This is a genomic window from Streptomyces sp. G5(2025) (genome assembly GCF_049542075.1).
Classification (GTDB): domain Bacteria; phylum Actinomycetota; class Actinomycetes; order Streptomycetales; family Streptomycetaceae; genus Streptomyces.
The window spans coordinates 2,394,926-2,450,942 of record NZ_JBMUZT010000006.1 but is presented as its reverse complement, the minus strand read 5'-3'; the positions used below and the strand labels follow the sequence as shown (position 1 = coordinate 2,450,942).

Here is a 56,017-nt window from a genome sequence, read left to right as displayed (position 1 = left end):
GCGTCTCCACGCGGCTCATCATGTGCTTCCTGCGCGACCAGTCCGCCGAGTCCGCGATGGAGACGCTGGAGGCCGCCAAGCCCTACCTCCACCGGATCATCGGCGTCGGCCTGGACTCCGCCGAGGTCGGCCACCCGCCGGTCAAGTTCAAGGAGGTGTACGAGGCCGCCGCCGCCCTGGGACTGCGGCTCGTCGCGCACGCCGGCGAGGAGGGCCCGCCCGCGTACATCACCGAATCCCTGGACGTGCTGCGCGTCGAGCGCGTCGACCACGGGCTGCGCTGCATGGAGGACCCGGAGCTGGTCGAGCGCCTGGTCCGCGAGCGCGTGCCGCTCACGCTCTGCCCGCTCTCGAACGTCCGGCTGCGCGCCATCGACATCCTCGAAGAACACCCCCTGGCGCGGATGCTCGACGCCGGACTGATGTGCACGGTCAACTCCGACGACCCGGCCTACTTCGGCGGATACGTCGACGACACCTTCCACGCCGTGCACGAGGCGCTCGGCATCGGCCAGGAGCAGCTGCGCACGCTCGCGCGGAACTCCTTCGAGGCGGCCTTCCTCGACCGGGACGCGGCGGACGAGGAGCTGCGGGCGCGGTACCTCGCCGAGGTCGAGGCTTATTCGTTCGACTGAGCACGGTCGGCGGGGTTACGGTCCTTGACATGGACTCCATCGCGCAGATCTACGGCTGACACGGCCTCACACGGCCCCCGCCCGCCCTTCGGGGCTGAGGCGGCGGCCCGTCGTGCCTGTCACGAATCCGTAGCTCTCTGTACGCGAAGGAACTCTCATGTCATCCCGTGGACCCTCCCGTCGGCGTGCCCATATCGCGATGATCGGCGTCCCGATGGTCAGCCATGTGCTGCCCGGCCTGGAGATCATCCGTGAGCTGGCCGCGCGCGGCCACCGCGTGACGTACGCCAACGACCCCGCGACCGCCGGGCTGATCGAGCCCACCGGCGCCGAACTCGTCCCGTACGACTCGACGCTCCCGCACCGCGACAACATCTGGCCCGACGACCCGATCGAGGCGAGCGCGCTCTTCCTCGATGACGCGATGGCGGTGCTGCCGCGGCTGCGCGCGGCATACGACGACGACCCCGCCGACCTGTATCTGTACGACATCGGCGCGTACGTCGGCCGGGCGCTCGCCGAGGCGCAGGGGCGGCCCGTGGTGCAGCTGTCCCCGACCTTCGTGGCCTGGGGCGGCTACCAGGAGGACGTCGGCGCGCACCTCGCGCGGCTGCCGGGCGCCGATGCCCTGGAGGCCCGCTTCAAGGGGTGGCTCGCCGGGTGCGGGGCCACCACGCTGGACGTCGCCCAGTTCTCGGGGGTCCCGCCGCGGGCCCTCGCCACGATCCCGCGGGCCATGCAGCCGTACGCCGACACCGTCGACCCCAGGGTCGACTTCGTCGGGCCGTGCTTCGGCGACCGTGCGCGGCAGGGGAGCTGGACGCGTCCCGAGGGTGCCGAGAAGGTGCTCCTGGTCTCGCTCGGCTCGGCGTACACCAAGCAGCCGGAGTTCTACCGGCACTGCGTGTCCGCGTTCGGGGACCTTCCGGGGTGGCACGTCGTCCTCCAGATCGGCAAGCATGTCGACCCGGCCGAGCTGGGCGGGGAGCTGCCCGCGAACATCGAAGTCCGCTCCTGGGTGCCGCAGTTGGCGATCCTGGAACAGGCCGACGCGTTCGTCACCCATGCCGGCATGGGGAGTTCCAGTGAGGGGCTGTACACCGGGGTGCCGATGATCGCCGTACCGCAGGGCGCCGAGCAGCCGATGAACGCGGACCGGCTGGTGGAGCTGGGCGTGGCGCGGCGCCTGGACACGGCGGACGCGACGGCTGGAGCGCTGCGGTCGGCCCTGCTGGCTCTGGTGTCGGACCCCGAAGTCGCCGGGCGCTGCGGGCGGTTGAGGGCGGAGGTCCGGGCGGAGGGCGGCACGTCACGGGCGGCGGAGCTGATCGAGGCGGAGCTGTAGTGACCGGCCCCGCGCACCATTGACGGGCCTTGTTCGTATACCTAGTCTCCGTTCTCATGTATGGACAGAGTTTGGTCATCACGGATGTCCGCCTCACGCCGGTCCTGGTCGCCGATCCCCCGCTCCTCAACACCCAGGGTGTCCATCAGCCCTACACGCCGCGTCTCATCGTCGAGGTGGTCACGGCGGGCGGGGTGACGGGGATCGGGGAGACGTACGGTGACGGGAAGTACCTGGAGCTCGCGCGGCCGCTGGCCGAGCGGCTGCCCGGGGGCAAGGTCTGCGACGTGAACCGGCTGTTCACACTCGCGGACGAGGTGGCCGTGGACGCCGCCCGGGTCGACGAGGCCGTCGACGTCGGCGGTCTGCGCGGCGTGCAGAGCGCCGACAAGCTGCGGCTGTCCGTGGTCTCCGGGTTCGAGGTGGCCTGCCTGGACGCGCTCGGCAAGGCGCTCGGCCTGCCCGTGCACGCCCTGCTCGGCGGCAAGGTGCGGGACGCGGTGGAGTACAGCGCCTACCTGTTCTACAAGTGGGCCGAGCATCCGGCGGGCCGCGCGAGCGAGCCGGACGACGGCTGGGGCGCCGCCCTCGACCCGGCGGGGATCGTCGCCCAGGCCCGGCTGTTCACCGAGCGCCACGGCTTCGGGTCGTTCAAGCTCAAGGGCGGTGTCTTCCCGCCGGAGGAGGAGATCGCCGCGATCCGCGCCCTCGCCGAGGCGTTCCCGGGCAGGCCGCTGCGGCTGGACCCCAACGGGGCCTGGTCCGTGGAGACTTCGCTGAAGGTCGCCGCCGAACTCGGTGACGTACTGGAGTACCTGGAGGACCCCGCGCTCGGCACCCCCGCCATGGCGGAGGTCGCGGCGGGCACCTCGGTGCCGCTGGCCACGAACATGTGCGTGACGACCTTCGAGGAGATCCCGGAGGCCTTCGCGAAGGGCGCCGTGCAGGTCGTCCTCTGCGACCACCACTACTGGGGCGGGCTGCGGCGCACGCGGGAGCTGGCCGCGGTGTGCCGGACGTTCGGGGTCGCCGTCTCCATGCACTCCAACACGCACCTGGGCATCAGCTTCGCCGCGATGACCCACGTGGCGGCGACCGTGCCCGGCCTCGGCCACGCCTGCGACTCGCACTACCCCTGGCAGTCCGAGGACGTCCTGACCTCCCGCCTGCGGTTCACGGACGGCAAGATCCCGGTTACCGACACCCCCGGCCTCGGCGTGGAGCTGGACCACGCCAAGCTCGCCGCCCTGCACGCGCGCTGGCTCGACGACGGCTTCCGCGCCCTGCGGGAGCGGGACGACGCGGCGGCGATGCGGGCGGTCGACCCCCGGTGGACGACTCCGGCGGTGCCGCGCTGGTAGCGCCCGCACCCCGCGGCACACCGGTATCCCCGGCCTCCAGGGCGCGTCGTCCGTTACGTTGCCTGCATGGTCGTACCCGTACAGCCCACCGTCGACCCGCTGAAGGCGGCCCGCAGAGCCGGTGATCCGGCCTGTGACGTCTACCTCACCGGCACGGTCTTCCTCGACATCATCTTCACCGGGCTCGACTCCGCGCCCGTGCGCGGGACCGAGTCCTGGGCGCGCGGCATGGGGTCCAGCCCCGGTGGCGTCGCCAATATGGCGACCGCGCTCGCCCGTCTCGGCCTGCATACGTCCCTGGCCGCCGCCTTCGGCGACGACCACTACGGGGAGTACTGCTGGGACGCCCTCGAAGGGGGCGAGGGCATCGACCTCGCTTCGTCGCGGACCGTGCCCGGCTGGCACACGCCCGTGACGGTCTCCATGGCGTACGAGGGTGAGCGGACCATGGTCAGCCACGGCCACGAGCCGCCCCCCGACGCCGAAGCCCCGGACGGCGGCGCCCCCTCCTGCCCGCCCCGCGCCCGCGCCGCCGTCGCCTCCCTGACGCCCGGCGCCCGCGCCCCCTGGATCGGGCAGGCCGCCCGCAGCGGCACCCGGATCTTCGCCGACGTCGGCTGGGACGACACCGGGCGGTGGGATCTCGCCGGGCTCGCCGACCTGGCGCACTGCGAGGCGTTCCTGCCGAACGCCGAGGAGGCGATGCGCTACACCCGTACGTCGTGCCCGCGGGCCGCGGCCAGGGCCCTGACCGACCACGTGCCGCTGGCGGTGGTGACGCTGGGTGCGGAAGGGGCGTACGCGGTGGACGCGCGGACCGGCGAGACCGCCGAGGTGCCGGCCATCGAGGTCGAGGCGCTGGACCCCACCGGGGCCGGTGACGTCTTCGTGGCGGGCTTCGTCACCGGGACGCTGGCCGGGTGGCCGCTGGCCGACCGGCTGGCCTTCGCCGGGCTCACCGCGGCGCTCTCCGTGCAGGAGTTCGGCGGCTCCCTGTCCGCGCCCGGCTGGGCGGAGGTCGGGGCCTGGTGGCGGCGCGTACGGGAGTTCGACGAGCAGGACCCCGTGGCGCTGCGGCGGTACAGCTTCCTGGAGGACCTCCTGCCGGCCGCCAGCCGCCCGTGGCCGCTGCGCAGGGCGGTGCCGACCATCGGCTTCCGCTCCGCGTAGCCGCCCCCGGCCGAAAAGCCCTACGGCACTGACAGTGCCGCGTCGTACCCTTGGCAGTGCAAGGCCGCCGAGCGGCCCCCGCACCCCGCACGAGGAGGATGAGCAGGCCTTCAGAGCCGACCCATGACTCAGACACCGACGACCCACACGGCGCAGGACCAGGCGCGAGCCCACTTCACGGTCCCGGCGAAGCACCCGATGGTGACCGTCCTCGGCTCCGGCGACGCTCTCCTGCGCGTGATCGAGAAGGCCTTCCCGGCGGCCGACATCCATGTCCGGGGCAATGAGATCAGCGCCGTGGGCGCGGCCCACGAAGTCGCCCTCATCCAGCGCTTGTTCGACCAGATGATGCTGGTGCTCCGCACCGGTCAGCCGATGACGGAGGACGCAGTGGAACGCTCGATCGCCATGCTGAGGGCGGACGAGAACGGCGGTGGCGCGCAGGAGACCCCCGCCGAGGTCCTCACACAGAACATCCTCTCGTCGCGCGGGCGCACCATCCGTCCCAAGACCCTGAACCAGAAGCGGTACGTCGACGCGATCGACAAGCACACCATCGTCTTCGGGATCGGGCCCGCCGGTACGGGCAAGACCTACCTCGCCATGGCCAAGGCCGTGCAGGCCCTGCAGTCCAAGCAGGTCAACCGCATCATCCTGACCCGGCCCGCGGTCGAGGCGGGCGAGCGGCTCGGCTTCCTGCCCGGCACGCTCTACGAGAAGATCGACCCGTACCTCCGCCCGCTCTACGACGCCCTGCACGACATGCTCGACCCGGACTCGATCCCGCGCCTGATGGCGGCGGGCACGATCGAGGTGGCGCCCCTCGCCTACATGCGTGGTCGCACCTTGAACGACGCGTTCATCATCCTCGACGAGGCGCAGAACACCAGCGCCGAGCAGATGAAGATGTTCCTCACCCGCCTCGGCTTCGACTCCAAGATCGTCATTACCGGTGACATCACCCAGGTCGACCTGCCGGGCGGTACCAAAAGCGGGCTCCGCGAGGTCCAGCGGATCCTGGAGGGCGTCGAGGACATCCACTTCTCCCGGCTCACGTCCGACGATGTCGTACGGCACAAGCTGGTCGGCCGTATCGTCGACGCGTACGAGCAGCACGACAGCCGCGACGGGAAGTAGACCAGCACCACCATGTCGATCGACGTCAACAACGAATCCGGAACCGAGGTCGACGAGCAGGCGATCCTCGACATCGCCCGCTACGCCCTCGCGCGGATGCGCATCCACCCGCTGTCCGAGCTCTCGGTGATCGTGGTGGACGCCGACGCCATGGAGCAGCTGCACATCCAGTGGATGGACCTGCCCGGGCCCACGGACGTCATGTCCTTCCCCATGGACGAGCTGCGCCCGCCCATGAAGGACGACGAGGAGCCCCCGCAGGGCCTCCTCGGTGACATCGTGCTCTGCCCCGAGGTCGCCACCCAGCAGGGCAAGGACGCCCCGACGCAGCACTCCATGGACGAGGAGCTCCAGCTCCTGACCGTCCACGGAGTGCTGCACCTGCTCGGGTACGACCACGAGGAGCCGGACGAGAAGGCCGAGATGTTCGGGCTCCAGGCCGCGATCGTCGACGGCTGGCGCGGCGAGAAGGGCCTCACCGGCCCCTCCCCGGCGCCCACCGTCTCCTGAACGCCATGAGCTTCCAGCTGATCGCCGGGGCCGTCGCCCTGGTCGTCGTCGCATGGCTCGCGGCGTGCGCCGAGGCGGGCATCGCCCGCGTCTCCAGCTTCCGCGCCGACGAGGCGGTCCGCTCCGGGCGGCGCGGCAGCGCGAAGCTCGCGCAGGTCGCCGCCGACCCGACCCGCTACCTCAACGTGGCGTTGCTGGTGCGCGTGGTGTGCGAGATGGCCGCCTCGGCCCTGGTGACGTACGCCTGCCTCAAGGAGTTCGACCGCACCTGGGAGGCCCTCGCCATCGCCATCGGCGTGATGGTCCTCGTCAGCTACGTCGCCGTCGGCGTCTCCCCGCGCACCATCGGCCGCCAGCACCCGCTGAACACCGCGACCGCGGCGGCGTACGTCCTGCTGCCGCTGGCCCGCGTCATGGGCCCGATCCCGCCCCTGCTGATCCTCATCGGCAACGCCCTCACGCCCGGCAAGGGCTTCCGGCGCGGCCCGTTCGCCTCCGAGGCCGAGCTGCGCGCGATGGTCGACCTCGCCGAGAAGGAGTCCCTGATCGAGGACGAGGAGCGCCGCATGGTGCACTCCGTCTTCGAGCTCGGCGACACCCTGGTACGCGAGGTCATGGTGCCCCGCACCGACCTCGTCGCCATCGAACGGTTCAAGACGATCCGCCAGGCCCTCACCCTCGCGCTGCGCTCCGGCTTCTCGCGCATACCCGTGACGGGGGAGAGCGAGGACGACATCGTCGGCATGGTGTACCTGAAGGACCTGGCCCGCAAGACGCACATCAACCGCGACAGCGAGTCCGAGCTGGTCTCCACGGCCATGCGCCCCGCCACCTTCGTGCCCGACACGAAGAACGCCGGCGACCTGCTGCGCGAGATGCAGCAGGAGCGCAACCACGTGGCCGTGGTCATCGACGAGTACGGCGGCACGGCCGGCATCGTCACGATCGAGGACATCCTGGAGGAGATCGTCGGCGAGATCACCGACGAGTACGACCGTGAGCTGCCGCCCGTTGAGGAGCTGGCGGACGGCTGCTACCGCGTGACGGCGCGGCTCGACATCGGCGACCTCGGGGAGCTCTTCGGGTTCGACGGGTTCGACGACGAGGACGTCGAGACGGTCGGCGGGCTGCTCGCCAAGCAGCTGGGCCGCGTCCCGATCGCGGGCGCCTCGGCGGTCGTGCCGCTGCCGGACGCCCGGGAGCTGAGGCTCACCGCGGAGTCCGCCGCGGGCCGCCGGAACAAGATCGTGACGGTGCTGGTGGAGCCGGTCGCGGCGGCCGGGGCGACGGCGGAGGGGGAGCCCGAGTGACCCCCGAGGAGCTGCGGACATTCTGCCTCTCCTGCAACGACGCGGCGGAGGACTTCCCCTTCACGCCGGAGATCTCGGTCTTCAAGGTGGCCGGAAAGATGTTCGCGCTCACGGCCCTCGGCGCCCGCCCGCTCACCGTCAACCTCAAGTGCGATCCGGACCTGGCGGTCCAGCTGCGCGCCGCGCACCCGGAGATCGTCCCGGGCTGGCACATGAACAAGCGCCACTGGAACACGGTGACGGTCGACGGCACCGGCGGAACCCTCCCCGCCCGGCAGCTCAGGGAACTCATCGAGGACTCGTACGACTTGGTGGTCGCCGGCCTGCCCCGCGCCCAGCGGCTGCGGCTGAATCGCCCCTGAGCCCTGAGCCCTGAGCGGCCGCTGAGACACGGGCCCACTCGGCAGAGTGTCCCAACAACCCCTCGCCATCGGCGTGCAGGGGCGGAGCAACGCGAGCGACACCAAAGACGAGTCATGCGTCGAGGCCGCCGGGAACGGTGAGTCGGTCCTGGTGCGCGATTCCACGCGTCCTCGCGGGGCCGTGCTCGTCTTCCGCCCACAAGCCTGGGCTGCCTTCCTCGTCCTGGCCGCGAGACCGGCTCCGGCCGTCGCGCCCCACCCTTCACGGGACGGCGCGACGGCCCGCCGCTGAGCGGGCCGGGCCCTCGTCAGGTGCGTCGGCGGGCCCGTCAGGCGCGGGAGCGCCACCCCCATGGCATCGGCGGCGTCGGTCGCGGACGCCTCCGGTACGTCGGACGGCGCCAAGGCGCGCAGGCTCGGGGAGCTGCGGGAGTTCCTGATGAGCCGCCGGGCGAGGGTCACTCCCAAGGCGGCGGGGCTCCCGGGAGGCGGTGGGCGGCGGCGCGCGCCCGGGCTGCGTCGCGAGGAGGTCGCCGTGCTCGTCGGCGTCGGGGCACCACCTGTACGGGCTCGCCGGGCTCAACCCGCTGCCCGAGGTCGAGCGGGGCGGCCGGGAGACGTGGGCCTCGGCGCGGGGCCGACGAGAGGGGATCCGCTCCGTCGCCGGGTGACGTCCGAGGTGCCTCTCGTGCGGGCGGGGTGACTCCCGGGGCGGGTGGGGCGCTCTTTATGCTCATGCCATGACGCAGAGCACCGACCTCGGTCCCGAGGACCGCAAGATCGTCACCCTCGCCCGTTCGGCCCGGGCCCGCAACGGCGTGCCCGAGGGCGCGGCCGTGCGGGACGAGACGGGCCGCACCTACGTGGCGGGGACCGTGGACCTTGAGTCGCTTCGGTTGTCCGCGCTGCGGACCGCCGTGGCGATGGCGGTCGCCTCGGGGGCCGAGTCGCTGGAGGCCGCCGCCGTGGTCTCCGGTGCCGAGGCCCTCACCACGGAGGATCTCGCCGCCGTGCGCGACCTCGGCGGGGCCGGTACGCCGGTCTTCCTCGCGGGGGCCGACGGGGAGGTCAGGGCCCGGATCGAGGCGGGCTGAGACGGGCTGACCGCCCGGTGCGGGAAGGGGGTCGCGGGGTCCGGATGGCGGCCGCCGCCGGGTCCGTGGGGGCTCGCGGTGCGGCGGGGCTCCCGGGATCAGGGACAATGGGCGCCATGAGCGTTCGTACCCCGTCATCAGCCGAGCCGTCCGAGGCCGTCCACCGCGCCGGTTTCGCCTGCTTCGTCGGCCGCCCCAACGCGGGCAAGTCCACCCTCACGAACGCTCTGGTCGGCAAGAAGGTCGCGATCACCGCGGACCAGCCGCAGACCACGCGGCACACGGTGCGCGGCATCGTGCACCGGCCCGACGCCCAGATGATCCTGGTCGACACCCCCGGGCTGCACAAGCCGCGCACGCTGCTCGGCGAGCGGCTGAACGACGTCGTACGGACCACGTGGGCCGAGGTCGACGTCATCGGCTTCTGCCTGCCGGCGAACGAGAAGCTCGGCCCCGGCGACCGCTTCATCGCCAAGGAGCTCGCCTCCATCAAGAAGACACCGAAGATCGCGGTCGTGACGAAGACCGACCTCGTCGACAGCAAGACGCTCGCCGAGCAGCTCATCGCCATCGACCAGCTCGGCAGGGAGCTGGGCTTCGAGTGGGCCCAGATCGTGCCCGTCTCGGCCGTCGGCGACCAGCAGGTGGGTTTGCTCGCCGACCTCATCGTGCCGCTGTTGCCCGAGGGCCCCGCGCTCTACCCCGAGGGCGACCTCACCGACGAGCCCGAGCAGGTCATGGTGGCCGAGCTGATCCGCGAGGCCGCGCTCGAAGGCGTACGGGACGAGCTGCCGCACTCCATCGCCGTGGTGGTCGAGGAGATGCTGCCGCGCGAGGACCGGCCCGCGGACAAGCCGCTGCTCGACATCCACGCGTTCGTCTACATCGAGCGGCCCAGCCAGAAGGGCATCATCATCGGCCCCAAGGGCAAGCGGCTCAAGGACGTCGGTATCAAGTCCCGCAAGCAGATCGAGGCGCTGCTCGGTACGCCGGTCTTCCTCGACCTGCACGTGAAGGTGGCGAAGGACTGGCAGCGGGACCCCCGGCAGCTGCGCAAGCTCGGCTTCTGACCGCGCTCGGCTTCTGACCGCGCCGGGCTTCTGTCCGGCCGCATGACGAGGCGCAGCGGTGGACCCCCGTCCCGCCGCTGCGCCGCGAGCAGCATAACGCTGTTATTTTCATGACGGCGTTACGCTTCGTCCGTGCCCACCGGTAAACGCGACGCGGCCGACATCCGCCGTCTCCTCCTCGACGAGGCCGCGCGCGTCCTCGCGGAACAGGGCCCCGCGGCTCTCAGCGCACGGCGCCTGGTCAAACAGGTCGGGGCCTCGACGATGGCCGTGTACACGCACTTCGGCTCCATGCCCGAGCTCGTGCGCGAGCTCATGCGGGAGGGCTTCGAGCGGTTCCGGGCGCGGGCGGAGGGCCTGGAGCGGGGCGCGGACCCCGTGGCCGAACTCGCCGGGCTCTGCCGGACCTACCAGGAGTTCGCGCGCGCCGAGTCCGATGTCTACGCGGTCATGTTCGGCGGCTCCGCGCTCGCCGGATTCGAACTCTCCGACGCCGACCGGCGGATGGGCACGTCCCTGATGCGCTTCCCGCGCGACGCGATCCGCCGCTGCGTGGCGGCGGGCCGCTTCCGGGCGGACGCCGACCCGGACCTGCTGGTGCGCCAGCTCTTCGGCTCCATGCATGGCATCGCCCAGCTCGCCCGCGCCGGTTACATCCTGGGCGACCACACACCGGACGACGTGCTCACGGGAACCCTGCGGGACTTCGCCGTCGCCGCCGGGGACGCGCCGGACGCCGCCGCTGCCTCGGTGGCCGCCGGGCTCACTCCACGCCCCTGATCCGCGTCACCAGGACCGCCCCCGCCAGGCCGATCACCGCCGCCGTCAGATACAGCACGCGGTAGCCGCCGAGATACGTGACGACGGGCGCCGCGATGGCCGGGGCGGCCACCTGCGGCAGGGAGTTGGCGATGTTGATGACGCCGAGGTCCTTGCCGCGGTCCATGGCCGTGGGCAGCACGTCCGTCATCAGGGCGAAGTCGACCGACGTGAAGACGCCGAAGCCGACGCCGAGCAGCGCCGCCGCGACGATCGCACCCGGCCAGGTCTGCCACAGGGCCAGCAGTCCCGTCGCCGCCGCCATCAGCGTGCCCGCCCAGAGCACGAAGGGCTTGCGCCGACCCACCCGGTCCGACCAGGCGCCGCCCAACACGACGGTGGCGAGCATCGTCGCGCCGTTCACGGCCGTCAGGATCAGCACGCCCCCCTCGGGGTCCCCGTGGTGCAGCCGGTCCCGGAGGAAGTACAGGAGGTAGAGCAGCACCACGGAGTTGCTGACGTTGATCAGGAAGCGGGTCAGCCAGGCCCAGGCCAGGTCCGGGTGGCGCCGCGGGCTCAGCCAGAAGCCGCGCACGAAACCCCTCCAGTGCCACGGTGGGCGGTCGGCGGCCGCCAGCCGCAGGTCGCGATGGCGTACGACATAAGGCAGCACGCCCGCCACGGTGAACACCGCACACGCCGCGTACCCCGCGACCGTGCCGCCCGCCACCGTCGCCAGGCCCGTCCCGGCCACCACGCCGAGCAGCTGCGCCGCCCCCAGCCAGCCGCCGACCGCGCCCCGCCGGCGGCGCGGCACCCGGTCCGGCACGGCGGCGGTGACGGCGGCGAACGCCGCGTTCAGGGTGAGCTGCACCAGACACCAGCCGGCCGCCATCCACCACACGGAGTCCGCCGCCGACAGCAGCAGGAGCGCGGCGGCGCCGCCCGCCGTGCCCGCCACGATCCACGGGGTGCGCCGGCCCCAGCGGGACGTCGTACGGTCCGACAGGGCGCCGAAGACGGGGTTCGCCGCGAGGGAGACAACCGCGCCGACGCCCGTCACCCAGGCCAGCACCGTCTCCTTCGACGTGCCCGCCGGGGCCAGCTCCTCGGCCTGCGCTGCGAGCAGGATTTGCAGCGGGCCGTACCAGCCCACCCAGATCGCGCCGTTGGCGAGCGCCAGGGCGCCCGTCCAGCCCCGGCCGACGCGCTCGGTCGGCTCCCGCAGGGCGTCGGCGGTCATCCGCGCCGCGCCCGCAGGGCCTCGCGCAGCCAGTGGTAGGACGCCTTCGGGGTGCGCTCCAGCGTGGCGTAGTCCACGTGGACGAGGCCGAAGCGCCGCCGGTAGCCCTCGGCCCACTCGAAGTTGTCCATGAGCGACCAGACGAAGTAGCCGCGCACGTCCACGCCCGCCTCCAGCGCCCGGTGAAGGGCCCGCAGATGCCCGTCCAGGTAGGCGATCCGCTCCTGGTCGTCGAGACCTTCGTACGAGCAGCCGTTCTCGGTGATCACGAGTGGCGGGAGGCGGTCGCCGTAGCGGTCGCGGAAGGCGGTCAGGAGTTCGGTGAGGGCCTCGGGGACGACCGGCCAGCCGAAGTCCGTGACCGGGTATCCCTCGATCTCCCGGGGAGCGAAGGGGAGTTCGGGCGGGAGGGTGAGGCCCGAGAACTCGGTGGGATACGGGTGCGGGTGCCGGAGCGGGGCGCCCACCTTCGTCGGCTGGTAGAAGTTGATCCCGTACCAGTCGAGGGGCTCGGAGATGATCTCCAGGTCCGCGTCCAGATCGTCCGACGGCATCACATCGCCGTAGCCGTCCGGGTACCGGCCGAGCAGGAGCGGGTCCGCGAAGAGGCGGTTGAGGAGTACGTCGTAGAAGTCGGCGGCGGCGGTGTCCTCCTCGGCGGCCGACGCGGGCCAGGTCGGGCCGTGGGAATTGGCGATGCCGATGTCCCGCGCGCCCGCCGCCCGCAGCGCCTGAACGGCGAGGCCGTGCGCGAGGAGCTGGTGGTGGGCGGCCGGCAGCGCGTCGAACAGGAGCCGCTGCCCGGGCGCGTGCTGGCCGAGCGCGTGGCCGAGCAGGGTGTGCTCGGCGGGTTCGTTGAGGGTGATCCACTTCTCGACGCGGTCGCCGACGCGGGCCGCGACGACGGCCGCGTAGGCGGCGAAGCGTTCGGCGGTGTCGCGGCTGCGCCAGCCGCCCGCCTCCTGCACGGCCAGCGGGGTGTCCCAGTGGAAGAGGGTCGGGACCGGCCGCACGCCCGCCGCGCACAGCTCGTCGACGAGGCGGTCGTAGAAGTCCAGGCCCGCCGGGTGCACGGCGCCCGCGCCGGTGGGCAGTACCCGCGGCCAGGAGACCGAGAAGCGGTAGGCGTCCACGCCGAGGTCACGGACGAGCGCCACGTCCTCGCGGTAGCGGTGGTAGTGGTCGCAGGCGACGGCCGCCGTCGTGCCGTCCTTCACCCTGCCGGGCACGGCCGTGAACGCGTCCCACACCGAGGCACCGCGTTCGTCGGCGGCGCCCTCGATCTGGTGGGCCGAGGTGGACACGCCCCACAGGAAGTCGCGGGGAAAGGGGGATATCGGGCTCGCCGCAGTCGCTGCCATGGGCGGGATCTTCCGTACCGCCGAGTACGGAAGTCAATGGGCGTGCGCCGAGAACATGAACAGCGCTCAGGTTTTACCCGTCCCGCTCACGAGCCCTCCTTCCCTGCTTATGAGCCCTCCTTCAGTACGCGCGTGATCAGCTTCCGCTGGGCGTCGGTCAGCCGCGGATCCGAGCAGTACACCGTGCGCCCGTCCACCGTCAGCTGGTAGTGGAAGCCGTCCGGCACCCCGATGGCGGGCGTGTCGCGACCGTCGGTCAAGGCCTGTTCCGCAAGCACGTGCCACTCGGGGGCATCGGCCAGCGCCGAGGTGTCCACCTCGGCGTGCCGGTCGATGCCCGCGAACCCGCCCGTGCGCTTCACCTGGATACGCATGGCTCCTGTCTACTCCACCGTGTGGGCGGCCGGTAGCCGCCGTCAGCCGTTGGAGACCGGCACCTTGACCGTGGACCACGCGTCGGTGACGGCCTTCAGCTCCTTGCCCTCGCCGTACTTCTCGCGCGCGGCGGCCACCGTCAGCTTCGCGAAGTCCTCGAAGGAGGCGTCCTGCGCCAGCTCGCCGCCGGTCAGCACGGCGTACCAGATTTGGCCGGCCCGCTCCCACGCGTGGCCGCCGAGCGCCTCAGCGACCAGGTAGAACGCGCGGTTGGGGATGCCGGAGTTGATGTGCACGCCGCCGTTGTCGCGGCCCGTCTTGACGTAGTGGTCCATGTCGGCGGGCTGCGGGTCCTTGCCGAGCACGTCGTCGTCGTACGCCGTGCCGGGCTCCTTCATCGAACGCAGGGCCTTGCCGGTGACGCGCGGGGCGAGCAGGCCGGCGCCGATCAGCCAGTCGGCCTCCCGGGCGGTCTGGCCGAGCGTGTACTGCTTGATCAGCGAGCCGAAAACGTCCGCCAGCGACTCGTTCAGGGCGCCGGGCTGGCCGAAGTAGGTGAGGTTCGCCGTGTACTGGACGACGCCGTGGGTCAGCTCGTGGCCGATGACGTCCACCGGGATGGTGAAGTCCAGGAAGATCTCGCCGTCGCCGTCGCCGAACACCATCTGCTCGCCGTTCCAGAAGGCGTTGCCGTAGTCCTCGCCGTAGTGCACGGTGGCGTTCATCGGCAGGCCGCCGCCGTCGATGGAGTTGCGTTCGTAGGACTTCTGGAACAGCTCGAACGTCGCGCCGAGCCCCGCGTACGCGCGGTTGACGGTGGCGTCCTTGCCGGGCTTGTCGCCCTCGCCGCGCACCTTGCGGCCCGGCAGCTCCGTGCGGTGCCCGGCGTCGTGGATCGTGCGGTGCGGTTTGTCCGCCGCGGCTCCCTCGGGCAGGGCCACGGCGGGCGCGCCGATGACGGTGGTCAGGCGGCGGCGGGTGCGCTCGACGGCGTCCCGCTCCAGGGTGCGGCGGGCGGGCGCGGCGAGCGCCGGGTCCTGGTGCCTGGCGAGGGTGTCCAGGACGTGGGGCGGCACGATGGTGCAGAAGACAGGCTCGAAGCCTGCCGGGTTGGCGGTCATGGCGGCAATGTGGCACTGAGTTATGCCGCTGTCACTAGCCGCAACCATGATTCCTGAAATAGAGGGATTGATCACCACTGAAGGTTTATCCGGCGGCGGTCCCGCATACTGATACGGGCCCGCGCGCAGAGCGCGGCTCGGCTAGGCTGCGGCACATCATGCGATTCGGGCTGCTTCTCCTTAGCTGCCGCGGCGAGGGCCTGTAGTCGAGGCCGACCCCCTCCCCGCGGAGTTCGGCGTTGCGCTTAGACCGTCGGCCGTCCTTCAGGACACTTCCGAGGAGCCCCGCACATGCCGAACTTCCAGCGCCCCACGTCCATGCCGATCCACAAGTACGGCCAGTACGAGCAGGTCGACATCCCCGACCGCACCTGGCCGGACAAGCGCATCACGGTCGCCCCCCGCTGGCTCTCCACCGACCTGCGCGACGGCAACCAAGCGCTGATCGACCCCATGTCCCCGGCCCGCAAGCGCGCCATGTTCGACCTGCTCGTACGCATGGGCTACAAGGAGATCGAGGTCGGCTTCCCCTCCTCGGGCCAGACCGACTTCGACTTCGTGCGCTCCATCATCGAGGACGAGGACGCGATCCCTCAGGATGTGACGATCTCCGTCCTGACGCAGGCCCGCGAAGAGCTGATCGAGCGCACCGTGGAGTCCCTGAAGGGCGCCCGCCGCGCGACCGTCCACCTGTACAACGCGACCGCGCCCGTCTGGCGCGACGTCGTCTTCCGCGGCTCGCGCGACGCGGTCAAGCAGATCGCCGTGGACGGCACCCGGCTGGTCATGGAGTACGCCGACAAGCTGCTGGACGACCGTACGACGTTCGGATACCAGTACAGCCCCGAGATCTTCACCGACACCGAGCTGGACTTCGCCCTGGAGGTCTGCGAGGGCGTCATGGACGTCTGGCAGCCCGACGCCGACCGCGAGATCATCCTGAACCTGCCCGCCACGGTCGAGCGCTCCACGCCCGCCACCCACGCGGACCGCTTCGAGTGGATGTCCCGCAACCTCTCCCGGCGCGAGTTCGTCTGCCTGTCCATCCACCCGCACAACGACCGCGGCACGGCCGTCGCCGCCGCCGAGCTGGCCGTCATGGCCGGCGGCGACCGCGTCGAGGGCTGCCTGTTCGGCCAGGGCGAGCGCACCGGCAACGTCGACCTGGTGACGCTGGGCATGAACCTCTTCAGCCAGGGCGTCGACCCGCAGATCGACTTCTCCGACATCGACGAGGTCCGGCGCGTGTACGAGTACTGCACGCAGATGGAGGTCCACCCCCGCCACCCCTACGCGGGCGACCTGGTCTACACCGCCTTCTCCGGCTCCCACCAGGACGCCATCAAGAAGGGCTTCGACGCGCTGGAGAGCCGGGCGGCGGGTCAGGGCAAGACCGTCGACGACATCGAGTGGGCCGTGCCGTACCTGCCCATCGACCCCAAGGACGTCGGCCGCTCCTACGAGGCCGTTATCCGCGTCAACTCGCAGTCGGGCAAGGGCGGCATCGCGTACGTCCTGAAGAACGACCACAAGCTGGACCTGCCGCGGCGCATGCAGATCGAGTTCTCGAAGATCATCCAGGCGAAGACCGACGCCGAGGGCGGCGAGGTGACCCCGGAGGCGATCTGGAGCGTCTTCCAGGACGAGTACCTGCCGAACCCCCAGAACGCCGCGGCTCGATGGGGGCGGATTCAGGTCAAGAACGGCCAGACGACGACCGACACCGACGGCGTCGACACCCTCACCGTCGAGGCCACGCTGGACGGCGCCGACACCGTCCTGACCGGTTCCGGCAACGGCCCGATCTCCGCGTTCTTCGACGCGCTGCAGGGCATCGGCATCGACGTACGCCTGCTGGACTACCAGGAGCACACGATGAGCGAGGGCGCGTCCGCGCAGGCCGCCTCGTACATCGAGTGCGCGATCGGCGACAAGGTGCTGTGGGGCATCGGCATCGACGCGAACACCACGCGCGCCTCGCTGAAGGCCGTCGTGTCGGCCGTCAACCGCGCCGCGCGCTGACGCCCCCACCGGCGGTTCCACCGGCCCCGCCCGCCCCTGTGGCGGGCGGGGCCGCGTCATGTCCCGGCCACCTCCGGCTCGCTCTCCTGTGCGAGGTGCTGACGTCGCATCACCGATGTGGCTAACATCACGCCAACGCGGCAATGCAGCCGGGGAGTTACGGAGGTGTGTGGTGCAGCCAGAACCGGGACCGAACAGCCGAGAAGCCCGCATCTCCGCCAGGCCCGTCTCACGCGGGCGGGCCCTGTACCGGCGGGTGATCGGCATGCACACCGCCTGGGACACCGTCGGCGACGGCGAGTTCTTCTGCCCCGCCTGCGGTGGCGACCGCAACTACCAGCGGCTCACCGGGCGGCGCCGCTTCGTCCTGCTCGGCCTGCCGGTCGTGCCGCGCGGCGCCGCGGGACCCGTCATCCAGTGCGCCGCCTGCCAGGACCTCTTCGACCCCGACGTCCTGGACCACCCCACCACCACGCGGCTCTCCGCGATGCTGCGCGACGCCGTCCACACCGTGGTCCTCGCCGTCCTCTCCACCGGCGGCGCCCCCGCGCGCGCCGCGCTCGACACGGCCGTCGGCACGCTGCGCGCCGCGGGCCACGACGACTGCACCGGGGAGCGGCTCGTCGCCCTCGTCGACGCGCTCGCCGCCGACACCGGCCGCGCCACCGAGCCCGACTGCGCCCCCGCCCCCGGCCTCGCCATCGAACTCCACGAGGCGCTCGGCCCCCTCGCCCCGCACCTCGCCCCCGCGGGACGCGAGGCACTGCTCCTCCAGGGCGCCCGGATCGCCCTGGCCGACGGCCCCTACACCCCTGCCGAACGCGACGTCCTCGCCACGGCCGGGTGCGCGCTCACCATCTGCTCCGAGGACGTGACCCGCCTCCTGGTGGCGGCGCGCACACCGTCCTGACACCGAAGCTTCTGCACTCGCGCGCCGCACTCGCGCGCCGCACCCGCGCGCCGCACCCGCGCGTACTCCGCCGGGAGTACGCGCCGCCCCCCGCCTCCCGGCGGCGTAAGCGCCAACTCGCCCCCGAGCCCGACGGATCGAGGCGCGCTTCCCGGAAGGGTTGACCCCGAACTTGTCATCCCTGCCGAAGGAGGCCCGTCATGGGGGCCGTACCGTCCATCACCGCGTCACGACGGCGGCGACGCGCCGTTCCCTGGGTGTTCCTGGGGCTGTGGGTCGTCGTCCTCGCGATCGCCTCGCCCTTCGCCGCCAAGCTCTCCGACGTCCAGAGGGACCGGCCCGTCGACTACCTCCCGGCGAGCGCCGACTCGACCGAAGTGGCCAAGATCCAGGACCAGTTGCCGGGGGGTGAGGCCACCGAGCTGGTGCTCGTCTACCACCGTGACAGCGGGCTGACCGCCGCCGACCGTGAGACCGCGGGGCAGCAGGTCGCCGAGATAGCGGAGGCCCGCCAGCTCGTCGCCGAGCCCAAAGGCGTGCCCTCCAAGGACGGCACCACCCTGATGTACCCCGTCGCCACCACCGAGCCCGGCCAGGACGAGGAGAAACGGGACGCCCTCGTCAACGACGTGCGCGACACAGCCCGGGGCGAAGGCGGCCTGAGCGTCGACGTCGGCGGGAACGGCGCCCTGGACACCGACGCGAGCGAGGTCTACAACTCCCTCGACGGGCCCCTGCTCTACACCACCGCCGGCGTCGTCGCGCTGCTGCTCATCCTCATCTACCGCAGCCCGTTCCTGTGGCTCGTACCGCTCGCCGTCGCCGGTATCGCGGACTACTTCGCGATGGCCGCCGCCTACGGACTCAACCAGGCCTTCGACACCGCCGTCAGCGGCCAGAGCTCCGGCATCATGACCATCCTCGTCTTCGGCGCCGGCACCGACTACGCCCTGCTCCTCGTCGCCCGCTACCGCGAGGAACTACGCCGGATCGAACAGCCCTACGACGCCATGGTCGCCGCCCTGCGCGGCTGCGGGCCCGCTGTGCTCGCCTCCTCCGGGACCGTCGCCGCGGGCCTGCTCTGCCTGCTCGCCGCCGACCTCAACAGCAGCCGCGGCATGGGCCCGCTCGGCACCCTCGGCGTGCTGTCCGCGCTCGCGGCCATGCTGACGCTGCTCCCGGCCATCCTGGTGCTCCTCGGCCGACGGGTGTTCTGGCCGCTGGTCCCCGCCTTCGGCAGCACGCCCAAGCAGCGGCGCTCCCTCTTCGCCGCCATGGGCAGCTCGGCCGGACGCAGGCCACTCACCGTCCTCGCCTCCGGAGCCGTCCTGCTCGGTGCGCTCGCCCTCGGCGCCTTCAACCTGCCCGACTCCCTCAAACAGGAGGACTCCTTCACCAAGACCCCCGACTCGGTGGCGGCCATGGAGACCCTCGCCGCCGCCTACCCCGAACGCGGCACCCAGCCCATCACCGTCATGACCCCCGCCGACCGCGCCCGCGACGCCCTCGCCGAGATCCGGGCCACCAAGGGCGTCGACAGCGCGCAGCGGGGACGTACCGCCAAGGGCTGGACCGAGGTCTCCGTCCTCGCCTCGTCCGCGTCCGAGTCGGCGGGGGAGACCGTCACCATCAAGACGCTGCGGGACCGGCTCGACGGCTCGTACGTCGGCGGAGCCGGCGCCCAGCAACTCGACCTGAAGGACACCAACGCCCGGGACCGCGCCATCGTCGTGCCGCTCGTGCTCGCGGCCGTGCTGCTGATCCTGGTCGCCCTGCTGCGCAGCCTCGTCGCCCCCCTGCTGCTGCTCGCCGCGGTCGTCGCCGTGTGGGGCGCCTCGCTCGGCATCGCGGGGCTCGTCTTCGAGCCGCTCTTCGGGTTCGAGGGCACCGACCCGGGGCTCGGGCTGCTCTCCTTCGTCTTCCTCGTCGCGCTCGGCGTCGACTACGGCATCTTCCTGATGCACCGCATGCGGGAAGAGGGCCTGAAGGGCGCCGAACCGGGGGCGGCCGCGCTCACCGCGCTACGCACCACCGGCGGCGTCATCGCCTCCGCCGGACTCGTGCTCGCCGCGACGTTCGCCGTGCTGACCAACATGCCCCTCGTCCAACTCGTCGAACTGGGCTTCGTCATCGCGGTCGGCGTCCTCCTGGACACGTTCCTGGTGCGTACGTACCTGGTGACCAGCGCGAGCGTGGCGCTCGGCCGCAAGGTGTGGTGGCCGGGCCCGCTGTCCCGGCCCCGCCCCGCGGCGCCCGCCGCGCCCGAGGCCGAACGCGTCCGGGTGCCCGCGCCTTGACCGCGTCCTTCCCGCGGGCGTCCCTCCTCTCCCGGAGGGGCGCCCGCGTACCCGAAGATGGGCCGGTGGACTCACCCGCTGAACCGGCGGAATCTCCCGCCATAGGCCCGGCCACCGCGCCGGGCCCCGCCCGCCGCAACCTCATCGAACGCGTCCTCGGACCCGCCGCCCCCGGCGAACGGCTGCTCGCCGACGCGCTGTTCGCCCTCGCCATGGCGGCGAGCGCCGTCGTGATCGTGCAGGTCGTGCGGGACAACGGCCACCCGCCCAGCCCGCTGGGCTGGGCGCTGCTGCTCGCCGCGCACATCACCATCGTGTGGCGCCGCCGCGCCCCCATGCGCGTCATGGTCGCCCTCATGGCGATCCTGTTGACCTACCACTCCATGGACGCCAACCACACCGCGCCCATGGCCGTGTCGATGGCCGGCCTCTTCACCGTCGCCTCCCGGTCCCGGCCGCGCAACACCGTCATCGCCGGCGCGGGCGTCATCGGGATCATGCTCGGCGTCAAGTTCTCGGAGGGCATGGCCGAGGGCGCCGAGTCGTTGCGCATCACCGGCTGGATCGTCTCCTTCCTGCTGCTCGGCGTGTACGTCCGCATCCACCGCCAGTACGTCGCCTCCGTCGTGGAGCGCGCCGAACGGGCCGAACGCACCCGCGAGGAGGAGGCCCGCCGCCGGGTCGCCGAGGAGCGGCTGCGGGTCGCCCGCGACCTGCACGACCTGCTCGCCCACAGCATCACCCTGGTGGGCGTGCAGACGTCCGTCGCCGCGCACGTCCTCGCCGCCGACCCCGACCGTCTGGACCGCGCGGCCGTCGCCAAGGCGCTCGACGACGTCGCGGAGACCTGCCGCACCGCCCGCGGCGAGCTCCGCGCCACGCTGGAGGTCCTCAGGTCCGGTACGGAGGACGAGGGCGCCGACGAGGCCAGGGGCCCGCTGCCCGGCCTCGGCTCCCTGCCCGGCCTCGCCGACGCGGCCCGCACGGCCGGGGCCCGCGTCGAGCTGAGTGTCGGGCGGGACGTCGAGCACTGCCAGGCACCGCCCGCCGTGGGCGCCGCCGCCTACCGCATCGTGCAGGAGGCGCTGACCAACGCGGTGCGGCACGCGGGCCCCGCGCCGACCGTCCGGGTGGACGTGACGACGGGCGACGCCGCGCTGAACGTGACGGTCGCCGACGACGGCGTCGGCGCGCGGCAGCCCTCGGGCACTGCCGGTTACGGCCTCGTCGGGATGCGGGAGCGGGCCCGCACCGTCGGCGGGACCCTGGAGGCGGGGCCGCGGCCGGAAGGGGGTTTCATGGTGTCCGCCGTGCTGCCCCTCGCGTCCGTGCCCCTGGGAGGCCTCACATGAACCGGCCCATCCGCGTGCTGCTCGCCGACGACCAGACGCTGGTGCGCGCGGCGTTCGCGATGCTCGTCGACTCGGCGCCCGACATGGAGGTGGTGGGGCAGGCGGGCACGGGCCGCTCGGCGGTCGAGCTGGCCCGCTCCGAACGGGCCGACCTCGTCGTCATGGACATCCGCATGCCCGACCTCGACGGCATCGAGGCGACGCGGCTGCTCGCGGCGGACGAGGACCTCGCGGGCGTGAAGGTCCTGATGCTGACGACGTACGACACGGACGAGCACGTCGTGGACGCGCTGCGGGCGGGCGCGTCCGGGTTCCTGGTCAAGGACACCAGGCCCGCCGACCTCCTGGACGCCATCCGCACGGTGGCCGCCGGTGAGTCGCTGCTCTCACCGGGGCCGACCTCGCGGCTGATCGCCCGCGTCCTGCGGGCGCCGGACACCGCCGGGCTCCCGGTGGGCGGCGGACCCGACGGCCTCTCGGACCGTGAACGGCAGGTCCTCGCGCTCGTCGCGCGCGGCCTGAACAACACGGAGATCGCCGAGACGCTGGGCCTGAGCCCGCTGACGGCGAAGACGCACGTGAGCCGCATCATGGGCAAGCTGGGCGCCCGTGACCGGGCGCAGCTGGTGATCGTGGCGTACGAGACGGGGTTGGTGGCGCCGGGGGTGTGAGGGGCCGCGTCAGCGTGTGAGGGGGCCTGTCAGAGCAGCCCCGCCGCCGCCAAGTGTTTGCCCACCGCTTCCGTCTCCCGCGCCGACAGCGGAATCTGTGGCTCCGCCGTCGCCGGGCAGGCGATCACGCCGCGCAGGTGCAGCGCCGCCTTGAAGGCCCCGAGCGCCGACGAGCTGCCGCCCATCCGCGCCGGGTCACCCGCCCGCACCATCCCGAACAGGCCGCACAGCCGCTCCTGTTCCGCCCGTGCCCGCTCCCAGTCGCCCGCGCGGCCGGCGGCGTAGAGGCGTACGTATCCCTCGGGGTCGACGTTCCCGAGCCCCGGCACCACCCCGTCCGCGCCCATCGCGAGCGCCGAGTCGACCGTCAGCTCCGAACCGGTCAGCACGCTGAAGTGCCGGGGCACCGACCGCTTCCCGACGACCACGCCGCGGAAGGCGCCCTCGGCGCCGCTGGAGTCCTTCAGGCCCGCGAGCACGCCCTCCCCGGCCAGCTCCAGGACCAGTTCCGCGCTCAGTTTCACGTGCACCGACACCGGCAGGTCGTACGCGATGACCGGCACCGGCGAGCGGTCCGCGACGAGCCGGAAGTGGCGGGCGATCTCGGCCGGGTGGGTGCGGGTGTAGAACGGCGCGGTGACCACGGCGGCGTCGGCGCCCGCCTCGGTGAGCGTCCGCACATGGTCCAGGACGCGGGGCGTGGTCATGTCGATCGCCCCGGCGAGGACGGGCAGTTGGCCGCCGACGTGCCGGACCACCGTGTCGACGACGAGGGCTCGCTGCCGGTCCGTCAGGTACGCGACCTCGGAGGTCGAGCCGAGCACGAAGAGGCCGTTGACGCCGCCCGCGACCAGATGGTCGACGAGCCGCACCAGGGAGGCGGTGTCCACCTCGCGGTCCGGTGTCAGCGGGGTGCAGACGGGTGGGACGACACCGGTCAACAAGGTGGGAAGGGTCATGGGCGCTCCCTGGGTGCTCGGGCCGTGGCGGCGGCCTGCGTGGCGAGGTCGTGGGTCGACTGTCCTTCGTCCACCGGGTGGTGACAGCGGAATCGATGCCCCGCGCCCGCCGTCTCGACACCCGGCATCGCCTCCGCGCACGTGTCGTCCGCCTTCCAGCAGCGCGTACGGAAGGGGCAGCCGCTCGGTGGCCGGGTCGCCGACGGGACCGGGCCGGTCAGCGGAATCGGGTCGATGGGGTCGAGCAGGCCCGGCGTGGCGGAGAACAGGGCGCGCGTGTACGGGTGCCGGGCGCGGGCCAGGATCTCGGCGGCCGGGGCCTCCTCCACGATCCGCCCGAGGTACATGGTGATGACGCGGTCGCTCATCCTGCGCACGGTCTGGATGTCGTGCGAGACGAAGACGAGGGCGAGGCCCAGGCGTTCCTTGAGGTCGAGGAGGAGGTTGAGGATCTGGGCGCGCACCGACACGTCCAGCGCGCTCGTCGGCTCGTCGGCGATCACCAGGTCCGGTTCGAGGGCGAGCGCGCGGGCGATCGCGACGCGTTGGCGCTGGCCGCCGGAGAGCCGGCCCGGGAGGCCGTCCGCGAGGGCGTTGGGCAGGCCCACCAGGGACATCAACTCGCGTACGCGGGCGTCGCGGTCGCGTGGCGTGCCGCGTCTGTGTACGTCGAGGGGGTCCCGGAGGATCTGGCGGATCGACAGTCTGCGGTTCAGGGCGGTCGACGGGTCCTGGAAGATCATGCCGGTGCGGGTGCCGATCTCTGTCCGCCGGGCGGCGGGTTTCATCGTCCAGAGGTCGTTGCCTTCGAACGACACGGTTCCGGTGGTCGGGCGCTGTACGCCGACCAGGACCTTGGCCAGGGTGGACTTGCCGCAGCCCGATTCGCCCACGACGCCGAGGGTTTCGCCGGGGGCGAGGGTCAAGTCGGCGGCGGTGAGGGCGTGGACGCGGTCGCGGGAGAGGAGGGTGCCGGAGCGGACCCGGTGCGTGACGTGCACGTCGGTCAGCTCGATGAGGGGGGTGGTCATCAGCTCGGCTCCCCGGGTGCGGGTTCGTGGGGGCTGGTCGCGCAGTTCCCCGCGCCCCTCAGGGGTGGCGGGGCGTGTGGGGTCGGTGCGGGTTCGTTGTGGCTGGTCGCGCAGTTCCCCGCGCCCCTTTGGGGCGCTGCCGGGTGGTGGCAGGCCGTCTCGTGGGGGGTGGGGCCCGTCAGGGGCGGGGGGACGTCCCTGCACACCGTCGTCGCCAGCGGGCAGCGGTCCGAGAAGCGGCAGCCCGGGGGGAAGTCCGCCGGGGACGGCACCACGCCCTTGATCTGCGTGAGCCGCTGCCGTGCCGACTCCAGGGAGAGCACGGAACCGAGCAGTCCGCGTGTGTAGTGGTGCGCCGGGGCGCCCACCAGGTCGGCGGTGACGCCCGTCTCGACGATCTGCCCGCCGTACATCACCACCACCCGGTCGGTGACGTCGGCGACGAGCGCCAGGTCGTGCGAGACGAGGATCAGCGCGAAGCCCAGTTCCTCGCGGAGCCGCAGCAGCAGTTCGATGATCTGTGCCTGCACGGTGACGTCGAGCGCCGTCGTCGGCTCGTCGGCGATGATCAGCTTCGGGTCACGGGAGAGGGCCATGGCGATCAGGACGCGTTGACGCTGGCCGCCGGAGAGTTCGTGCGGGTAGCTGCGCAGGGTGCGGTCGGGGTCCAGGCCGACCAGTTCGAGCAGTTCGGTGGAGGTGCGGCGGCCTCCCCTTCGTACTACCTGCTTGAGCTGGGAGCGGACCGTCATCGCCGGGTTCAGGGACGACAGGGCGTCCTGGTAGATCATCGCCATGTCGTGGCCGAGGAGGCGGCGCCGGGCGCGGGCCGGCAGGCCGGTGAGCTCCTGGCCGCCGAAGGTGACGCTGCCGCTGACGTGGGCGCCCTTGGGCTCCAGGCCCATCACCGTCAGCGCGGTCAGCGACTTGCCGCAGCCCGACTCGCCGACCAGGCCGAGGACTTCGCCGGGGCGCAGGTCGAAGGAGATGCCGTCCACGATGTCCACGCCGTCGTGCCGCCCGGGGAAGGCGATGCGCAGCTCGCGTACGGCCAGGACCGGCGCGCCGGACGGCAGGGGCCGGGCCCGCGCCCGCAGCCGCTCCGAGGCCTCGGTGAGTCCGGGCAGCTCCAGGACCTGGCCGGTGCCCGGCTCGGGGGCTTCGAGGCGGTCCTCGGCGCGGGCCGCGCCCGGCACGTCGCGGGTCGAGGGCGCCGCCCAGGCGTCGGAGACGCCCTCGGAGAGGATGTTGAGGGCGAGGACGGTGACGAGCATGAGCAGGCCGGGGAAGACCGTCGACCACCAGCCGCCGATGAGGACCATGTTCTTGCCGTCGGCGATGACGCTGCCCCAGGACGGGTCGGGCGGCCGGACGCCCGCGCCGATGAAGGAGAGCGACGCCTCGAAGACGATGGCCTCGGCGACCTGCACGGTGCAGAAGACCAGGATGGGCGCCGCGCAGTTCACGGCGACGTGCCGGATCAGGATGTGCGGGGTGCGCGCGCCGATGACGCGTTCGGCGGTGACGTAGTCCTCCCCGTACTGGTCGAGGACGTTGGCCCGCACGACCCGGGCGATCGGCGGGGTGAACAGGAACGCGATCGCGCAGATCAGTACGGTGATGCCGCCGCCGAAGACCGCGACGAGCACGGCGGCGAGCGCGATGCCGGGGAACGCCATGACGACGTCCAGGCAGCGCATCAGCGTCTCGTCGACGGCCTTGCGGGAGGTCGCCGCGACGGCGCCGATCAGCGCGCCGACGATCAGGGCGAGCAGGGTGGCGCCGAGCCCGATGGCCAGCGACCAGCGCGCCCCGTACATCAAGCGGCTGAGGATGTCGCGGCCCAGGCTGTCCTGCCCCATCCAGTGGCGGGCCGACGGGTGGCCGGTGCCGTCCACCTGGCTCTGTTGGTCGAGCGGGTCGTGCGGGGCGATGAGGGGCGCGAGGAGGGCGACCAGGACGACGACGCCGATGACGCCGACCGCGATCCGGGAGAGCACGGGCAGCTTGCGCAGGGAGCGCAGGCGGAGGCCGGGGACGGCGAGGCGTTCCGTGAGCTGCTTGCGGGTCATGAGCATCAGCTCGTCCCCCTCAGGCGCGGGTTGACCAGGAGGTGGAGGACGTCGATGACGAGGTTGACGACGACGAAGCCCACGGCGGTGGTGATGACGACGCCCTGGACGACGGCCGGGTCGCCGTTCTTGACGGCGTCGATCATCAGTTTGCCCATGCCCGGCAGCGAGAAGATCGTCTCGATGACGACGGCGCCGCCCAGCAGATAGCCGACGCGCAGACCGAGCACGGTGAGCGGGTTGATGAGGGCGTTGCGCAGGACGTTGCGGCCGACGACCACCACCGGGGGCAGGCCGCTGCCGATGGCCGTGCGGACGTAGTCCTTGTCGAGCTCCTCGACCACGGCCGTGCGGATGATGCGGGTGAGGCCGGCCGCCACCGGCAGGGACAGCGCGAGGGCGGGCAGCGTCATGGTCCTGAGCCAGCCGGTGAGGGAGTCGGCGGGGTTGATGTAGCCGCCGGTCGGGAACCACCCGAGGTCGACCGCCAGGTACTGGATCATCAGCAGCGCCAGCCAGAAGCCGGGCGCCGCGACCCCGGTCAGGGAGACGACGCGGATGAGCTGGTCCGGCAGCCGGTCGCGGTGGATCGCGGCGGTCACGCCGAGGGTGAGGGAGAGGACGACCGCGATGCCGAGCCCGAGGAAGGTCAGCTGCATGGTGAGCGGCAGGGCGGTGGTGACCTGGTCGAGGACGGGGGAGCGGTTGAGGACGCTGATGCCCATGTCGCCCTGGAGGAGGTCCCCGACGAAGGCGATGTAGCGCACGGGCAGCGGGTCGAGGAGCCCGTTCTCCTCCCGGAACTGATGCAGCTGCTCGGGGGTCGGGTTCGCGCCCTGGAAGAACGCGGAGGCCGGGTCGACGTCCGAGAACCGCATCACGAGGAAGACGAAGAGCACGATGCCGAGCAGCAGCGGGACGAGCAGGGCGATGCGGCGGGCGAGGATGGTGAGGACTGCGGTCACGGTGTGCGCCTCCCGAACCGGCGGTACGTCAGGCCCACTTGGCCTGGAGGAGGTTGATCCCCGGGTACGGCTGCGCCTGGACCCCGGTGATCTTCTTCGGGTCCCAGGCCGTCATGAGTTCGTTGTGCACGACCGGATAGAGCACGGCCTGCTCGGCCACGACGTCGATGTAGTCCTGGATCATGGCCCGCTTCCTGCTCGCCTCCGGCTCGCGCGTGGCCTGCTCCATGTCCTTGAAGAGCTTCTTGGCGGTGGGGTTCTGGGCCCAGCGGGCGTAGCCCATCCACAGGTTCTCGGGGCCGTAGTTGTAGTGCATGATCAGGTCGGCGTCGAGCCCGAACTGGTTGGGGTTCGAGGCGGCGGCGACGACCTGGAAGTCCTTCTTCTGGTCCAGCTTGGTGAAGACGGCGGTGGTCTCCTGCGGGTCGAGGGTGACCTCGACGCCGAGCTTCTCCCAGCCGTCCTGGATGGTCGGCAGGCAGTCCACGATCCAGCTCACGTTCACGGCCATGAGGTTGATCGTCAGCTTGCCCACTCCGGCCTGCTTCAGGAGCTTCTGCGCCTTCAGGATGTCGTACGCGTAGACGGTCTTCGCGGGGCGGTAGGAGGGGTTGGCCTCGTTGAGGAAGGACGTCGCCGCCTTGCCGTGGCCCCTCAGGGCGGCCTCGATCATCTTGTCGCGGTCGATGGCGTAGTGCAGCGCCTGACGGACGCGTACGTCGTCGAACGGCTTGTGCGCGGTGTTGAAGAGCAGGAAGAGGTTGTTCATCCCGGCGCCGCCCTCGACGGTCATGCCGCTCTTCTTCAGCTGCGTGATGTTGGCGTACGGGATGTTGTCGGCGATCTCCGCGTCCGCGCCGGAGCCGGAGATCTTGGCGACGCGCGGCGCGGCGTCCACGATCGTCAGCCAGTTCATCTTCTTGAAGGCGGCCTTGCGCGGGCCGTTGTAGTCCGCGAAGGCCTCGAAGGTGGTGTTCGACTTCGGGTGGTGCGCGGTCTGCCGGTACGGTCCCGAACCCACCGCCTTGCCCTTGGTGGCGTCCTCCCACGCGCCGGGCCGGGAGAACACGTGCTTCGGCATGATCTTCGCGAGGGAGAGCCGCGCGGCACCGTCCGGGAAGGGGAACTTGAGGATCAGCTCCACGGACAGCGCGTCGACCTTCCTGACCCCCTTCAGCCAGCTCGCGAAGAAGCCCTTGGCGAGGGTCTGCGTCTTCGGGTCCAGGATGCGGTCGAAGACGAACACGACGTCGTCGGCGGTGACGGGCTTGCCGTCGTGCCACTTGGCGCCCGGCCGCAGGGAGAACTTCCACGTGGTCGCCTTGAGGTCGTCCGGGATCCCGGTGGCGAGCGCGGCATAGGGCGCACGGCTGATGGGGTCCGTGCCGAGCAGGCCCTCGTAGATGTGTTCGTTGCCCGCCATGGCGAAGGCGGACGCGGTCTGCGTCGGGTCCCAGCTGCCGTCGTTGCCGTAGCCGATCACAGCCGTGAGCGTGGAGTCGCCGCCCTGGCCGCCGCCCCCGGTCTCGTTGGTGGACTCGGGCCCCGCGGAGCAGGCGGAGAGCGTGGTGGTGAGGGTGGCGGCCCCGCCCAGCGCGGCGGTGTACCGGAGTAAGGAGCGGCGGTCCGGGGCGGGGCCGCCCGTCGCGGTGCGAGGGATCAGGTCGCTCACGGTGTCTCCCTTGTTCCCTTGTTCGTACGTTCCCTTGTCGCCAAGACATCCCACGTCCTACGTCGTGGGGGCGTGGTGACCATAAGAGGGGCACGGGGGCCGGTCAAGGTCCCGCACACGGCATATCGCCGGGTGCGCGGCCGGTCCCGTCTCATCGGGTGAAAAGCCGGGGCGCCCGGTTTTGTATCCTCGGCAGGCGCGACCCACCGAAGCGGCACCTGCGAGAGGCACCACCATGACGACCGAGCTGAGCCCCGACGCCGCCCCGGCCCTCGCCGGCCTCCTTGAGCGGGCCCGGAAGGACTACGCGGAGCTCGCCGCCCGCGGCCTCTCCCTCGACCTCACCCGGGGCAAGCCCGCGCCGGAACAGCTCGACCTCAGCGAGGACCTGCTCAGCCTGCCCGGCGGCCGCCACACCGCCGCCGACGGCACGGACGTACGCAACTACGGCGGCCTCCAGGGCCTGCCCGAGCTGCGCGAGATCTTCGCCGAGCTGCTCCAGGTCCCCGCCGCGCAGCTCCTCGCCCTCGGCAACTCCAGCCTGGAGCTGATGCACGACTGCCTGGTGCACGCCTTCCTCGGCGTGCTGCCCGGCGCCACCTCGCGCTGGGTGGACCAGGAGCGCGTCGCGTTCCTGTGTCCCGTGCCCGGCTACGACCGGCACTTCGCGCTCTGTCAGCGGTTCGGCATCGACATGATCCCGGTGCCGATGACGGCCGACGGGCCCGACATGGACGAGGTCGAGCGGCTCGCCGCCGAGAACCCGGCGGTCAAGGGCATCTGGTGCGTCCCGAAGTACAGCAACCCCGACGGCGTCGTCTACAGCGACGAGACCGTGGCCCGCCTCGCCCGCATGGAGACCGCGGCCCCCGACTTCCGGATCTTCTGGGACAACGCCTACGCCGTCCACCACCTCACCGACGAGCCCGCCGAGCTCGCCGACCTGCTCGGCGCCTGCGCCGAGGCCGGGAACCCGGACCGCGCGTTCGTCTTCGGCTCCACCTCGAAGATCACCGCGGCGGGCGCGGGCGTCGCCTTCTTCGGCTCCTCGCCCGCCAACGTCACGTGGCTCCTGGCCAACAACCAGAAGCGTTCGATCGGCCCCGACAAGATCAACCAGCTGCGGCACGCGCTGTTCCTGCGGGACGCCGACGGCGTACGCGCCCACATGGAGCGCCAGCGCGCTCTGCTCCAGCCCAAGTTCGAGGCCGTGGCGCGCATCCTCGAAGCCGAGCTCGGCGGCACCGGCCTCGCGACCTGGACCTCCCCCAAGGGCGGCTACTTCGTGACCCTCCAGGTCCCCGACGGCTGCGCCAAGGACGTGGTGCGCCGCGCCGCCGAGGCCGGGATCGTGCTGACCCCGGCCGGTGCCACGCACCCCTACGGCGACGACCCGCGCGACGCCGTCATCCGCGTCGCCCCCAGCTACCCGGGCCTGGCCGAGCTGGAGCAGGCCATGTACGGCCTGACCGTCTGCGTCCGCCTCGCCGGGTACGAGCAGCGGGAGCGCCAGGCCGCCTGACGCTCCCCGGGGCAGGGCCCGCTGTCGGCGCGGCAGCACTCAGTGCCACTCAGTGCTGCTGCGCCTTCTGCGGTGTCACCTCGCTCGGCCGCACGATGACGTGGCCCTCGCCCTTGAGCATCAGCTGCACCGCCTCGCCCGAGCCGCCGCGGATCATCGACCCGATGGACTGCGAGCGGTGCAGGGACGTCGCGAGGTCGGCGGTCCAGCCGACCACGGCGTCCGTGTCGACGTACACCGGCTGGTGCGGGGAGACGGGGATGACCAGCGGGTTGCCGTCGCAGACCAGGCCGAGGCGGCCCGTGCCCGAGAAGACGCTGTTGAACAGCCCGCCCCCGGCGATTCCCGAGCCCTTCACCGTCTTGATCTCGTACGAGAGGGTGGCGTCGAAACACAGGACGTTACGGCCGTTGACCGTGAGGACGTCGCCCGGTTCGACGTCGACGATGAAGCAGTTCTGCGCCTCGTGCGCGAACCACGCCTCGCCCTGGCCGCGCACGGCCATCAGTGGCAGCCCCTCACCGGTCATCGCGCGCTTGAGCATGCCGCCCACGCCCTGACCCTTGCGCTCGAACTGGAGATCGCCCCGGTAGGCGATCATCGCGCCCTGCCGCGCGAACATCTCGCCGTTCACCGCGTACTTGATGGATTTGGCGTTCTGGAGGGTCATGCCGGGGGCGAGGGCCGGCTGAGCCATGTGGTCACTGGAGAACAAGTCACTCTTCACAAGGGCATCTTGGGCCAAGAGCGACCCGGGCGAAAGGCTCGCCCGCCCCGCGTGCCGCAAGCGTTCCCCTAGAGTCACCCCGGTGGAGATCACCGAACTGACCGACGTGGAACGGCGGGTGTGGGAGGCGTACCCGAAGGGCCGCGCCATCGACCTGCGGCAGACCCCCGACGACGGCCCCGAGGGCGCCCCCGAAGCCGGGGCGTCCTGGGGCCCCGAACGGACCGTACGGGCGGAAGTCCTCCGGGCCCTCCTCCTCAGCGAACCCGCCGACGCCGACGGCGAGGTTCCGCTGCTGCGTCTCATGGGCGCCCGTATCAGCGGCCGGCTCGACCTCCAGTACGCGGACGTCGCGGCGCCCATCCACCTGTGGGCCTGCCTGTTCGAGGAGATCCCCGACCTGTACGGGGCGCAGCTCCGCCAGTTGAACCTGGGCCGTTCCGTCCTGCCGGGCCTGCACGCCATCGCCCTGCGCGTCGACGGCTCCCTGCGGCTGACCCGCTGCCGCGTCCGGGGACCCGTGCGGCTCGGCGGGGCGAGGATCACCGGGGCGGTCTTCCTCAACACGGCGCACATCGGGGAGGCGGGCGCGACGTACTCCGAGCCCGTCCTCGCGCTCAACCGCGTCACGGTCGACGACGACTTCCAGGCCGACGCGGGCTTCACCGCCCACGGCCTGGTCCGCATGGAGGGAGCCGTCATCGCCGGGAACATCACGTTCGACGACGCGGTGCTCAGCAACCCGGGCGGCACGGCACTGGACGCGTCGAATCTGAGTGGCGGCACGGACTTCCACGCCATGCGGCTCACCGCCCGGGGCCGCGTCAACCTGCGGGGCGCCCGCATACCGGGGCAGCTCAACCTCGCCTACGCCAGTCTGTCCCACCCCGGCGGCGACGCGCTGCGCGCCAGCAGCCTCACCGTCGGCGAGCTGTGGCTGCGCGAGGCGGCCACCATCGAAGGCCGCGTCAATCTGCGCCGCTCCCACCTCGACCTGCTCCACATCGCCTCCGGCACCTGGCCGGACGAGGTCCGCCTCGACGGGCTGACGTACACCACCCTCGACCCCCACGAGCCGGCCGCGCGGCGCCTCGCGGCCCTCGAACGCGACACCGACGGCTTCGCCCCCTACGCGTACGAGCAGCTCACCGCCGCCTACCGCCGTGTCGGGGACGACGCGGCGGCCCGCACCGTCCAGCTCGCCAAGCAGCGCCGCCACCGCGCGACGCTCGCCTGGTACGCGAGGGCCTGGGGGCACCTCCAGGACGTGACGGTCGGCTACGGCTTCCGCCCCACGCGCGCGGCGGTCTGGCTGCTCTCGCTGCTGCTGGTCGGCGCGGTGACGTTCGCGCTGCGGGAGCCGGTGGCCCTCAAGCCGGACGAGGCACCCGAGTTCAGCCCCGTCTTCTACACGCTGGACCTCCTCCTGCCGATCGTCGAGTTCGGCCAGGAGAAGGCGTACGCCTCGCGGGGCGCCTACCAGTGGTTCGGCTACGGCCTGGTCGTCACGGGCTGGACGCTCGCGACGACCATCGCGGCGGGCATCACGCGGGCGATCACACGGCAGTAGTCGCGACAGTGCCCGTGACGAACGCCTGCCAGGCGGCGGCGCCGATCACCAGGGCGGGGCCGTGCGGGACCTTGCTGTCCCGCACGGGGACGACGCCGGGGACTCCGTCGGCGACCTCGACGCAGTCGCCGCCTTCGCCGTTGCTGTAGGTGCTCTTGCGCCAGCGGGCGGCGCCGACGAAGTCGTAGGCGACCTCGACGCAGTTGCCGCCGCTGCCGTTGCTGTAGCTGCTCTTGCGCCAGCGGGCGGCACCGATGAAGTCGTAGGCGACCTCGACGCAACTGCCGCCCTCGCCGTTGCTGTGGCTGCTCTTGCGCCAACGGGCGGTGCTCAGGTCGTACTCGCGCATCGTCTGTAGTCCTCAGCCGCCGAGGTGATCAGGGCGAGGGACGCCTCCGGCGACATCGCGGCGCCCCTGATCAGATCGTATGCGCGCTGTGCGCGCTTCACCACTACCGGTTCGTCAAGGAGCGTTCCCGAAAACGACGTCTCTGTATAGGCGGTTGGAGGTGCGTCCTCGAAGGCCATGAGTTTCAGCGATCCGACCATCGCGGCATGCGCCCCCGCCTCGTACGGAAGCACCATCACCAACACATGCCGCTCCCGCATCAGCCTCGCCACGTGGTCCAGCTGCGCGGCCATGACGGCCGGGCCGCCGACCGGGATATACAGCACGTTCTCGTGCACTACGACCCAATACTCGGGCCGCGCGGCGTCCTTGAGGATCCGCGACCGCTCCAGCCTCGCGGTCACCTTCTCCTCGACGTACTCGTCCGTGACGAACGGGTTCGCCGCGATCGTGACCGCACGCGCGTACTCGGCGGTCTGCAACAGCCCCGGAATCAGCGTCGGCGCGAACTCGCAGATTCGCGTCGCCAGGGCCTCCAGCTCCACGACGGCCGCGAAATAGTCCGCATATCGCTGGTCATCGATCAGCTTCCGGCACATTCGCTCGAAAAAGCCGCCGGTTTGTAGCACCTCGTCGATCCGCTGCGCCACGTCCAGCTGCGGCTTGCGAATGGCCTGTTCGAACTGCCCAATGTATCCGCCGGAGACGAAAACCCGTATGCCCAGGGCGGATTGGGTGAGCCCTGCCTCCTCCCGCCGCCGTTTCAGCTCCGAGCCGAAGAACTCCCACGCCGCCTGACGTGAACCATTGGCCATGGCCAACCGCCTTCCACTGCCCCGCAGTTGTAGAGGACAGACTCCTGCCAAGTGTAGATGCAGTGCGTCACCGTAGGGGTGCGAAGAGTGAAAGCCGGAAGCGAAGGGGAGTGACGTGACGGCGGAATCCAAGCGCCACGCAGTGGTATGCGTCGAACTGGCGGAGGAAACTTTGAGGGAATTGCGCGCCGCACTCGCACGAGCGGGAATTACTCTGCCGTCCCTGCGGATCGACCCCGCGTCGGTCGCCAGGGAGGCACCGTGTCCGCGCATCGAATTGGGCGGTTGTTCCGCCGACGTGGCGGCGCGTCTGGCCGCCGCGCTGAGGAGTGCGCCGTGAACCATTCCCTGAACCTCCCCATCGGCTCGTACGTCGTCGACACCCGCAACGGACGCGTCGGCAGGGTCATGGGGTACGAGGGGCCCTACGTCCAGCTGCGCCCCTACGGCGGCGGCCGGGAATGGGACTGCGCCCCGGAGGCGATCCGCACGGCGACGGCGGCGGAGCGGCTGCGCGCGGCGACGGCGTACGCGAACGCGCGGAGCCGGGGGGAGGTGCCTTGACGCTCAGCCGTACCAGGTGATGTTGCGGACGTAGACGCGCTCGTGACGCGGCACGGGCAGGAAGCTGATGAAGCCGCGCCCGCCGAGGAGATCGAACTCGCGCAGCCCGTCTTCCCGGTCGACCGGTCGGCCGACCCTGACAGAGTCCGGTCCGAGCGCCGCGAGCTCGGTGGTCAGCCGCTCGACCTCGGCGACGATACGCCTGGCGGGACTCCGTCGGTGAGGTACTCCTCGCTCGGGTTCCAGTCCCAGGACCAGTCGGTCACAGGCCGGCCTCGGCTTCCGCCTCATCCCGGATGCGGCGGATCTCGGCGATGGCGTCCGTCGGGTCCTGGTCCGCCGCGTTCACCACGCGTTCCAGTTCGCGCAGCCGGGCCGCGCGCTGCGGATGGCGTTCGATCGCGACGAAGACGGCCCATGAGTGGATGAAGGCACGCAGGGGGGGCAAGGCTCTGCGTCTGCTGGGCGTTCGTCGTCGCCTCGAAGAGGTGTTGAGTGAGCGCGGGAACGCGGCTGGGCGCGATCCGGGCCACCGCCGCCCGTAGTGCGTCGGGTGTCAGCTCGGGCATCGGGATCAGGGGCTCGTACGAGCCGTCGGGCTGGGCACTCACAGGGGTCTCCGGTGCGGGCGGGGCTGACCTCTCGTACGGTACCGGTCCGGACAGGTGCCACGCCGGGTTTCCTCACCTGGCCTCGTTGTTCCCCGAGGACCTGTGACCCCCTCGCGTACGCGAGAATGGCCCCATGAGTCTGTTCCGCGACGACGGCATCGTGCTGCGCACCCAGAAGCTGGGTGAGGCGGACCGGATCATCACGCTGCTCACGCGCGGTCACGGACGGGTACGCGCGGTGGCGCGCGGCGTGCGGCGGACCAAGTCGAAGTTCGGGGCGCGGCTCGAACCGTTCTCCCACGTCGACGTGCAGTTCTTCGCGCGGGGCAGCGAACTGGTCGGGCGCGGCCTGCCGCTGTGCACGCAGAGCGAGACCATCGCTCCCTACGGTGGCGGGATCGTGACGGACTACGCCCGCTACACCGCCGGCACGGCCATGCTGGAGACGGCGGAACGGTTCACCGACAACGAGGGGGAGCCCGCCGTGCAGCAGTATCTGCTGCTCGTGGGCGGGCTGAGGGTCCTCGCCAGGGGTGAGCACGAGCCGCACCTCGTCCTCGACGCCTTCCTGCTCCGCTCCCTCGCCGTGAACGGCTACGCGCCCAGCTTCAACGACTGCGCCAAGTGCGGTCTGCCGGGACCGAACCGGTTCTTCTCGGTCGCGGCGGGCGGCTCCGTCTGCGTCGACTGCCGGGTGCCCGGCAGCGTCGTACCGTCGGCGGAGGCCCTGACCCTGCTGGGCGCGCTGCTCACGGGGGACTGGGAGACGGCGGACGCGTGCGAGGCGCGGCACGCGCGCGAGGGCAGTGGGCTGGTTTCGGCCTATCTGCACTGGCATCTGGAGCGCGGACTGCGGTCTCTGCGGTATGTGGAGAAAAGCTGAGACAAGCTGAGCAGCACCACCAGCACCACCGATTTCGGTCACGTAGGAGAGAGAGCCCCATGGCACGACGCGGAATCCTCGGACGGTCCCGCCGTGAGTACAAGACCCCCGAGCCGCACCCCACGGGCGTACGGCCGCCGAAGATCCCCGGCGAGCTGGTGCCCAAGCACGTCGCCATCGTCATGGACGGCAACGGCCGGTGGGCGAAGGAGCGCGGGCTGCCGCGCACCGAGGGGCACAAGGTCGGCGCGGAGCGCGTCCTCGACGTCCTCCAGGGCGGCATCGAGATGGGCGTCGGCGCGATCTCGCTCTACGCCTTCTCCACGGAGAACTGGAAGCGGTCCCCGGACGAGGTGAAGTTCCTGATGAACTTCAACCGCGACTTCATCCGCAAGACCCGCGACCAGCTCGACGAGCTGGGCATCCGCGTGCGCTGGGTCGGCCGGATGCCCAAGCTGTGGAAGTCGGTCGCCAGGGAGCTGGAGATCTCCCAGGAGCAGACCAAGGGCAACGACAAGCTCACCCTGTACTTCTGCATGAACTACGGCGGCCGTGCCGAGATCGCCGACGCCGCCCAGGCCCTCGCCGAGGACGTGAAGGCGGGCCGCCTCGACCCGTCCAAGGTCAGCGAGAAGACCTTCGCGAAGTACCTGTACTACCCGGACATGCCGGACGTCGACCTGTTCCTGCGCCCGAGCGGCGAGCAGCGCACCTCCAACTACCTTCTCTGGCAGAGCGCGTACGCCGAGATGGTCTTCCAGGACGTGCTGTGGCCGGACTTCGACCGCCGTGACCTGTGGCGGGCCTGCCTCGAATACGCCGGGCGCGACCGCCGCTTCGGCGGGGCGATCCCCAACGAGCAGCAGATCGCGGAGAGCTAGCCGTACGCGTACTCGTACGAAGGGGCCCGCACCGTCGGCGTGACGGTGCGGGCCCCTTCGTACGTACGAAAGCGGCGGCTACTTGCTCGCGCAGTCCGCGCACGTGCCGAAGATCTCGACCGTGTGCGCCACGTTCACGAAGCCGTGCTCGGCGGCGATCGCCTCGGCCCACGTCTCGACCGCGGGGCCCTCCACCTCCACGGCCTTGCCACAGACACGGCAGACCAGGTGGTGGTGGTGCTCGCCCGTCGAGCAGCGTCGGTAGACCGTCTCGCCGTCGCTGGTGCGCAGCGCGTCCACCTCGCCCGCGTCGGCGAGGGACTGGAGCGTGCGGTAGACCGTGGTCAGTCCGACCGAGTCACCCTTGTGCTTGAGCATGTCGTGCAGCTCCTGCGCACTGCGGAACTCGTCCACGTCGTCGAGTGCTGCGGCCACCGCCGCACGCTGGCGGGTGGACCTGCCTCGAACCGGGGCTCCCACGGTTGTCTCCTCGCGTCTGCGCTCTGGTCTGGGCCTGCTGGGCTTGCCGGGCCATTGTGCCAGGTCGCCCAGGACGCAGGTCAGAGCTTGGCTGCCGGCTGGGCCGGAACCGAACACTCCGCGGGATCGCCGACCGCCTCCGCGGCGGCCACGGCCCGCGCCCTGCGGCGGGCCAGCGGTGTCGCCAGCACCGTCAGGGCGATGAAGACACCGATGGTCAGCAGCACGATCGTCGCGCCGGGCGGCACGTCCTGGTAGTACGACGTCGCCGTGCCACCGATGGTCACCGAGACGCCGATCGCCACGGAGATCGCGAAGGTTGCCGCGAAACTGCGGGTGAGTTGCTGCGCGGCCGCGACCGGCACCACCATCAGCGCGGACACCAGCAGCAGGCCCACGACGCGCATGGCGACGGTGACGGTGACCGCGGCGGTGACGGCGGTGAGCAGGTTCAGGGCGCGCACCGGCAGGCCCGTCACGCGCGCGAACTCCTCGTCCTGGCTGACCGCGAAGAGCTGACGGCGCAGCCCGATCGTGACGAGGACCACAAAGGCGGCCAGCAGGCAGATCGCCGTGACGTCCTCCTCGGAGACCGTCGAGAGCGAGCCGAACAGGTACGACTGGAGGTTCGCGTTCGAGCCACCGGGCGCGAGGTTGATGAACATGACGCCGCCTGCCATGCCGCCGTAGAACAGCATGGCGAGGGCGATGTCACCGCGCGTCTTGCCGTACCAGCGGATCAGCTCCATCACGACGGCGCCGGCGATCGCGACCGCCGTCGCCATCCACACGGGCGAGGTCGAGAGCAGGAAGCCGAGGCCGACACCCGTCATCGCCACGTGGCCGATGCCGTCGCCCATCAGGGCCTGGCGGCGCTGCACGAGGTAGATGCCGACGGCGGGCGCGGTGATGCCGACCAGGACGGCGGCGAGCAGGGCCCGCTGCATGAAGGCGTATTCGAGGATTTCCATCGTTCTTGCTCGCCCTCAGGTCAGCAGGCCGGTACGGACCGGCTCGGTGTCGGCGGGGTGCGGGTGCACGTGGTCGTGGCCCGGCAGGGCGTGCTGGCCGACCGCGTGCGGGGGCGGTCCGTCGTGCAGGACGCAGCCGTCGCGCAGCACCACGGCGCGGTCGATCAGCGGCTCCAGCGGCCCCAGTTCATGGAGGACGAGCAGCACCGAGGTGCCCTTCGCGACCTGCTCGCGCAGGGTGGCCGCGAGGACCTCCTGGCTCGCCAGGTCGACGCCCGCCATCGGCTCGTCCATGATCAGCAGCTCGGGCTCACAGGCCAGCGCGCGGGCGATCAGGACCCGCTGGTGCTGGCCGCCGGAGAGGGCGTTCACGGAGTCCTTGGCGCGGTCGGCCAGGCCCACCAGGTCGATGGCGCGGGCGACGGCCTCGCGGTCCGCCTTGCGGAGCAGGCCGAAGCGGGCCCGGGAGAGCCGCCCCGACGTGACGACCTCGCTGATCGTGGCGGGCACGCCGCCGGCGGCGGTGGTGCGCTGCGGGACGTACCCCACGCGGGCCCAGTCGCGGAAGCGGCGGCGCGGGGTGCCGAAGATCTCGACCTCGCCGCCGCTGACCGGGACCTGCCCGATGACCGTGCGCACGGCGGTGGACTTGCCCGAGCCGTTGGCGCCGAGCAGGGCGACGACCTCGCCGCGGCCCACGGTGAGGTCGATGCCGCGCAGCACGGGGCGTGAGCCGAGCTCGGCCGTCACCTTGCGCAGGGATATGACGGCTTCACCCGAGCCGGGGGAGTCGGGGGAGTTGCTCATGGCTCGTGCCTCCGTAGCCACAGGGGGTGGGGTCACTTGGCGCCCAGGGCCTTCCGCAGGGCCTGGAGGTTGGAGTCCATGACCTCGATGTAGTCGTCGCCCCTGGACTTCTTGGTGATGCCCTCGATCGGGTCGAGTACATCAGTCTTCAGGTTCGCGTCCTTCGCCAGGGTCTTGGCGGTCTCGTCGCTGACGAGCGTCTCGTAGAAGACCGTGGTGACGCCGTCCTCCTCGGCCATCTTCTGGAGGTCCTTGACGCGCTTGTTGCTCGGCTCGCCCTCGGGGTCGAGACCGCTGATGGCCTCCTCGGTGAGGCCGTACCGCTCGGCGAGGTAGCCGAAGGCGGCGTGGGTGGTGATGAAGACCTTCGGGGAGGGCGCCTTGGTGTGCTTCAAGCCGTCTTCGAAGCGCTTGTTCAAGCCATCGAGCTTCTCCACGAGCTTCGCGGTGTTCTTCTTGTACGTGGGCGCGTGGTCCGGGTCGGCCTTCTGAAGGGCCTTGCCGACGCCCTCGGCGACCTCGGCGTACTTCACCGGGTCCAGCCAGATGTGGGGGTCGGAGCCTTCGTGGGAGTGGCCGTGGCCGTGGTCTTCGTGGCCCTCTTCGGCGTGCTCGTCGTGCTCGTCGTGCTCGCCCTGGTGATCCTCGGCGTGGCCGCCGACCTCGGTGCCGTGCTTCTCCATGCTGGTCAGGGAGGCGGCGTCGACCTTGGTCCTGATGCCGGACTGGTCGATCGCGTCGTCGACGGCGGGCTGGAGGCCCTTGAGGTACAGGGCGACGTCGGACTCTTCGAGCTGCCCGCGCTGCTTGGCGGAGACGTCGAGGTCGTGCGGCTCCTGGCCGGGCTCGGTGAGGTTGGTGACGGAGACGTGGCCGCCGCCTATCTCCTCCGCGAGGTACTGCATGGGGTAGAACGACGCCACCACGTCGAGCTTGCCGTCCTTGTCGTCCGCGGCGGAGGAGGAGCAGGCGGTCAGCGCCGCGAGGCCGAGGACCGTCGCGGAGGCGAGGGCGGCGGTGGGTATCAGGCGTCGTCGTACGTTCATGACACTCATTTTCAACAAATGTGGAAACGATTGTCAACAAGGCCCCTGTGCGGAGCCCTCCGCGGAACCGATTTGATTAGGGGGGTCAGGCCGCCGGTAACCTGAGGCATTCGCCTCGCCCACCGTCTTATGAAGAGAGCACCGTGGCCGCCGACAAGATCGACACCATCGTCAGCCTGAGCAAGCGCCGTGGCTTCGTTTTCCCGTGCAGTGAGATCTACGGCGGCCAGCGCGCCGCCTGGGACTACGGACCGCTGGGCGTCGAGCTGAAGGAGAACCTCAAGCGCCAGTGGTGGCGCTACATGGTCACCTCGCGCGAGGACGTCGTCGGTATCGACTCGTCGGTGATCCTGGCGAGCGAGGTCTGGCAGGCCTCCGGCCATGTCGCGACCTTCTCCGACCCGCTCACCGAGTGCCTCTCCTGTCACAAGCGCCACCGCGCCGACCACCTGGAAGAGGCCTACGAGGCCAAGCACAACCGCCCCCCGGCGAACGGCCTCGCGGACATCAACTGCCCCAACTGCGGCACCAAGGGCCAGTTCACCGAGCCCAAGCAGTTCTCCGGCATGCTCGCCACGCACCTCGGCCCGACGCAGGACAGCGGCTCCGTCGCCTACCTGCGCCCCGAGACCGCGCAGGGCATCTTCACCAACTTCGCCCAGGTCCAGCAGACCTCGCGCCGCAAGCCGCCGTTCGGCATCGCGCAGATGGGCAAGTCCTTCCGCAACGAGATCACGCCCGGCAACTTCATCTTCCGCACCCGCGAGTTCGAGCAGATGGAGATGGAGTTCTTCGTCAAGCCGGGCGAGGACGAGCAGTGGCAGGAATACTGGATGGAGCAGCGCTGGAACTGGTACACCGGCCTCGGCCTGCGCGAGGAGAACATGCGGTGGTACGAGCACCCGAAGGAGAAGCTCTCCCACTACTCCAAGCGCACCGCTGACATCGAGTACCGCTTCCAGTTCGGCGGCAGCGAGTGGGGCGAGCTGGAGGGCGTCGCCAACCGCACCGACTACGACCTGTCGGCGCACTCCAAGGCCTCCGGCCAGGACCTCTCGTACTTCGACCAGGAGGCCGGCGAGCGCTGGACCCCGTACGTCATCGAGCCCGCGGCGGGTGTCGGCCGCACCATGCTCGCCTTCCTCCTCGACTCCTACATCGAGGACGAGGCCCCGAACGCCAAGGGCAAGCTGGAGAAGCGCACGGTCATGCGCTTCGACCACCGCATCGCCCCGGTGAAGGTCGCGGTCCTGCCGCTGTCCCGCAACCCGGAGCTGTCCCCGAAGGCCAAGGGCCTGGCGACCGCCCTCCGCCAGAACTGGAACATCGAGTTCGACGACGCGGGCGCCATCGGCCGCCGCTACCGCCGCCAGGACGAGATCGGCACGCCGTACTGCGTCACCGTCGACTTCGACACCCTCGACGACAACGCGGTCACGGTGCGCGAGCGTGACTCGATGAAGCAGGAGCGCGTCTCCCTCGACCAGATCGAGGGCTACCTCGCGACGCGCCTCGTGGGCTGCTGACCCTTTTCGCGCGGAGCGTGAAGCCCCCGGTTCCTCTCATGGAGCCGGGGGCTTCGCCGTATGCGTCTGCGTCGGCGTCTGAACGAGGATCGCGGCGTCCTGCGGCCTGGGGGCGAGGAGCAGGGTGATGCCGTACGCGCGGGGGGAGCCGCCCACCCCCTCCGGGACGATCTCGACCGTGCGCGGGGCGAAGTCGCCGACCGAGCGGCAGGCCCACCAGCCCGCCAGGTCCGGGCGGTCGGCGCGCAGCCGGGCGGTGAGGTGCCGGAAGCCGTCGGCCTCGGGGTGGCGGTCGGCGCGGGTGCGCAGGTGCCGGTACAGGTCCATGGCGACGGGCTCCCAGCCGGGCAGCAGCCGCTGATGCGGAGCGTCGGTGACCAGCAGGAGCAGCAGGTTCCGCCTGGCCTCGGGGATCGCCGCCGGGTCGGGCCACAGCTTCGCGTACGCGCGGTTCCAGGAGAGGATGTCCAGGGCGGGGCCGAGCAGCAGTGCCGGGCTGTCGGGCCAACTGTCAAGGACAGCCAGCAACTCGGGGTCGTACGCGGGCCGCGCGTCGCCCGGTGCGGGGGCGAACCCGGCGAGGGCCAGCGCGTGCCGGTGGGAGGCGTCGTCGAGGCGCAGCGCGCGGGCGACGGCGTCGAGCACCTGCCGGGAGGTGTCCACGCGGCCCTGCTCCAGCCACGTGTACCAGGCCACGGAGACCCCGGCGAGCACGGCGACCTCCTCGCGGCGCAGCCCCTTCGCGCGGCGGCGGGCGGTGCCCGGCAGCCCGACGTCACCGGGCGCGAGGCGCTCGCGGTGGGCGCGCAGGAAGCCGCCGAGTCCCGACCGGAGCGCCGAAGCCGCCGTCGTGGTCGTCGTCGCCGTCGTGGTCGCCATGGGGCCAGCCTATGACCTGGACTCACCCCCACGGATGCCTCTCTGGCAGCGGCAGTCGGCCGGGACCAGGCTGGTCCCATGACTGACACCCCGACGATGTGGCGCCGCCACAACGACTCCACGGACCTGCCCGCGCCCCGCCCCTTCCTCCGCGTCTACACCGGCCCCGGCACGCTGGACGCGCTGGCGGCGTCGTACGAACGGCTGCTCGGCACGGAGCGGGACATGTGGTTCACGTACCCCGAGAAGAACCTCGCCCTCGCGGCCGTCGGCGCCTTCCTCCTGATCGAGGGCACGGACGAGACCCTGGCCCCCTTCCGCGCGACGCACGGCACGCTGCTGGTCGATTCGGCGCGGGCGTATGCGGAGCGACTCGTGGCGGAGGGCGCGGAGATCACGGAGCCGCTGATCAAGGTTCCGACGGGTTCCGGGTTCACGGCACGTCACCGGGACGGCACCGTCATCGAGTACGTGGAGCACCGGCCGACGGAGGAGGGGCTGTAGCCGTGGGTGTCAGAGGCGGCCCCTAAGGTCTTCACCCATGACGGAAACCTCCCCCACGCACCGCGCCACGACGGCGGACGCCTACGACGCCATCGCCGTCCAGTACGCCGGCATCGACCGCACCGACCTCAACGGCCCTTCCCTGGACCGCGCGTTGATCTCCGCCTTCGCCGACCACGTGCGGGCCGAGGGCAACGGCACCGTCGCCGAACTCGGCTGCGGCCCCGGCCCCGTGACCGCGCTGCTGCGGTCGATGGGCCTGGACGTCTTCGGCGTCGACCTGTCCCCGGCGATGATCGGCCTCGCCCGGGAGGCCTACCCGGACCTGCGGTTCGAGGTCGGGTCGATGGACGCGCTCGACGTGCCCGACGGCGGGCTGGCGGGTGTCGTGTCCTGGTACTCGGTCATTCACACGCCGCCGGAGGAAGTGCCCCCGTACTTCGCGGAGTTCCGCCGGGTGCTCGCGCCCGGCGGCCTCCTCCTGCTCGCCTTCTTCGAGTCGGAGGGCGGCCCGGTCACGGAGTTCGACCACAAGGTGACCACGGCATACCGCTGGCCCGTCGACGGCCTCGCGGAACTGGCCGGCACGGCGGGCTTCGTGGAGATCGGCCGGATGCTGCGGGAGCCGTGGGAGGGGGAGCGGTTCCGCAGGGGGCACCTGTTGATGCGGGCGGCTCGGAGCCGGTGACGATGCCGGCGAGCTCCGCGGGCGTACGGTCCGGCCACCGCTTGGTGGACCGCCACGGGCCGCACCCGTGGGCGGCTCACTGCTCGCTGTCGAGGTGAGTACGCCGAGGCACCCCCCTCGAAGCGGGCCTCACGCTCCTGGACACCGGTGACTTCTGCGCCACGGGGCACAACGCACTGCTGATCGGCGAAGCCCTCCGTCATCTGTCGGCCGTCCGGTGCCCCGTGTCCGACGCCGTCTCCGGTGTCTCCAGGCGTTCCGCCGTCCGCTCCGCCGTGCCCCGCGCCCACCGCCCGCTCGTCAGCGCCCCGAGCAGCAGTACCGCGAAGCCGCAGCCCGCGATGATCCACCAGGCGGGGCGGCTCGCCCCGGTGAAGTCGGTCGCGTACGAGGAGGAGGCGACCCCGGACGCCAGGACCGCGCCGATCACCGCCACCCCCAGCGTCTGGCCGATCTGGCGGCTGGTGGAGGCGACCGCCGCGGCCACGCCCGCCTGGGCGCGCGGCATCCCGGCGACCGCCGTGTTGGTGATGGGGGCGTTGACGAAACCGAAGCCGAGGCCGAAGAGGACGTAGGCGGCGAAGCGCGTCCCGCCCGAGTCCTCCGCCTCGAACGCGGCGAAGAGGACACCCGAGACCGTCATCGCCACCCCCGCGACCAGTAGCGAGAGGCGCGGCCCGCGGCTGCCGACCAGGCGGCCCGACAGCGGTGCGCAGACGAACGTCATGGCCGCCATCGGCAGCATCCACAGCCCGGCGTGGAGCGCGTCGAGGCCGCGCACGTCCTGGAGGTACAGCGTCGAGAGGAAGAGGAAACCGCCCAGGGACGCGAAGGCGCAGACCGCGATCACCGTCGCCCCGCTGAACGGCGCCGACCGGAAGAAGCGCAGGTCGATGAGGGGTTCGGCGCGGCGCGGTTCATAGGCGAGCAGGCCGAGCAGGGCCAGGAGCGCCGCGCCCGCGAAGGCGAGGGTCAGCGGGGAGGACCAGCCCGCGGCGGGCGCCTCGATGATCGCGTACGTCAGCGCGCCGAGCAGCACGATCACCAGGAGCTGGCCGACCGGGTCCGGGCGGCGGGGCCGCGGGGCGCGGGACTCGGGGACGTAGCGCATGGTCAGCAGGAGCGCGGCGAGGCCGACCGGCAGGTTGATCCAGAAGATCGAGCGCCAGCCGACCGAGTCGACGAGCAGGCCGCCGACCAGCGGGCCCGCCGCCATGGAGATGCCGACGACGCCGCCCCAGACGCCGATGGCGCGGGCCCGCTCACGTGGTTCCGTGAAGGTGTTGGTGATGATCGACATGGCGACGGGGTTGAGCATCGAGCCGCCCACCGCCTGGATCATGCGGAACGCCACCAGGGATTCGAGGTTCGGCGCGAGCGAGCAGAGCACCGAGCCGAGGGTGAAGACGATCAGGCCCGTCTTGAAGACCCTGCGGCGGCCGACGCGGTCGGCGGTGGAGCCGGCCAGCATGAGGAGCGAGGCGAGGACGAGGGTGTACGCGTCGATCGTCCACTGCATGCCCGAGACGCTCGCGTCGAATTCCTCGCGCATGGTGGGGAGCGCGACGTTGAGGACGGTGTTGTCGAGGCTGACGATCAGCAGGCTCATGCAGCAGATCGCGAGGACGAGCATCCGTCGGCGGGGGGTGAGGTCATCGGGCATGTAGGTGACGGTAACTCTCGGGCCGGGGGCGGGCGCGACCTCGGGCTCCACCTCGGCCCCGGCTCAGCTCAGCCGCCGCGGCAGCCCCAGGCTCAGCGCCGCCAGCCCGAGCAGGCCCGCGCACTGCACCCCGAGCACCACCACGAACGCGTCGCGCATGCCGAGCCCCGGCACCAGCGCGAGGAAGAGCGAGCCGATCGTCGCCACGCCCACCGCCAGGCAGGACTGCTGCACGGTGGCCGCCAGGCCGCTGCCCGCGCCCGCCCGCGCCGCCGGCACCGCGGCGAGCACGATCCGGTAGTAGAGGGCGAGCTCGACACCCTGCCCGAGGCCGCACAGAGCCAGGCCGGGGGCGAGCGCCACGGGGCCGAGCGAGGACCACGGCAGCCACAGCACCGTCACGGCGAGCACCACCAGGCCCGCCCCGTGCACCAGCGCGCACAGCGTCATCGCCCGGCTGCCGAGCCGTGCCACCAGGCGCGGCGCGCACATCGACGCCGCGATCTGCGTGACGCCCATCGGGACGAGCGTCAGGCCCGCCTTGAGCGCGCCGTAGCCGAGGCCTTGCTGAAGCATGACGGCGCTGACGAACATCCAGCCGCTGAACCCGATGAAGATCGGCAGGCCGAGCAGCAGGCCCCTGCGGACGCCGGGTTCGCGCAGGAGGGACGGGGGCAGCAACGGGCTGCCGCCGGTGTTCTCCGCGCGGCGTTCGACGGCCAGGAACGCCCACGCGAGCGGCGGGGCGGCGGCGAGCATCAGCACCGACCAGAGGGGCCAGCCCGTGGCCCGTCCCTCGGAGAGGGGGAGGAGCAGGGCGGTCAGCGCGGCGCCGAGCAGGAGCGTGCCGCCGATATCGCCGCGGCGGGGCTGTTCGGCCCGGCTGTCCGGCACCGCGCGCAGGGCGCACAGCAGGGCGGCGACCGCGACCGGCACGTTGACGAGGAACGCCATGCGCCAGCCGGTGCCCGCCAGGTCGGCGGTGACCAGGACGCCGCCGAGCACCTGCCCGAGGAGCACGCCGAGCCCGCTCACCGAGCCGTACAGCGCGACGGCCTTCGCGCGCCGCTCGCCCCGCGTCGTGGCGTGGATGGTGGCGAGGACCTGCGGCAGCATCAGCGCGGACGCGGCACCCTGCGCCACGCGCGCCCCCACCAGCCACCACGCGCCGGGCGCGAGCCCGCAGGCCAGCGAGGTCACGCCGAACGCCGCCACGCCCCACAGGAAGAGCCTCCTGCGCCCGTACGAGTCACCGAGCCGCCCGCCGAGGACGAGCAGCACGGCGTAGGCGACCGCGTACCCGGCGACGATCATCTCCAGCGTGGCGGGGGAGGCGCGGAGGTCGCGTTCGATGCTGGGCAGGGCGACGTTGACGATGAAGAAGTCGATGCTGGAGAGGGAGGCGCCGAGGAGGACGGTGAGCAACCCCAGGGGTGTCAGGGGCGTCAGCGGGGCGGGGCCGGTGGCCGTGGGCGCGGGGGCTTGAACGGGGCCGGGCCCGGACTTCTCGCTGTAGGGGCGGGACTTTTCGGTGTCGGGCGTGAGAGTCACGGCTACGACGATGCTGCGGCCCCCAGAGGGGTACCAGAGTCTCCTTGTCCTGGTACTGGGCCCACCTGGAAACAGGCTGCGGCATCCGGCAGCCTTGCCCTGTGACCAGTGCAGACATCCGCGGGCAGGAGCTCGCCGCCTTCCTCCGCAGCCGCCGGGAGCGCGTGACGCCCGAGCAGGTGGGGCTGCCGCGCGGCACGAGACGGCGCACGCCGGGGCTGCGCCGCGAGGAGGTCGCGCAGCTCTCCTGCGTGGGCGTGACCTGGTACACGTGGCTGGAGCAGGCGCGGCCCATCAAGGTGTCGGCGCAGGTCCTGGACGCCATCGCCCGCGCGCTGCTCATGGACCGGAGCGAACGCGCCCACCTCTTCGCCCTCGGCGGCGCCGTCGACCCGCGTCCCGAGGCCGAGTGCACGGCGCTGTCCGCACAGGTCAGGCGCCTCATGCACCGCGTCGCGCCCTATCCGGCGACCGTGCAGAACAGCCGCTACGACGTCCTCGCGTACAACCGTGCCTGGACACACGTCTTCGGCGACTTCGACGCGATGGAGCCCCGCGACCGCAACTGTCTGTGGCTCCTGGCCACCGACGACAGGTGGCGGGAGACCTTCCTCGACCGGGACGAGATGCTGCGCGACCTGACCGCGAAGTTCCGCGGGGCCATGGCCGAGCACGGCGCGGAGCCCGCCTGGCGGGAGCTGCGGGAGCGGCTGCTCGGGGTGTCCGCCGAGTTCCGCGAACTGTGGGAGCGGCACGAGGTGGCGACGATGGCCCCGCACGTGAAGCGCTATCAGCACCCCGAGGTGGGGGTGCTGCGCCTGGAGCACCGGATGCTGTGGATGGCGCCGCTGGCGCACGCGCACCGCCTCATCGCGTACGTTCCCGCGGACGACGAGACGGAGGAGCGCCTGGAACGGCTGGCGGAGCTGTCGGGGGAGCAGGCGTGAGGGGCAGTCCGGGGAGTGAGGGACAGATGAGGGTCCCGTCGTCCGTCCCGGAGAGCCCCCATGCCGTCCCAGCCCCTCACGATCGGCCCGCACACCGTACAGCCGCCCGTCGTGCTCGCCCCCATGGCGGGCATCACGAACGCGCCGTTCCGCACGCTGTGCCGGGAGTTCTCCGGCGGCAAGGGCCTCTTCGTCAGCGAGATGATCACGACGCGCGCCCTGGTGGAGCGCAACGAGAAGACGATGCAGCTGGTCCACTTCGACGCGACGGAGAAGCCGCGCTCGATCCAGCTGTACGGCGTCGACCCGGCGACCGTCGGCAAGGCCGTCCGCATGATCGCGGAAGAGGACCTGGCCGACCACATCGACCTGAACTTCGGCTGCCCCGTCCCCAAGGTGACGCGCAAGGGCGGCGGCTCCGCGCTCCCGTACAAGCGGCATCTGCTGCGCGCCATCCTCCGCGAGGCGGTGAGCGGTGCGGGTGACCTGCCGGTCACCATGAAAATGCGCAAGGGCATCGACGACGACCACATCACGTTCCTGGACGCGGGCCGCATCGCGGTCGAGGAGGGCGTGACGGCGATCGCGCTGCACGGCCGCACGGCCGCCCAGCACTACGGCGGCACCGCTGACTGGGACGCCATCGCCCGCCTGAAGGAGCACGTCCCGGAGATCCCGGTGCTCGGCAACGGCGACATCTGGTCGGCGGCCGACGCGGTCCGCATGATGAACGAGACCGGCTGCGACGGCGTCGTCGTGGGCCGCGGCTGCCTCGGCCGGCCCTGGCTCTTCGGCGACCTGGTGGCGGCCTTCGAGGGCACGGGCGCCCCGCAGGCGCCGACCCTGCGCGAGGTCTCCCGGGTCATGCTCCGCCACGCGACGCTGCTCGGCGAGTGGATCGGCGACGAGTCGCGCGGCGTCATCGACTTCCGCAAGCACGTTGCCTGGTACCTGAAGGGCTTCGCGGTCGGCTCCGAGATGCGCAAGCGCCTCGCGATCACCTCGTCGCTGGCCGAACTGGAGGACGGCCTCGGCGAGCTGGACCTCGACCAGCCGTGGCCGACGGGCGCGGACGGCCCCCGCGGCCGTACGTCGGGCAACAACCGCGTGGTCCTGCCGGACGGCTGGCTCAAGGACCCCTACGACTGCGCGGGCGTCGGCGAGGACGCGGAACTGGACACGTCGGGCGGCTGACCGGGGTGCGGCGATGACGTTGCGCACCGATGTGGCCGCGCTGCTCGCGGGGGCCGGCATCGTGGACGTGGACGTGGACGAAGCCGTCGCGGACGACCACGTGCGAACGTCCGCGTACCTACGCGTGGTCTCCGTGACCGCATCCTCGCCGAGCCGAGACCGAGACCGAGACCGCGCGATCGTGGCCACGATCCTGCGTGACCCCGACGAAATGGGCGCCAAGACGGCGGTGGTCGCCCTCGTGGACGAGATCGCGGTGAAGGCGACCGGCCCTGCCGAGTTCCGGCGGTGGTCGGCCGGACTGCTGCCGGAGACCGACCGGCTCAAGACGGAGGGTTTCCGCGAGTTCATCCGCCGCCGCGTCCACGACTGGCTGTTCCATCTGTCCGTCGAGGACGGTCACGTGCCGACACCGGCCGAGTTGGCGCAGGTCACGGACTGGATGCAGCGCCACCTCGCCGAGCAGTCGACGTCCCCGGCGGTACTCGCCCTGCTCGCCGAGTCGGCCCACACCAGGAAGACACGGAACATCGCGAAGAACCGGGCCGGAAACCGTTCCCGCTGACTCCGCCGTCTCCGCTGACCATGCCCGAAGGGGCGGCACCCCCGCACAGGGTGCCGCCCCTTCATCGTGGACCGGGACCGCCGCCGCATCGGTACTGAGGGTCGGGGACACGGCGGCGGTCCCGGGGTCTGGCTACCGGTGGTCGCTGCCCGCCGAGTGGGAGGCGGCGCGGCCGGCCTCCAGGCGGGCCACCGGGATACGGAACGGGGAGCAGGAGACGTAGTCCAGGCCCACCTCGTGGAAGAAGTGCACGGACTCCGGGTCGCCGCCGTGCTCGCCGCAGACGCCGAGCTTCAGGTCGGGGCGCGTGGCGCGGCCGGCCTTCACCGCGTCCTTCACCAGCTTGCCGACGCCGTCCTTGTCGATCGTCTCGAACGGCGAGACCCCGAAGATGCCCTTCTCCAGGTAGGCCGTGAAGAAGCTCGCCTCCACGTCGTCCCGCGAGAAGCCCCAGACGGTCTGCGTGAGGTCGTTCGTACCGAAGGAGAAGAACTCCGCGGCCTCCGCGATCTGGTCGGCCGTCAGCGCGGCGCGCGGCAGCTCGATCATCGTGCCGAGAGCGAGCTTCAGCTCGACGCCGGTGGACTCGATGACCTCCGCGATGACCTGCTCGGCCTCCTCACGGACGATCTCCAGCTCCTGGACGGTGCCGACGAGCGGAATCATGATCTCCGCGCGCGGGTCGCCCTTGGCGTTCTTCCGCTCGGCCGCCGCCTCCGCGATGGCCCGTACCTGCATGGTGAACAGGCCGGGAATGACCAGGCCGAGGCGTACGCCGCGCAGGCCCAGCATCGGGTTCTGCTCGTGCAGGCGGTGGACGGCCTGGAGCAGGCGCAGGTCGTTCTCGTTGGCGTCCTTGCGGGACTCGGCGAGGGCGACCCGGACGGAGAGCTCCGTGATGTCCGGCAGGAACTCGTGCAGCGGCGGGTCCAGCAGGCGGACGGTGACCGGCAGGCCGTCCATCGCCTCGAACAGCTCGACGAAGTCCTGCTTCTGGAGCGGGAGGAGTTCCTTGAGGGCGTCCTCGCGCTCGTCGTCGGCGTCGGCCAGGATCAGGCGCTCGACCATCTCGCGGCGCTCACCGAGGAACATGTGCTCGGTGCGGCACAGGCCGATGCCCTGCGCGCCGAAGCGGCGGGCCCGCAGCGCGTCCTCGGCGTTGTCCGCGTTGGCGCGCACCCGCAGCCGCCGTACGCGGTCGGCGTACGCCATGATCCGGTGCACGGCGGCGACCAGCTCGTCGGCGTCGTCGGCGCCCGCGTGCATGCGGCCCTCGAAGTACTCCACGACGGGGGAGGGCACGACGGGCACCTCACCGAGGTAGACCTTGCCGGTCGAACCGTCGATGGAGACGACGTCGCCCTCCTCGACGACGATGCCGCCCGGCGCGGTGAGGCGGCGCCGCTTGGTGTCGACCTCCAGCTCCTCCGCGCCGCAGACACAGGTCTTGCCCATGCCGCGCGCCACGACCGCCGCGTGGGAGGTCTTGCCGCCGCGCGAGGTCAGGATGCCCTCGGCGGCGATCATGCCGTCGAGGTCGTCGGGGTTGGTCTCGCGGCGGATCAGGATGACCTTCTCGCCCGAACGCGACCACTTGATCGCGGTGTACGAGTCGAAGACGGCCTTGCCGACCGCCGCACCCGGCGACGCGGCGATGCCGCGGCCGAGCTGCTGCACCTTGGAGTCCGCGTCGAAGCGCGGGAACATCAGCTGCGCGAGCTGCGCGCCGTTGACGCGCTGGAGCGCCTCGGCCTCGTCGATCAGGCCCTGGTCGACGAGTTGCGTCGCGATGCGGAAGGCGGCACCGGCGGTGCGCTTGCCGACGCGGGTCTGGAGCATCCACAGCTGGCCGCGCTCGATGGTGAACTCGATGTCGCACAGGTCCTTGTAGTGCGTTTCGAGGGTCTCCATGATCTGCATGAGCTGGTCGTACGACTTCTTGTCGATCTGCTCCAGATCGGCGAGCGGCACGGTGTTGCGGATGCCCGCCACGACGTCCTCGCCCTGCGCGTTCTGGAGGTAGTCGCCGTACACGCCCTGGTGGCCGCTGGCCGGGTCGCGGGTGAACGCGACGCCCGTGCCGGAGTCCGGGCCGAGGTTGCCGAAGACCATCGAGCAGACGTTGACGGCCGTGCCGAGGTCGTGCGGGATGCGCTCCTGGCGGCGGTAGAGCTTGGCGCGGTCGGTGTTCCACGACTCGAAGACCGAACGGATCGCGAGGTCCATCTGCTCGCGCGGGTCCTGCGGGAAGTCCCGCCCGGCCTCCGTCTTGACGATCTTCTTGAACTTCGTGACGAGCTTCTTCAGGTCGCCGGCTTCGAGGTCGGTGTCGACCGAGACCTTCTTCGCCTTCTTGGCGGCCTCCAGCGCGTCCTCGAAGAGGTCGCCCTCGACGCCGAGGACGGTCTTGCCGAACATCTGGATGAGCCGGCGGTAGGAGTCCCACGCGAAGCGGTCGTCGCCGGACTGCTTGGCGAGGCCGGTCACGGACTTGTCGGAGAGCCCGATGTTCAGGACCGTGTCCATCATGCCGGGCATGGAGAACTTGGCGCCCGAGCGGACGGAGACGAGCAGCGGGTCGTCGGCCTGGCCGAGCTTCTTGCCCATCTTCTTCTCCAGGGCGTCGAGGTGCGCGCTGACCTCGTCGCGGAGCGCCGCCGGCTCCTCACCGCTGTCGAGGTACGTCTTGCACGCCTCGGTGGTGATGGTGAAGCCCGGAGGGACGGGCAGGCCGAGGTTGGTCATCTCGGCGAGGTTGGCGCCCTTGCCGCCGAGAAGGTCCTTGAGGTCCTTGTTGCCCTCGGTGAAGTCGTAAACGAACTTCACCGCTTCGGTCGCCTCGGTCGTCTCACTCGTGTGAGCTACGTGGAGATCTTTGTTTTCCGACACGGGTCTCGACTCCTCGAGGACTCGGTGGCTGCCCTGACGGCGAGGAACATACCCAGATCGAAGGCGCCTGGGTACGTCCACTTGCGCGTCATGCGGCCGTAACCACCCGTCCGCCGCTAGATCGAAAGTGACTCGGCGGTAGGAAGAGGGAGGGCGCTGTGTTCAACTCTTGAAGGGGCAACCCCCGTAGACCCTGCGAAACGCTCAAACGAGCGAGAAATTCTCAGATGTGAGTTCAGGTCATGAATGATCGAGCATTGGCACTGAGTGCCACTCCTTGGAGAAGTGCAGTCGCCGATAAAGCGCTCATCTGAGCGGTTGCTCTATCAGGGGTGGCGAGAATCACGCCGTTTGAGGCGGCTCGATGTCACCATCCGGACGGTCGGCGCGCGCTGTGGGAGACGTCGCCGGCCACCGCCCGCCCGCCGCTACACCCCCAGCGCGGCGAGCCGCTCCTCCGCGCGCCCGGGGGCGTACAAGTGCTCCACCACGAGTGTTGCCGCGCCGATCAGGGCCGCGCGCCCGCCGAGGCGGGAGGTGACGACGTCCAGGTGGGCGGTGGAGCGGGGCAGGGCCCGCTGGTAGAGCAGCTCCCGTACGCCCGTGAGGAAGGGGGTTCCGGCCAGATCCCCGGCGATCATGAGAACGCCCGGGTTCAGGAGGGTCACGACGGTCGCCAGGACCTCGCCGACGTGCCGCCCGGCCTCGCGCGCGAACCGTACGGCCTCGGGGTGGCCCGCCTCCAGGAGGGCCCGCACATCTGAGCCGGAGGCCGCCGGTACGCCCGCCTCCGTCAGCCTGCGGGCCACCGCCCCGCCGCTGGCCACGGCGGCGAGACAGCCGTGGGAGCCGCACCTGCACAGGGCGTCCGCGCCCTCCGGCACCCGGATGTGGCCGATGTCGCCCGCGCCGCCGTCGATGCCGCGGTAGACGGCGCCGTCCACGACGACGCCCGCGCCGATGCCCGTGGAGACCTTGACCAGGGCGAAGGCGGCGCAGTGCGGGTAGTGGGTGTGCTGTTCGCCGTACGCCATGAGGTTGGCGTCGTTGTCGACGAGGACGGGGAGTTCGGGGAGGGTGGGGGCGGGCAGGGCTTCGGTGAGCGCATGGCGCAGGCGGGCCCTTATGTCGTAGCCGTCCCAGCCCGGCATGATCGGCGGCTGGACGACGCGGCCCGTCCTGGTGTCCACCGGACCCGGCACGGCGAGGCCGATGCCGCAGACCGACGCGGCGGGCCGCCCGGTCTCGCGCAGCAGCTCGCCGAAGCGGGCGCCCAGTCCGTCGAGGACCGCTTCGGGGCCGTCCTCGACCGTGAGGGGGCCGGACCGCTCGGCGATGATCTCGCCGCCGAGGGTGAGCAGGGCGGTGCGGGCATGCCGGGTCTCCAGGGCGGCGGCGAGCACCACGGCGTGCGTCTCGTCGAACTCCAGGCGGAGCGCGGGCCGCCCGCCGAGCGGTGAGTCCGCAGGGTCCCCGGCCGCCTCCCGCAGCCACCCGGCCCGGAACAGCCGCCCGAGGCGCTGTCCCACCGTGGCCCGCGACAGGCCGGTGACCTCCTGAAGGGTGCCGCGGGTGGTGGCCCTGCCGCTGCGTACGAGGTGCAGCAGCTCGCCGGCGCCGGGCTGACCCGCGGCGGTGCGGGCGCGCGGGAGGGGGCGCGCGGTGGGCGTGGTGCCGTCACCCGTGCCGGTGGGCTCCCTCGTCGGGGCCGCGGAGCTTTCCGTGGTGATGGTGACGGTGGTGGCGGTGCTGGTGCTGCGGCCTGCCGAGCCCATGGACCCTCCCCGTTCGAACACGCCTTCGTCGACGCTCACCGTACGGCCGGCGCGGCCCGCGTGGCGTATCCGTGCGGGCTTGACGCGCCCCCTTGTGCTCGACAACTCAGCGTTACATATTGGGTTTTGCGTGTGAAGTAGACGTAACCCCAGGGTGTCCGCCACCGAACTGACGGGGCGTCCTGACGACACGTCCTGACGAGACGCCGAAGGCCTCCGGGAGACCCGCGTGGACCGCAGCACGACCGCCCAGCCCCTCGCGCACCGCGCCGCCCTGCGCGCCGCCGCCTCGTCGCGGGAGCCGTTGCGGGAGCGCGCCGCCGAGGTGCTGTGGGCGAACTGGACGGGGACCTCGACCGTGCCGTCCCGGGCGCTCTATCCGCACCAGTGGTCGTGGGACTCCGCGTTCATCGCGATCGGGCTGCGCCATCTCTCGCCGCTGCGGGCCCAGTTGGAGCTGGAGACGCTGCTGTCCGCCCAGTGGGGCGACGGCCGCGTCCCGCACATCGTCTTCAACGACGCCGTCCCCCTGGGTGCCTATTTCCCGGGCCCCGACTTCTGGCGCTCGGCCACGGCGGGGCGGGCGGCCGGAGCCCCCGCTGACGTGCAGACCTCCGGCATCGTGCAACCGCCGGTGCACGCGCTCGCCGCCTGGCTCGTGCACCGCGCCGACCCCGGTCTGTCCCGCGCCCGCTCCTTCCTCGCCCGCCTCCGCCCCCGCCTCGCCGCCTGGCACCGCTATCTGCTGGAGAGCAGGGACGCGGGCGGGGCGGGGCTGGCCGCCGTGCTGCACCCGTGGGAGCAGGGCATGGACAACAGCCCCTGCTGGGACGGCCCGTTGAGCCGCGTGGCACCGGCCGCGCCGGGCGCCTTCCACCGCGCCGACCTGGACCACGGGGTGCCCGAGGACCGGCCGACCGACGCGGACTACGGACGGTATGTGCGGCTCGCGGCGGACTACCGCGACCGGGGGTACGCCGATGTGACGGGCCTCGATGTGACGGGCCCCGACGCGACCGGACCCGACGTGATCGGCCCCGGTGCCGCGGTGGGCACGTTCCGCGTCGAGGACCCCGCCTTCAACGCGCTGCTGATCGCCTCGGAGTACGCACTCGTTCTGATCGAGGCCGAGTCGGGCGGCCGGGCGGCGGCCCGGTCACACGAGCGCCGCGCCCGCGCCCGGGCCCTGACGAGAACCCTCGTGGCACGCCTGTGGGATCCGGGCCGGGGACTGTTCCTCTGCCGCGACCTGCGCTCCGGGGAACTCATCGGCGAGCGGGGCGTCACCGGGCTGGTCCCGCTCGTGCTGCCCGCGCTGCCGCCCGGCGTCGCCGCCGCCCTGGTGCGCACCGCCCGGGGCCCGCACTTCGGGCTCGGCGGCACGGCGCGGCTCGTGCCGAGCCACGACCTGACCGGGACCGCCTTCGACCGTCGCCGCTACTGGCGCGGACCGGCGTGGTTCAACGTCAACTGGCTCGTGGGAAAGGGCCTTCGGCTGCACGGCGAAGACGGCCTGGCGGACGGGCTGCGCGAGGCCATGCTCGACGCGGCGGGCGCGTCCGGCTTCGCGGAGTACGTGGATCCGTACACGGGCGAGGGATACGGCGCGCGCGGCTTCGGCTGGACGGCGGCGCTCACGCTGGACCTGCTGCACGAGGGGCGGGACGGGCTCTTCGAAGGGGCCGAGGGGGAGTCCGGCCGGGCGTCCGAGGGAGAGTTCGCGGAAGAGGGGTGGGACCATGAGTGACCGGCATCGGCTGCTGGTGCGGGGACGGACCTTCGCGGCCGTCGGCGCGGGCGGCGACA

The 56,017-nt window shown here is 71.7% G+C and carries 52 protein-coding genes and 3 pseudogenes (2 of these 55 cut by a window edge); 31 read left to right on the top strand and 24 right to left on the bottom strand.

The window, feature by feature from the left end:
• The 13 genes and pseudogenes from ACOBQB_RS21970 to ACOBQB_RS21910 form a co-directional block, all read left to right on the top strand.
• A protein-coding gene (locus tag ACOBQB_RS21970; RefSeq protein WP_423593859.1) for an adenosine deaminase crosses the window boundary here: on the top strand, positions 1 to 635 show its 3' portion. Its footprint begins 367 nt before the window's first position; 635 of the gene's 1,002 nt are visible here — the last part of the coding sequence; its start codon lies beyond the left edge, outside the window; the stop codon is at positions 633 to 635.
• Positions 636 to 792: 157 nt separating this feature from the next.
• Positions 793 to 1,980 (top strand): macrolide family glycosyltransferase, encoded by a 1,188-nt coding sequence (locus tag ACOBQB_RS21965; protein WP_423593858.1) that lies wholly within the window; start codon positions 793 to 795, stop codon positions 1,978 to 1,980.
• A gap of 56 nt (positions 1,981 to 2,036) precedes the next feature.
• Positions 2,037 to 3,341, top strand: coding sequence for a glucarate dehydratase family protein (locus tag ACOBQB_RS21960; protein WP_423593857.1), 1,305 nt, complete (start codon positions 2,037 to 2,039; stop codon positions 3,339 to 3,341).
• A gap of 66 nt (positions 3,342 to 3,407) precedes the next feature.
• Positions 3,408 to 4,511 (top strand): carbohydrate kinase family protein, encoded by a 1,104-nt coding sequence (locus ACOBQB_RS21955; protein WP_423593856.1) that lies wholly within the window; start codon positions 3,408 to 3,410, stop codon positions 4,509 to 4,511.
• A gap of 123 nt (positions 4,512 to 4,634) precedes the next feature.
• Entirely contained in the window at positions 4,635 to 5,648 is a 1,014-nt protein-coding gene (locus ACOBQB_RS21950) for a PhoH family protein (RefSeq protein WP_423593855.1), read from the top strand.
• 12 nt (positions 5,649 to 5,660) lie between these two features.
• Complete coding sequence (gene ybeY / locus ACOBQB_RS21945; protein ID WP_423593854.1) at positions 5,661 to 6,158, top strand: rRNA maturation RNase YbeY; 498 nt, start codon at positions 5,661 to 5,663, stop codon at positions 6,156 to 6,158.
• A 5-nt stretch (positions 6,159 to 6,163) separates the two neighbouring features.
• On the top strand, positions 6,164 to 7,468 hold the full coding sequence (locus tag ACOBQB_RS21940) for a hemolysin family protein (protein WP_423593853.1): 1,305 nt from the start codon (positions 6,164 to 6,166) through the stop codon (positions 7,466 to 7,468).
• Positions 7,465 to 7,830 (top strand): MmcQ/YjbR family DNA-binding protein, encoded by a 366-nt coding sequence (locus tag ACOBQB_RS21935; protein ID WP_423593852.1) that lies wholly within the window; start codon positions 7,465 to 7,467, stop codon positions 7,828 to 7,830. The genes ACOBQB_RS21940 and ACOBQB_RS21935 overlap by 4 nt, the downstream gene beginning before the upstream one ends.
• A 46-nt stretch (positions 7,831 to 7,876) precedes the next feature.
• Positions 7,877 to 8,122: a DUF397 domain-containing protein gene (locus tag ACOBQB_RS21930; protein WP_423593851.1), complete on the top strand. Its 246-nt coding sequence runs from the start codon at positions 7,877 to 7,879 to the stop codon at positions 8,120 to 8,122.
• Between the two features lie 60 nt (positions 8,123 to 8,182).
• Positions 8,183 to 8,383, top strand: a pseudogene (locus ACOBQB_RS21925) (XRE family transcriptional regulator); the annotation flags it as partial.
• Positions 8,384 to 8,570: 187 nt separating this feature from the next.
• Positions 8,571 to 8,924, top strand: coding sequence for a cytidine deaminase (locus ACOBQB_RS21920; RefSeq protein ID WP_423593850.1), 354 nt, complete (start codon positions 8,571 to 8,573; stop codon positions 8,922 to 8,924).
• Positions 8,925 to 9,031: 107 nt separating this feature from the next.
• Positions 9,032 to 9,994, top strand: a complete 963-nt coding sequence (era, locus tag ACOBQB_RS21915) for a GTPase Era (RefSeq protein ID WP_423593849.1) — start codon at positions 9,032 to 9,034, stop codon at positions 9,992 to 9,994.
• 132 nt (positions 9,995 to 10,126) lie between these two features.
• Positions 10,127 to 10,774, top strand: coding sequence for a TetR/AcrR family transcriptional regulator (locus tag ACOBQB_RS21910; RefSeq protein WP_423593848.1), 648 nt, complete (start codon positions 10,127 to 10,129; stop codon positions 10,772 to 10,774).
• Here ACOBQB_RS21910 and ACOBQB_RS21905 read toward each other — a convergent pair.
• From ACOBQB_RS21905 to ACOBQB_RS21890, 4 genes are all read right to left on the bottom strand, one after another.
• Positions 10,758 to 11,996 (bottom strand): MFS transporter, encoded by a 1,239-nt coding sequence (locus ACOBQB_RS21905; RefSeq protein WP_423593847.1) that lies wholly within the window; start codon positions 11,994 to 11,996, stop codon positions 10,758 to 10,760. The two genes, ACOBQB_RS21910 and ACOBQB_RS21905, sit on opposite strands and share 17 nt — an antisense overlap.
• Entirely contained in the window at positions 11,993 to 13,357 is a 1,365-nt protein-coding gene (locus ACOBQB_RS21900; RefSeq protein ID WP_423593846.1) for a GH1 family beta-glucosidase, read from the bottom strand. The genes ACOBQB_RS21905 and ACOBQB_RS21900 overlap by 4 nt, the downstream gene beginning before the upstream one ends.
• Before the next feature lie 107 nt (positions 13,358 to 13,464).
• On the bottom strand, positions 13,465 to 13,731 hold the full coding sequence (locus ACOBQB_RS21895) for a protealysin inhibitor emfourin (protein WP_423593845.1): 267 nt from the start codon (positions 13,729 to 13,731) through the stop codon (positions 13,465 to 13,467).
• A 42-nt stretch (positions 13,732 to 13,773) separates the two neighbouring features.
• Complete coding sequence (locus ACOBQB_RS21890; protein ID WP_423593844.1) at positions 13,774 to 14,853, bottom strand: M4 family metallopeptidase; 1,080 nt, start codon at positions 14,851 to 14,853, stop codon at positions 13,774 to 13,776.
• A gap of 291 nt (positions 14,854 to 15,144) precedes the next feature.
• Here ACOBQB_RS21890 and leuA point away from each other — a divergent pair, with 291 nt between their 5' ends.
• The 5 genes from leuA to ACOBQB_RS21865 all read left to right on the top strand — a co-directional run bounded on the left by leuA (position 15,145) and on the right by ACOBQB_RS21865 (position 22,105).
• Complete coding sequence (leuA, locus tag ACOBQB_RS21885) at positions 15,145 to 16,875, top strand: 2-isopropylmalate synthase (RefSeq protein ID WP_423593843.1); 1,731 nt, start codon at positions 15,145 to 15,147, stop codon at positions 16,873 to 16,875.
• Between the two features lie 172 nt (positions 16,876 to 17,047).
• Entirely contained in the window at positions 17,048 to 17,785 is a 738-nt protein-coding gene (locus ACOBQB_RS21880; RefSeq protein ID WP_423593842.1) for a TerB family tellurite resistance protein, read from the top strand.
• Positions 17,786 to 17,985: 200 nt separating this feature from the next.
• The gene (locus ACOBQB_RS21875) at positions 17,986 to 20,082 is read left to right on the top strand and encodes an MMPL family transporter (protein WP_423593841.1); all 2,097 of its coding nucleotides are present in this window, start codon (positions 17,986 to 17,988) and stop codon (positions 20,080 to 20,082) included.
• 65 nt (positions 20,083 to 20,147) lie between these two features.
• Positions 20,148 to 21,434 (top strand): sensor histidine kinase, encoded by a 1,287-nt coding sequence (locus ACOBQB_RS21870; RefSeq protein ID WP_423593840.1) that lies wholly within the window; start codon positions 20,148 to 20,150, stop codon positions 21,432 to 21,434.
• Positions 21,431 to 22,105, top strand: coding sequence for a response regulator (locus ACOBQB_RS21865; protein ID WP_423593839.1), 675 nt, complete (start codon positions 21,431 to 21,433; stop codon positions 22,103 to 22,105). Before ACOBQB_RS21870 ends, ACOBQB_RS21865 begins: the two co-directional genes overlap by 4 nt.
• 29 nt (positions 22,106 to 22,134) lie before the next feature.
• Here ACOBQB_RS21865 and ACOBQB_RS21860 read toward each other — a convergent pair whose 3' ends face one another.
• The 5 genes from ACOBQB_RS21860 to ACOBQB_RS21840 are packed head-to-tail and all read right to left on the bottom strand — an operon-like array spanning position 22,135 to position 28,804.
• Positions 22,135 to 23,064 (bottom strand): dihydrodipicolinate synthase family protein, encoded by a 930-nt coding sequence (locus ACOBQB_RS21860; protein ID WP_423593838.1) that lies wholly within the window; start codon positions 23,062 to 23,064, stop codon positions 22,135 to 22,137.
• Positions 23,061 to 24,095, bottom strand: coding sequence for an oligopeptide/dipeptide ABC transporter ATP-binding protein (locus ACOBQB_RS21855; RefSeq protein WP_423593837.1), 1,035 nt, complete (start codon positions 24,093 to 24,095; stop codon positions 23,061 to 23,063). The genes ACOBQB_RS21860 and ACOBQB_RS21855 overlap by 4 nt, the downstream gene beginning before the upstream one ends.
• Complete coding sequence (locus tag ACOBQB_RS21850; RefSeq protein ID WP_423593836.1) at positions 24,095 to 26,173, bottom strand: dipeptide/oligopeptide/nickel ABC transporter permease/ATP-binding protein; 2,079 nt, start codon at positions 26,171 to 26,173, stop codon at positions 24,095 to 24,097. Before ACOBQB_RS21850 ends, ACOBQB_RS21855 begins: the two co-directional genes overlap by 1 nt.
• Positions 26,173 to 27,132, bottom strand: a complete 960-nt coding sequence (locus tag ACOBQB_RS21845; RefSeq protein WP_423593835.1) for an ABC transporter permease — start codon at positions 27,130 to 27,132, stop codon at positions 26,173 to 26,175. Before ACOBQB_RS21845 ends, ACOBQB_RS21850 begins: the two co-directional genes overlap by 1 nt.
• Positions 27,133 to 27,160: 28 nt before the next feature.
• Positions 27,161 to 28,804 carry an ABC transporter substrate-binding protein gene (locus tag ACOBQB_RS21840; protein WP_423593834.1) on the bottom strand — a complete coding sequence of 548 codons (1,644 nt, stop codon included), beginning with the start codon at positions 28,802 to 28,804 and terminating at the stop codon, positions 27,161 to 27,163.
• 235 nt (positions 28,805 to 29,039) lie between these two features.
• On the opposite strand from ACOBQB_RS21840, the gene ACOBQB_RS21835 reads away from it, so the two are divergent.
• Positions 29,040 to 30,326: an aminotransferase class I/II-fold pyridoxal phosphate-dependent enzyme gene (locus ACOBQB_RS21835; RefSeq protein WP_423593833.1), complete on the top strand. Its 1,287-nt coding sequence runs from the start codon at positions 29,040 to 29,042 to the stop codon at positions 30,324 to 30,326.
• Positions 30,327 to 30,375: 49 nt separating this feature from the next.
• Here ACOBQB_RS21835 and ACOBQB_RS21830 read toward each other — a convergent pair whose 3' ends face one another.
• A complete protein-coding gene (locus ACOBQB_RS21830; protein ID WP_423593832.1) occupies positions 30,376 to 31,053 on the bottom strand; it encodes an AIM24 family protein in 678 nt (225 codons plus the stop codon).
• Positions 31,054 to 31,135: 82 nt separating this feature from the next.
• Here ACOBQB_RS21830 and ACOBQB_RS21825 point away from each other — a divergent pair, with 82 nt between their 5' ends.
• Entirely contained in the window at positions 31,136 to 32,623 is a 1,488-nt protein-coding gene (locus ACOBQB_RS21825) for a membrane-associated oxidoreductase (RefSeq protein ID WP_423593831.1), read from the top strand.
• On the opposite strand, the gene ACOBQB_RS21820 is transcribed toward ACOBQB_RS21825, so the two are convergent.
• The 3 genes and pseudogenes from ACOBQB_RS21820 to ACOBQB_RS21810 all read right to left on the bottom strand — a co-directional run bounded on the left by ACOBQB_RS21820 (position 32,610) and on the right by ACOBQB_RS21810 (position 33,787).
• Entirely contained in the window at positions 32,610 to 32,879 is a 270-nt protein-coding gene (locus ACOBQB_RS21820; protein ID WP_423598660.1) for a DUF397 domain-containing protein, read from the bottom strand. The genes ACOBQB_RS21825 and ACOBQB_RS21820 overlap by 14 nt on opposite strands.
• A 12-nt stretch (positions 32,880 to 32,891) precedes the next feature.
• Positions 32,892 to 32,972 (bottom strand): annotated as a pseudogene (locus ACOBQB_RS21815) (DUF397 domain-containing protein); the annotation flags it as partial.
• Positions 32,954 to 33,787: a helix-turn-helix domain-containing protein gene (locus ACOBQB_RS21810; protein ID WP_423593830.1), complete on the bottom strand. Its 834-nt coding sequence runs from the start codon at positions 33,785 to 33,787 to the stop codon at positions 32,954 to 32,956. The pseudogene ACOBQB_RS21815 and the gene ACOBQB_RS21810, both read right to left, overlap by 19 nt.
• A gap of 348 nt (positions 33,788 to 34,135) precedes the next feature.
• Between ACOBQB_RS21810 and ACOBQB_RS21805 the strand changes: the two genes are divergently transcribed.
• Positions 34,136 to 34,351, top strand: a complete 216-nt coding sequence (locus ACOBQB_RS21805; RefSeq protein ID WP_423598658.1) for a hypothetical protein — start codon at positions 34,136 to 34,138, stop codon at positions 34,349 to 34,351.
• Between the two features lie 3 nt (positions 34,352 to 34,354).
• Here ACOBQB_RS21805 and ACOBQB_RS21800 read toward each other — a convergent pair whose 3' ends face one another.
• Together ACOBQB_RS21800 and ACOBQB_RS21795 are read right to left on the bottom strand one after the other, a co-directional pair.
• Positions 34,355 to 34,642, bottom strand: coding sequence for a hypothetical protein (locus ACOBQB_RS21800; RefSeq protein ID WP_423593829.1), 288 nt, complete (start codon positions 34,640 to 34,642; stop codon positions 34,355 to 34,357).
• Positions 34,614 to 34,962: pseudogene (locus tag ACOBQB_RS21795) on the bottom strand (hypothetical protein). Before ACOBQB_RS21795 ends, ACOBQB_RS21800 begins: the two are co-directional and overlap by 29 nt.
• 133 nt (positions 34,963 to 35,095) lie before the next feature.
• Here ACOBQB_RS21795 and recO point away from each other — a divergent pair.
• On the top strand, positions 35,096 to 35,845 hold the full coding sequence (recO, locus tag ACOBQB_RS21790) for a DNA repair protein RecO (RefSeq protein WP_127911741.1): 750 nt from the start codon (positions 35,096 to 35,098) through the stop codon (positions 35,843 to 35,845).
• Positions 35,846 to 35,904: 59 nt separating this feature from the next.
• On the top strand, positions 35,905 to 36,726 hold the full coding sequence (locus ACOBQB_RS21785; protein ID WP_423593828.1) for an isoprenyl transferase: 822 nt from the start codon (positions 35,905 to 35,907) through the stop codon (positions 36,724 to 36,726).
• Between the two features lie 78 nt (positions 36,727 to 36,804).
• Here the strand turns inward: ACOBQB_RS21785 and ACOBQB_RS21780 are convergent, their stop codons facing one another.
• Genes ACOBQB_RS21780 through ACOBQB_RS21765 form a run of 4 tightly spaced genes read right to left on the bottom strand, consistent with a single transcriptional unit; the run spans position 36,805 to position 40,030 of the window.
• Positions 36,805 to 37,269: a Fur family transcriptional regulator gene (locus ACOBQB_RS21780; RefSeq protein WP_423598656.1), complete on the bottom strand. Its 465-nt coding sequence runs from the start codon at positions 37,267 to 37,269 to the stop codon at positions 36,805 to 36,807.
• A 17-nt stretch (positions 37,270 to 37,286) separates the two neighbouring features.
• Positions 37,287 to 38,177 (bottom strand): metal ABC transporter permease, encoded by an 891-nt coding sequence (locus tag ACOBQB_RS21775; RefSeq protein ID WP_423593827.1) that lies wholly within the window; start codon positions 38,175 to 38,177, stop codon positions 37,287 to 37,289.
• 15 nt (positions 38,178 to 38,192) lie between these two features.
• A complete protein-coding gene (locus ACOBQB_RS21770) occupies positions 38,193 to 38,984 on the bottom strand; it encodes a metal ABC transporter ATP-binding protein (RefSeq protein ID WP_423593826.1) in 792 nt (263 codons plus the stop codon).
• 32 nt (positions 38,985 to 39,016) lie between these two features.
• The gene (locus tag ACOBQB_RS21765; protein ID WP_423593825.1) at positions 39,017 to 40,030 is read right to left on the bottom strand and encodes a metal ABC transporter substrate-binding protein; all 1,014 of its coding nucleotides are present in this window, start codon (positions 40,028 to 40,030) and stop codon (positions 39,017 to 39,019) included.
• Between the two features lie 143 nt (positions 40,031 to 40,173).
• Between ACOBQB_RS21765 and ACOBQB_RS21760 the strand changes: the two genes are divergently transcribed.
• Positions 40,174 to 41,556, top strand: a complete 1,383-nt coding sequence (locus ACOBQB_RS21760; RefSeq protein WP_055527886.1) for a glycine--tRNA ligase — start codon at positions 40,174 to 40,176, stop codon at positions 41,554 to 41,556.
• A 36-nt stretch (positions 41,557 to 41,592) separates the two neighbouring features.
• Here the strand turns inward: ACOBQB_RS21760 and ACOBQB_RS21755 are convergent, their stop codons facing one another.
• Positions 41,593 to 42,435 carry a helix-turn-helix domain-containing protein gene (locus ACOBQB_RS21755; protein WP_423593824.1) on the bottom strand — a complete coding sequence of 281 codons (843 nt, stop codon included), beginning with the start codon at positions 42,433 to 42,435 and terminating at the stop codon, positions 41,593 to 41,595.
• A 78-nt stretch (positions 42,436 to 42,513) separates the two neighbouring features.
• Between ACOBQB_RS21755 and ACOBQB_RS21750 the strand changes: the two genes are divergently transcribed.
• Both ACOBQB_RS21750 and ACOBQB_RS21745 read left to right on the top strand, forming a co-directional pair.
• The gene (locus tag ACOBQB_RS21750) at positions 42,514 to 42,939 is read left to right on the top strand and encodes a hypothetical protein (RefSeq protein ID WP_423593823.1); all 426 of its coding nucleotides are present in this window, start codon (positions 42,514 to 42,516) and stop codon (positions 42,937 to 42,939) included.
• Between the two features lie 37 nt (positions 42,940 to 42,976).
• On the top strand, positions 42,977 to 43,627 hold the full coding sequence (locus ACOBQB_RS21745) for a class I SAM-dependent methyltransferase (RefSeq protein ID WP_423593822.1): 651 nt from the start codon (positions 42,977 to 42,979) through the stop codon (positions 43,625 to 43,627).
• A gap of 199 nt (positions 43,628 to 43,826) precedes the next feature.
• Here the strand turns inward: ACOBQB_RS21745 and ACOBQB_RS21740 are convergent, their stop codons facing one another.
• Positions 43,827 to 45,290, bottom strand: coding sequence for an MFS transporter (locus ACOBQB_RS21740; protein ID WP_423593821.1), 1,464 nt, complete (start codon positions 45,288 to 45,290; stop codon positions 43,827 to 43,829).
• 63 nt (positions 45,291 to 45,353) lie between these two features.
• Positions 45,354 to 46,841, bottom strand: coding sequence for an MFS transporter (locus tag ACOBQB_RS21735; protein ID WP_423593820.1), 1,488 nt, complete (start codon positions 46,839 to 46,841; stop codon positions 45,354 to 45,356).
• Positions 46,842 to 46,942: 101 nt separating this feature from the next.
• Between ACOBQB_RS21735 and ACOBQB_RS21730 the strand changes: the two genes are divergently transcribed.
• From ACOBQB_RS21730 to ACOBQB_RS21720, 3 genes are read left to right on the top strand one after another with little or no spacing between them, the layout of a single operon-like run.
• On the top strand, positions 46,943 to 47,788 hold the full coding sequence (locus ACOBQB_RS21730) for a helix-turn-helix transcriptional regulator (protein WP_423593819.1): 846 nt from the start codon (positions 46,943 to 46,945) through the stop codon (positions 47,786 to 47,788).
• Between the two features lie 60 nt (positions 47,789 to 47,848).
• Entirely contained in the window at positions 47,849 to 48,982 is a 1,134-nt protein-coding gene (dusB, locus tag ACOBQB_RS21725; RefSeq protein WP_423593818.1) for a tRNA dihydrouridine synthase DusB, read from the top strand.
• A 13-nt stretch (positions 48,983 to 48,995) separates the two neighbouring features.
• Complete coding sequence (locus tag ACOBQB_RS21720) at positions 48,996 to 49,547, top strand: hypothetical protein (protein ID WP_423593817.1); 552 nt, start codon at positions 48,996 to 48,998, stop codon at positions 49,545 to 49,547.
• A gap of 132 nt (positions 49,548 to 49,679) precedes the next feature.
• Here the strand turns inward: ACOBQB_RS21720 and ppdK are convergent, their stop codons facing one another.
• Both ppdK and ACOBQB_RS21710 read right to left on the bottom strand, forming a co-directional pair.
• On the bottom strand, positions 49,680 to 52,436 hold the full coding sequence (gene ppdK, locus ACOBQB_RS21715) for a pyruvate, phosphate dikinase (RefSeq protein ID WP_423593816.1): 2,757 nt from the start codon (positions 52,434 to 52,436) through the stop codon (positions 49,680 to 49,682).
• A 428-nt stretch (positions 52,437 to 52,864) separates the two neighbouring features.
• Positions 52,865 to 54,211, bottom strand: a complete 1,347-nt coding sequence (locus tag ACOBQB_RS21710; protein ID WP_423593815.1) for an ROK family protein — start codon at positions 54,209 to 54,211, stop codon at positions 52,865 to 52,867.
• 229 nt (positions 54,212 to 54,440) lie between these two features.
• Here ACOBQB_RS21710 and ACOBQB_RS21705 point away from each other — a divergent pair, with 229 nt between their 5' ends.
• Positions 54,441 to 55,958 carry an MGH1-like glycoside hydrolase domain-containing protein gene (locus ACOBQB_RS21705; RefSeq protein ID WP_423593814.1) on the top strand — a complete coding sequence of 506 codons (1,518 nt, stop codon included), beginning with the start codon at positions 54,441 to 54,443 and terminating at the stop codon, positions 55,956 to 55,958.
• On the top strand, positions 55,951 to 56,017 hold the 5' portion of the coding sequence (locus ACOBQB_RS21700; protein ID WP_423593813.1) for a glycogen debranching N-terminal domain-containing protein. The gene runs 1,916 nt beyond the window's last position; only the first 67 of its 1,983 coding nucleotides appear in the window; it begins with the start codon at positions 55,951 to 55,953; its stop codon lies beyond the right edge, outside the window. Before ACOBQB_RS21705 ends, ACOBQB_RS21700 begins: the two co-directional genes overlap by 8 nt.

Excerpts from the sequence above, each read along its gene's own strand:
- ACOBQB_RS21900 (WP_423593846.1), bottom strand. The coding sequence starts at position 13,357 with ATGGCAGCGACTGCGGCGAGCCCGATATCCCCCTTTCCCCGCGACTTC.
- ACOBQB_RS21740 (WP_423593821.1), bottom strand. The coding sequence starts at position 45,290 with ATGCCCGATGACCTCACCCCCCGCCGACGGATGCTCGTCCTCGCGATC.
- ACOBQB_RS21750 (WP_423593823.1), top strand. The coding sequence starts at position 42,514 with ATGACTGACACCCCGACGATGTGGCGCCGCCACAACGACTCCACGGAC.
- recO (WP_127911741.1), top strand. The coding sequence starts at position 35,096 with ATGAGTCTGTTCCGCGACGACGGCATCGTGCTGCGCACCCAGAAGCTG.
- ACOBQB_RS21865 (WP_423593839.1), top strand. The coding sequence starts at position 21,431 with ATGAACCGGCCCATCCGCGTGCTGCTCGCCGACGACCAGACGCTGGTG.
- ACOBQB_RS21965 (WP_423593858.1), top strand. The coding sequence starts at position 793 with ATGTCATCCCGTGGACCCTCCCGTCGGCGTGCCCATATCGCGATGATC.
- ACOBQB_RS21860 (WP_423593838.1), bottom strand. The coding sequence starts at position 23,064 with ATGACCCTTCCCACCTTGTTGACCGGTGTCGTCCCACCCGTCTGCACC.
- ACOBQB_RS21720 (WP_423593817.1), top strand. The coding sequence starts at position 48,996 with ATGACGTTGCGCACCGATGTGGCCGCGCTGCTCGCGGGGGCCGGCATC.
- dusB (WP_423593818.1), top strand. The coding sequence starts at position 47,849 with ATGCCGTCCCAGCCCCTCACGATCGGCCCGCACACCGTACAGCCGCCC.
- ACOBQB_RS21745 (WP_423593822.1), top strand. The coding sequence starts at position 42,977 with ATGACGGAAACCTCCCCCACGCACCGCGCCACGACGGCGGACGCCTAC.
- ACOBQB_RS21955 (WP_423593856.1), top strand. The coding sequence starts at position 3,408 with ATGGTCGTACCCGTACAGCCCACCGTCGACCCGCTGAAGGCGGCCCGC.
- ACOBQB_RS21950 (WP_423593855.1), top strand. The coding sequence starts at position 4,635 with ATGACTCAGACACCGACGACCCACACGGCGCAGGACCAGGCGCGAGCC.
- ACOBQB_RS21895 (WP_423593845.1), bottom strand. The coding sequence starts at position 13,731 with ATGCGTATCCAGGTGAAGCGCACGGGCGGGTTCGCGGGCATCGACCGG.
- ACOBQB_RS21810 (WP_423593830.1), bottom strand. The coding sequence starts at position 33,787 with ATGGCCAATGGTTCACGTCAGGCGGCGTGGGAGTTCTTCGGCTCGGAG.
- ACOBQB_RS21785 (WP_423593828.1), top strand. The coding sequence starts at position 35,905 with ATGGCACGACGCGGAATCCTCGGACGGTCCCGCCGTGAGTACAAGACC.
- ACOBQB_RS21755 (WP_423593824.1), bottom strand. The coding sequence starts at position 42,435 with ATGGCGACCACGACGGCGACGACGACCACGACGGCGGCTTCGGCGCTC.
- ACOBQB_RS21855 (WP_423593837.1), bottom strand. The coding sequence starts at position 24,095 with ATGACCACCCCCCTCATCGAGCTGACCGACGTGCACGTCACGCACCGG.
- ACOBQB_RS21905 (WP_423593847.1), bottom strand. The coding sequence starts at position 11,996 with ATGACCGCCGACGCCCTGCGGGAGCCGACCGAGCGCGTCGGCCGGGGC.
- ACOBQB_RS21800 (WP_423593829.1), bottom strand. The coding sequence starts at position 34,642 with ATGAGGCGGAAGCCGAGGCCGGCCTGTGACCGACTGGTCCTGGGACTG.
- ACOBQB_RS21765 (WP_423593825.1), bottom strand. The coding sequence starts at position 40,030 with ATGAACGTACGACGACGCCTGATACCCACCGCCGCCCTCGCCTCCGCG.
- ACOBQB_RS21775 (WP_423593827.1), bottom strand. The coding sequence starts at position 38,177 with ATGGAAATCCTCGAATACGCCTTCATGCAGCGGGCCCTGCTCGCCGCC.
- ybeY (WP_423593854.1), top strand. The coding sequence starts at position 5,661 with ATGTCGATCGACGTCAACAACGAATCCGGAACCGAGGTCGACGAGCAG.
- ACOBQB_RS21960 (WP_423593857.1), top strand. The coding sequence starts at position 2,037 with ATGTATGGACAGAGTTTGGTCATCACGGATGTCCGCCTCACGCCGGTC.
- ACOBQB_RS21890 (WP_423593844.1), bottom strand. The coding sequence starts at position 14,853 with ATGACCGCCAACCCGGCAGGCTTCGAGCCTGTCTTCTGCACCATCGTG.
- ACOBQB_RS21835 (WP_423593833.1), top strand. The coding sequence starts at position 29,040 with ATGACGACCGAGCTGAGCCCCGACGCCGCCCCGGCCCTCGCCGGCCTC.
- ACOBQB_RS21920 (WP_423593850.1), top strand. The coding sequence starts at position 8,571 with ATGACGCAGAGCACCGACCTCGGTCCCGAGGACCGCAAGATCGTCACC.
- era (WP_423593849.1), top strand. The coding sequence starts at position 9,032 with ATGGGCGCCATGAGCGTTCGTACCCCGTCATCAGCCGAGCCGTCCGAG.
- ACOBQB_RS21710 (WP_423593815.1), bottom strand. The coding sequence starts at position 54,211 with ATGGGCTCGGCAGGCCGCAGCACCAGCACCGCCACCACCGTCACCATC.
- ACOBQB_RS21770 (WP_423593826.1), bottom strand. The coding sequence starts at position 38,984 with ATGAGCAACTCCCCCGACTCCCCCGGCTCGGGTGAAGCCGTCATATCC.
- leuA (WP_423593843.1), top strand. The coding sequence starts at position 15,145 with ATGCCGAACTTCCAGCGCCCCACGTCCATGCCGATCCACAAGTACGGC.
- ACOBQB_RS21850 (WP_423593836.1), bottom strand. The coding sequence starts at position 26,173 with ATGCTCATGACCCGCAAGCAGCTCACGGAACGCCTCGCCGTCCCCGGC.
- ACOBQB_RS21940 (WP_423593853.1), top strand. The coding sequence starts at position 6,164 with ATGAGCTTCCAGCTGATCGCCGGGGCCGTCGCCCTGGTCGTCGTCGCA.
- ACOBQB_RS21875 (WP_423593841.1), top strand. The coding sequence starts at position 17,986 with ATGGGGGCCGTACCGTCCATCACCGCGTCACGACGGCGGCGACGCGCC.